Origin of the sequence: Nocardioides koreensis, assembly GCF_039531775.1 — a bacterium.
GTDB classification, from domain to species: Bacteria; Actinomycetota; Actinomycetes; order Propionibacteriales; family Nocardioidaceae; genus Nocardioides; species Nocardioides koreensis.
On record NZ_BAAAQR010000001.1, the window covers coordinates 506,703 to 561,895 of the forward strand.

Annotated in this window: 58 protein-coding genes and 1 pseudogene (1 of these 59 only partly in view); 20 read left to right on the forward strand and 39 right to left on the reverse strand. The window is 70.2% G+C overall.

Annotated elements, in window-relative coordinates:
• A protein-coding gene (locus ABD268_RS02420; protein ID WP_344147015.1) for an MFS transporter crosses the window boundary here: on the forward strand, positions 1 to 731 show its 3' end. It extends 925 nt beyond the left edge of the window; 731 of the gene's 1,656 nt are visible here — the last part of the coding sequence; its start codon lies off the left edge, out of view; its stop codon occupies positions 729 to 731.
• Between the two features lie 3 nt (positions 732 to 734).
• Here ABD268_RS02420 and ABD268_RS02425 read toward each other — a convergent pair whose 3' ends face one another.
• Positions 735 to 1,436 (reverse strand): GAF and ANTAR domain-containing protein, encoded by a 702-nt coding sequence (locus ABD268_RS02425; RefSeq protein WP_344147018.1) that lies wholly within the window; start codon positions 1,434 to 1,436, stop codon positions 735 to 737.
• Positions 1,437 to 1,777: 341 nt separating this feature from the next.
• Between ABD268_RS02425 and ABD268_RS02430 the strand changes: the two genes are divergently transcribed.
• Positions 1,778 to 3,919 carry a sensor histidine kinase gene (locus ABD268_RS02430; RefSeq protein WP_344147021.1) on the forward strand — a complete coding sequence of 714 codons (2,142 nt, stop codon included), beginning with the start codon at positions 1,778 to 1,780 and terminating at the stop codon, positions 3,917 to 3,919.
• A 254-nt stretch (positions 3,920 to 4,173) separates the two neighbouring features.
• Here the strand turns inward: ABD268_RS02430 and ABD268_RS02435 are convergent, their stop codons facing one another.
• The 6 genes from ABD268_RS02435 to ABD268_RS02460 form a co-directional block, all read right to left on the reverse strand.
• Entirely contained in the window at positions 4,174 to 5,523 is a 1,350-nt protein-coding gene (locus tag ABD268_RS02435; protein ID WP_344147024.1) for an MFS transporter, read from the reverse strand.
• A 181-nt stretch (positions 5,524 to 5,704) separates the two neighbouring features.
• Positions 5,705 to 6,550 carry a 3-hydroxybutyryl-CoA dehydrogenase gene (locus ABD268_RS02440; RefSeq protein WP_344147027.1) on the reverse strand — a complete coding sequence of 282 codons (846 nt, stop codon included), beginning with the start codon at positions 6,548 to 6,550 and terminating at the stop codon, positions 5,705 to 5,707.
• Between the two features lie 122 nt (positions 6,551 to 6,672).
• Positions 6,673 to 7,359 carry a dihydrofolate reductase family protein gene (locus ABD268_RS02445; protein ID WP_344147030.1) on the reverse strand — a complete coding sequence of 229 codons (687 nt, stop codon included), beginning with the start codon at positions 7,357 to 7,359 and terminating at the stop codon, positions 6,673 to 6,675.
• Positions 7,347 to 7,976, reverse strand: a complete 630-nt coding sequence (locus ABD268_RS02450) for a class III extradiol ring-cleavage dioxygenase family protein (RefSeq protein WP_344147033.1) — start codon at positions 7,974 to 7,976, stop codon at positions 7,347 to 7,349. The genes ABD268_RS02445 and ABD268_RS02450 overlap by 13 nt, the downstream gene beginning before the upstream one ends.
• Positions 7,973 to 8,836: a dihydropteroate synthase gene (gene folP, locus ABD268_RS02455; RefSeq protein ID WP_344147036.1), complete on the reverse strand. Its 864-nt coding sequence runs from the start codon at positions 8,834 to 8,836 to the stop codon at positions 7,973 to 7,975. Before folP ends, ABD268_RS02450 begins: the two co-directional genes overlap by 4 nt.
• Complete coding sequence (locus ABD268_RS02460) at positions 8,833 to 9,756, reverse strand: glucosyl-3-phosphoglycerate synthase (RefSeq protein ID WP_344147039.1); 924 nt, start codon at positions 9,754 to 9,756, stop codon at positions 8,833 to 8,835. Before ABD268_RS02460 ends, folP begins: the two co-directional genes overlap by 4 nt.
• A 453-nt stretch (positions 9,757 to 10,209) precedes the next feature.
• Between ABD268_RS02460 and ABD268_RS02465 the strand changes: the two genes are divergently transcribed.
• Complete coding sequence (locus tag ABD268_RS02465) at positions 10,210 to 11,094, forward strand: trypsin-like serine protease (protein WP_344147042.1); 885 nt, start codon at positions 10,210 to 10,212, stop codon at positions 11,092 to 11,094.
• A gap of 37 nt (positions 11,095 to 11,131) precedes the next feature.
• On the opposite strand, the gene ABD268_RS02470 is transcribed toward ABD268_RS02465, so the two are convergent.
• The 6 genes from ABD268_RS02470 to ABD268_RS02495 form a co-directional block, all read right to left on the reverse strand.
• Positions 11,132 to 11,824 carry a VC0807 family protein gene (locus ABD268_RS02470; RefSeq protein ID WP_344147045.1) on the reverse strand — a complete coding sequence of 231 codons (693 nt, stop codon included), beginning with the start codon at positions 11,822 to 11,824 and terminating at the stop codon, positions 11,132 to 11,134.
• A gap of 122 nt (positions 11,825 to 11,946) precedes the next feature.
• The gene (locus tag ABD268_RS02475) at positions 11,947 to 13,173 is read right to left on the reverse strand and encodes an acyl-CoA dehydrogenase family protein (RefSeq protein ID WP_344147048.1); all 1,227 of its coding nucleotides are present in this window, start codon (positions 13,171 to 13,173) and stop codon (positions 11,947 to 11,949) included.
• Positions 13,173 to 13,847, reverse strand: a complete 675-nt coding sequence (npdG, locus tag ABD268_RS02480) for an NADPH-dependent F420 reductase (RefSeq protein ID WP_344147051.1) — start codon at positions 13,845 to 13,847, stop codon at positions 13,173 to 13,175. The genes ABD268_RS02475 and npdG overlap by 1 nt, the downstream gene beginning before the upstream one ends.
• Positions 13,848 to 13,986: 139 nt before the next feature.
• Positions 13,987 to 14,889 (reverse strand): alpha/beta hydrolase, encoded by a 903-nt coding sequence (locus ABD268_RS02485; RefSeq protein ID WP_344147054.1) that lies wholly within the window; start codon positions 14,887 to 14,889, stop codon positions 13,987 to 13,989.
• A gap of 55 nt (positions 14,890 to 14,944) precedes the next feature.
• Complete coding sequence (locus ABD268_RS02490; RefSeq protein ID WP_344147057.1) at positions 14,945 to 15,850, reverse strand: hypothetical protein; 906 nt, start codon at positions 15,848 to 15,850, stop codon at positions 14,945 to 14,947.
• Between the two features lie 143 nt (positions 15,851 to 15,993).
• The gene (locus ABD268_RS02495; protein ID WP_344147060.1) at positions 15,994 to 16,833 is read right to left on the reverse strand and encodes an N-acetylmuramoyl-L-alanine amidase family protein; all 840 of its coding nucleotides are present in this window, start codon (positions 16,831 to 16,833) and stop codon (positions 15,994 to 15,996) included.
• Between the two features lie 104 nt (positions 16,834 to 16,937).
• Here ABD268_RS02495 and galE point away from each other — a divergent pair, with 104 nt between their 5' ends.
• The gene (galE, locus tag ABD268_RS02500) at positions 16,938 to 17,915 is read left to right on the forward strand and encodes a UDP-glucose 4-epimerase GalE (RefSeq protein WP_344147063.1); all 978 of its coding nucleotides are present in this window, start codon (positions 16,938 to 16,940) and stop codon (positions 17,913 to 17,915) included.
• 28 nt (positions 17,916 to 17,943) lie between these two features.
• Here the strand turns inward: galE and ABD268_RS02505 are convergent, their stop codons facing one another.
• Entirely contained in the window at positions 17,944 to 19,044 is a 1,101-nt protein-coding gene (locus ABD268_RS02505) for a zinc-binding dehydrogenase (protein WP_344147066.1), read from the reverse strand.
• Positions 19,045 to 19,302: 258 nt separating this feature from the next.
• Between ABD268_RS02505 and ABD268_RS02510 the strand changes: the two genes are divergently transcribed.
• A complete protein-coding gene (locus ABD268_RS02510) occupies positions 19,303 to 19,473 on the forward strand; it encodes a hypothetical protein (RefSeq protein WP_344147068.1) in 171 nt (56 codons plus the stop codon).
• A gap of 3 nt (positions 19,474 to 19,476) precedes the next feature.
• Here the strand turns inward: ABD268_RS02510 and ABD268_RS02515 are convergent, their stop codons facing one another.
• From ABD268_RS02515 to ABD268_RS02530, 4 genes are read right to left on the reverse strand one after another with little or no spacing between them, the layout of a single operon-like run.
• Positions 19,477 to 19,965 (reverse strand): SRPBCC family protein, encoded by a 489-nt coding sequence (locus ABD268_RS02515; RefSeq protein WP_344147071.1) that lies wholly within the window; start codon positions 19,963 to 19,965, stop codon positions 19,477 to 19,479.
• Positions 19,962 to 20,408, reverse strand: a complete 447-nt coding sequence (locus ABD268_RS02520; RefSeq protein WP_344147074.1) for an ArsR/SmtB family transcription factor — start codon at positions 20,406 to 20,408, stop codon at positions 19,962 to 19,964. The genes ABD268_RS02515 and ABD268_RS02520 overlap by 4 nt, the downstream gene beginning before the upstream one ends.
• 60 nt (positions 20,409 to 20,468) lie before the next feature.
• Positions 20,469 to 21,173, reverse strand: a complete 705-nt coding sequence (locus ABD268_RS02525; protein WP_344147077.1) for a GAF and ANTAR domain-containing protein — start codon at positions 21,171 to 21,173, stop codon at positions 20,469 to 20,471.
• A 36-nt stretch (positions 21,174 to 21,209) separates the two neighbouring features.
• Positions 21,210 to 21,671, reverse strand: a complete 462-nt coding sequence (locus ABD268_RS02530) for a MarR family winged helix-turn-helix transcriptional regulator (RefSeq protein ID WP_344147080.1) — start codon at positions 21,669 to 21,671, stop codon at positions 21,210 to 21,212.
• Positions 21,672 to 21,804: 133 nt separating this feature from the next.
• Between ABD268_RS02530 and ABD268_RS02535 the strand changes: the two genes are divergently transcribed.
• From ABD268_RS02535 to ABD268_RS02565, 7 genes are all read left to right on the forward strand, one after another.
• Positions 21,805 to 23,586: a glycoside hydrolase family 15 protein gene (locus ABD268_RS02535; protein WP_344147083.1), complete on the forward strand. Its 1,782-nt coding sequence runs from the start codon at positions 21,805 to 21,807 to the stop codon at positions 23,584 to 23,586.
• A gap of 42 nt (positions 23,587 to 23,628) precedes the next feature.
• Positions 23,629 to 24,660 (forward strand): SDR family oxidoreductase, encoded by a 1,032-nt coding sequence (locus ABD268_RS02540; RefSeq protein WP_344147086.1) that lies wholly within the window; start codon positions 23,629 to 23,631, stop codon positions 24,658 to 24,660.
• Positions 24,657 to 24,980: a hypothetical protein gene (locus ABD268_RS02545; protein WP_344147089.1), complete on the forward strand. Its 324-nt coding sequence runs from the start codon at positions 24,657 to 24,659 to the stop codon at positions 24,978 to 24,980. Before ABD268_RS02540 ends, ABD268_RS02545 begins: the two co-directional genes overlap by 4 nt.
• Positions 24,981 to 25,116: 136 nt before the next feature.
• Positions 25,117 to 25,635 (forward strand): hypothetical protein, encoded by a 519-nt coding sequence (locus tag ABD268_RS02550; protein WP_344147092.1) that lies wholly within the window; start codon positions 25,117 to 25,119, stop codon positions 25,633 to 25,635.
• Positions 25,636 to 25,746: 111 nt separating this feature from the next.
• Positions 25,747 to 26,574 (forward strand): sigma-70 family RNA polymerase sigma factor, encoded by an 828-nt coding sequence (locus ABD268_RS02555; RefSeq protein ID WP_344147095.1) that lies wholly within the window; start codon positions 25,747 to 25,749, stop codon positions 26,572 to 26,574.
• A 61-nt stretch (positions 26,575 to 26,635) separates the two neighbouring features.
• Positions 26,636 to 26,872 carry a hypothetical protein gene (locus ABD268_RS02560; RefSeq protein ID WP_344147098.1) on the forward strand — a complete coding sequence of 79 codons (237 nt, stop codon included), beginning with the start codon at positions 26,636 to 26,638 and terminating at the stop codon, positions 26,870 to 26,872.
• 167 nt (positions 26,873 to 27,039) lie between these two features.
• Complete coding sequence (locus tag ABD268_RS02565) at positions 27,040 to 27,762, forward strand: hypothetical protein (protein WP_344147101.1); 723 nt, start codon at positions 27,040 to 27,042, stop codon at positions 27,760 to 27,762.
• A 2-nt stretch (positions 27,763 to 27,764) separates the two neighbouring features.
• On the opposite strand, the gene ABD268_RS02570 is transcribed toward ABD268_RS02565, so the two are convergent.
• A complete protein-coding gene (locus ABD268_RS02570) occupies positions 27,765 to 28,037 on the reverse strand; it encodes a hypothetical protein (RefSeq protein WP_344147104.1) in 273 nt (90 codons plus the stop codon).
• Positions 28,038 to 28,199: 162 nt separating this feature from the next.
• A complete protein-coding gene (locus tag ABD268_RS02575) occupies positions 28,200 to 28,427 on the reverse strand; it encodes a hypothetical protein (RefSeq protein ID WP_344147107.1) in 228 nt (75 codons plus the stop codon).
• 601 nt (positions 28,428 to 29,028) lie between these two features.
• Here ABD268_RS02575 and ABD268_RS02580 point away from each other — a divergent pair.
• Entirely contained in the window at positions 29,029 to 30,486 is a 1,458-nt protein-coding gene (locus tag ABD268_RS02580) for a sugar transferase (RefSeq protein WP_344147110.1), read from the forward strand.
• A 4-nt stretch (positions 30,487 to 30,490) separates the two neighbouring features.
• On the opposite strand, the gene rfbA is transcribed toward ABD268_RS02580, so the two are convergent.
• Complete coding sequence (gene rfbA / locus ABD268_RS02585) at positions 30,491 to 31,381, reverse strand: glucose-1-phosphate thymidylyltransferase RfbA (protein WP_344147113.1); 891 nt, start codon at positions 31,379 to 31,381, stop codon at positions 30,491 to 30,493.
• A gap of 63 nt (positions 31,382 to 31,444) precedes the next feature.
• Here rfbA and rfbB point away from each other — a divergent pair, with 63 nt between their 5' ends.
• Positions 31,445 to 32,443, forward strand: a complete 999-nt coding sequence (rfbB, locus tag ABD268_RS02590) for a dTDP-glucose 4,6-dehydratase (protein ID WP_344147116.1) — start codon at positions 31,445 to 31,447, stop codon at positions 32,441 to 32,443.
• Between the two features lie 19 nt (positions 32,444 to 32,462).
• On the opposite strand, the gene ABD268_RS02595 is transcribed toward rfbB, so the two are convergent.
• On the reverse strand, positions 32,463 to 32,825 hold the full coding sequence (locus tag ABD268_RS02595) for a phosphomannose isomerase type II C-terminal cupin domain (RefSeq protein WP_344147119.1): 363 nt from the start codon (positions 32,823 to 32,825) through the stop codon (positions 32,463 to 32,465).
• Positions 32,826 to 32,968: 143 nt separating this feature from the next.
• Here ABD268_RS02595 and ABD268_RS02600 point away from each other — a divergent pair, with 143 nt between their 5' ends.
• On the forward strand, positions 32,969 to 34,417 hold the full coding sequence (locus ABD268_RS02600; protein WP_344147122.1) for a tyrosine-protein kinase domain-containing protein: 1,449 nt from the start codon (positions 32,969 to 32,971) through the stop codon (positions 34,415 to 34,417).
• Here the strand turns inward: ABD268_RS02600 and ABD268_RS02605 are convergent.
• The 5 genes from ABD268_RS02605 to ABD268_RS02625 form a co-directional block, all read right to left on the reverse strand.
• Positions 34,347 to 34,640, reverse strand: coding sequence for a DUF2516 family protein (locus ABD268_RS02605; RefSeq protein WP_344147947.1), 294 nt, complete (start codon positions 34,638 to 34,640; stop codon positions 34,347 to 34,349). The two genes, ABD268_RS02600 and ABD268_RS02605, sit on opposite strands and share 71 nt — an antisense overlap.
• Positions 34,641 to 34,899: 259 nt before the next feature.
• Positions 34,900 to 35,562, reverse strand: a complete 663-nt coding sequence (locus ABD268_RS02610; protein WP_344147125.1) for a hypothetical protein — start codon at positions 35,560 to 35,562, stop codon at positions 34,900 to 34,902.
• 50 nt (positions 35,563 to 35,612) lie between these two features.
• On the reverse strand, positions 35,613 to 36,017 hold the full coding sequence (locus ABD268_RS02615; protein ID WP_344147127.1) for a helix-turn-helix domain-containing protein: 405 nt from the start codon (positions 36,015 to 36,017) through the stop codon (positions 35,613 to 35,615).
• A gap of 133 nt (positions 36,018 to 36,150) precedes the next feature.
• Positions 36,151 to 36,393: a hypothetical protein gene (locus tag ABD268_RS02620; protein ID WP_344147130.1), complete on the reverse strand. Its 243-nt coding sequence runs from the start codon at positions 36,391 to 36,393 to the stop codon at positions 36,151 to 36,153.
• A 27-nt stretch (positions 36,394 to 36,420) separates the two neighbouring features.
• A complete protein-coding gene (locus tag ABD268_RS02625) occupies positions 36,421 to 37,380 on the reverse strand; it encodes an asparaginase (protein ID WP_344147133.1) in 960 nt (319 codons plus the stop codon).
• A 41-nt stretch (positions 37,381 to 37,421) separates the two neighbouring features.
• Here ABD268_RS02625 and cysC point away from each other — a divergent pair, with 41 nt between their 5' ends.
• The 5 genes from cysC to manA all read left to right on the forward strand — a co-directional run bounded on the left by cysC (position 37,422) and on the right by manA (position 43,896).
• Positions 37,422 to 39,287: an adenylyl-sulfate kinase gene (cysC, locus tag ABD268_RS02630; protein ID WP_344147136.1), complete on the forward strand. Its 1,866-nt coding sequence runs from the start codon at positions 37,422 to 37,424 to the stop codon at positions 39,285 to 39,287.
• A gap of 16 nt (positions 39,288 to 39,303) precedes the next feature.
• Positions 39,304 to 40,323: a sulfite exporter TauE/SafE family protein gene (locus ABD268_RS02635; RefSeq protein ID WP_344147138.1), complete on the forward strand. Its 1,020-nt coding sequence runs from the start codon at positions 39,304 to 39,306 to the stop codon at positions 40,321 to 40,323.
• 95 nt (positions 40,324 to 40,418) lie between these two features.
• The gene (gene cysD, locus ABD268_RS02640; protein ID WP_344147141.1) at positions 40,419 to 41,333 is read left to right on the forward strand and encodes a sulfate adenylyltransferase subunit CysD; all 915 of its coding nucleotides are present in this window, start codon (positions 40,419 to 40,421) and stop codon (positions 41,331 to 41,333) included.
• Positions 41,333 to 42,640: a sulfate adenylyltransferase subunit CysN gene (gene cysN, locus ABD268_RS02645; protein ID WP_344147144.1), complete on the forward strand. Its 1,308-nt coding sequence runs from the start codon at positions 41,333 to 41,335 to the stop codon at positions 42,638 to 42,640. Before cysD ends, cysN begins: the two co-directional genes overlap by 1 nt.
• Positions 42,538 to 43,896, forward strand: coding sequence for a mannose-6-phosphate isomerase, class I (manA, locus tag ABD268_RS02650; protein WP_344147147.1), 1,359 nt, complete (start codon positions 42,538 to 42,540; stop codon positions 43,894 to 43,896). The genes cysN and manA overlap by 103 nt, the downstream gene beginning before the upstream one ends.
• Positions 43,897 to 43,899: 3 nt before the next feature.
• On the opposite strand, the gene ABD268_RS02655 is transcribed toward manA, so the two are convergent.
• The 12 genes and pseudogenes from ABD268_RS02655 to ABD268_RS02710 all read right to left on the reverse strand — a co-directional run.
• Complete coding sequence (locus tag ABD268_RS02655; RefSeq protein WP_344147150.1) at positions 43,900 to 44,874, reverse strand: GDP-L-fucose synthase family protein; 975 nt, start codon at positions 44,872 to 44,874, stop codon at positions 43,900 to 43,902.
• Positions 44,871 to 45,914 (reverse strand): GDP-mannose 4,6-dehydratase, encoded by a 1,044-nt coding sequence (gene gmd, locus ABD268_RS02660; RefSeq protein ID WP_344147153.1) that lies wholly within the window; start codon positions 45,912 to 45,914, stop codon positions 44,871 to 44,873. The genes ABD268_RS02655 and gmd overlap by 4 nt, the downstream gene beginning before the upstream one ends.
• Before the next feature lie 53 nt (positions 45,915 to 45,967).
• Positions 45,968 to 47,398, reverse strand: coding sequence for a lipopolysaccharide biosynthesis protein (locus ABD268_RS02665; RefSeq protein ID WP_344147156.1), 1,431 nt, complete (start codon positions 47,396 to 47,398; stop codon positions 45,968 to 45,970).
• Positions 47,399 to 47,439: 41 nt separating this feature from the next.
• Positions 47,440 to 48,369, reverse strand: a complete 930-nt coding sequence (locus ABD268_RS02670) for a WecB/TagA/CpsF family glycosyltransferase (RefSeq protein WP_344147159.1) — start codon at positions 48,367 to 48,369, stop codon at positions 47,440 to 47,442.
• Positions 48,362 to 49,222 carry a 6-hydroxymethylpterin diphosphokinase MptE-like protein gene (locus ABD268_RS02675; protein WP_344147162.1) on the reverse strand — a complete coding sequence of 287 codons (861 nt, stop codon included), beginning with the start codon at positions 49,220 to 49,222 and terminating at the stop codon, positions 48,362 to 48,364. Before ABD268_RS02675 ends, ABD268_RS02670 begins: the two co-directional genes overlap by 8 nt.
• Positions 49,219 to 50,070, reverse strand: coding sequence for an SMP-30/gluconolactonase/LRE family protein (locus ABD268_RS02680; protein WP_344147165.1), 852 nt, complete (start codon positions 50,068 to 50,070; stop codon positions 49,219 to 49,221). The genes ABD268_RS02675 and ABD268_RS02680 overlap by 4 nt, the downstream gene beginning before the upstream one ends.
• A gap of 10 nt (positions 50,071 to 50,080) precedes the next feature.
• On the reverse strand, positions 50,081 to 50,806 hold the full coding sequence (locus ABD268_RS02685) for an SDR family NAD(P)-dependent oxidoreductase (RefSeq protein WP_344147168.1): 726 nt from the start codon (positions 50,804 to 50,806) through the stop codon (positions 50,081 to 50,083).
• Positions 50,796 to 51,734, reverse strand: coding sequence for a phosphoglycerate dehydrogenase (locus ABD268_RS02690; RefSeq protein WP_344147170.1), 939 nt, complete (start codon positions 51,732 to 51,734; stop codon positions 50,796 to 50,798). Before ABD268_RS02690 ends, ABD268_RS02685 begins: the two co-directional genes overlap by 11 nt.
• On the reverse strand, positions 51,734 to 52,399 hold the full coding sequence (locus ABD268_RS02695) for an acylneuraminate cytidylyltransferase family protein (protein WP_344147172.1): 666 nt from the start codon (positions 52,397 to 52,399) through the stop codon (positions 51,734 to 51,736). Before ABD268_RS02695 ends, ABD268_RS02690 begins: the two co-directional genes overlap by 1 nt.
• A gap of 43 nt (positions 52,400 to 52,442) precedes the next feature.
• Positions 52,443 to 53,378: a glycosyltransferase family 2 protein gene (locus ABD268_RS02700; RefSeq protein WP_344147174.1), complete on the reverse strand. Its 936-nt coding sequence runs from the start codon at positions 53,376 to 53,378 to the stop codon at positions 52,443 to 52,445.
• A 365-nt stretch (positions 53,379 to 53,743) separates the two neighbouring features.
• The gene (locus tag ABD268_RS02705) at positions 53,744 to 54,577 is read right to left on the reverse strand and encodes a glycosyltransferase family 2 protein (RefSeq protein ID WP_344147177.1); all 834 of its coding nucleotides are present in this window, start codon (positions 54,575 to 54,577) and stop codon (positions 53,744 to 53,746) included.
• A gap of 458 nt (positions 54,578 to 55,035) precedes the next feature.
• Positions 55,036 to 55,192: pseudogene (locus ABD268_RS02710) on the reverse strand (IS3 family transposase); the annotation flags it as partial.
• Position 55,193 lies beyond the last annotated feature (1 nt).

Consider the following 55,193-nt stretch of genomic DNA (forward strand, 5'->3'; position numbering starts at 1 on the left):
TGTCGGTGGCGCTCGGGCTGTCGGCGATCGAGACCGGCCTGCGGATCATGCCGTTGTCGGTGACCCTGCTGCTCGGCGCCGTGGGCATCCCCCGGTTCTACCCGAACGCCTCGCCGCGCCGGGTCGTCCAGATCGGCTTCCTGCTGCTCTTCGTGGGCCTGGTGTCCCTGGTGGCGTCCCTCGAGATCGGCGTGGGTCCCGAGGTCGTCACCTGGCCGCTGCTGCTCGCCGGGCTCGGCATCGGCGCACTGGCCTCCCAGCTCGGCGCCGTCACCGTCTCGGCCGTCAGCGACGAGCAGAGCCCGGAGGTCGGCGGCCTGCAGAACACCGTCACCAACCTCGGCGCCTCGATGGGCACGGCGCTGGCCGGTGCCGTGCTCATCTCCGCGCTCACCTCCTCGTTCTTCACCGGCATCCAGGACAACCCCGACGTGCCCGCGGACCTCGCCGCGCAGGCCGAGACCGAGCTCGCTTCCGGGGTCCCGTTCGTCTCCAACGACCAGCTGGAGTCCGGCCTGCGGGACGCCGGCGTCGAGGGCAGCACTGCCCAGGCGGTCATCGACGACAACGAGCATGCCCGCATCGACGCGCTCCGGGCCGCGCTCGCGATGCTCGCGGTGGCGGCGCTGCTGGCCCTGTTCGTTGCCCGGTCCCTGCCGACCCGGCAGCCGGCGGAGGACGCGGAGCCGGCGTACGCGGCCGAGCCGACCGAGCCCGAGCCGACGGGGTGAGCCTCAGACCTGCAGGCCGAGGTTCACGATCGCGTCGGAGACGGCACGCACCGTCACGTGGTGGCTGCGCGCGTGGCGACGGATCAGCTCGAAGGCGTCGTCGACCGTGACGCTGTGGCGGGCGGCGATCATCCCCTTCGCCTGCTCGATCACGGTGCGGGACTCCAGGGCGCTCTGGAGCTGCTCGGTCAGCTGCTCCTGCTGGCGGATCTTGGAGACGTTGATCAGGTAGGCGGTGACCATGTCGGCCAGCACGACCGCGGCCTCGAGGTCCTCCGCCGGCCACTTGCGGGGCCCCGCGGCGTACAGCTCGACCGCCCCGACGGACTGGTCGCCGAGCCGCAGCGGGATGCCCACTGTCGCGCCCAGGCCGCGCTCCCGGGCCGCGGCGCAGTACGCCGGCCACCGGTCGGCGTACTCCTCGAGGTCGGGGATCGCGAGCACCTCGCCGAGCCGGAACGCCTCGACGCAGGGACCCTCCTGCTGCCCGCTCTCGATCTGCTCCAGCGCGTCGATCCCGGCGGGGAAGCCGACGGTCACCCTCAGCACCCCCTCCTCGGCCAGCGCCGTGCCGGCACCGGCCAGGTCGAAGATCTCGGCCAGCCGCGCCATCAGGTCCTTGAGCACCGTGTCCACGTCGTACGGCGTGAGCAGCCGACCGCTGAACTCCGAGACGGTTCGCAGGAAGAGCGAGTGGTCGTACATGAGGTCCCCTGTGTGGCTCCGAGGAGCCGATCCGCAGCAGCTCCCGAGATCGTCGCCCCGCCCCGATGCGTCGACGCGCTCGACGCTACCGCCACCGGAGCGTCTCGGCAGGTGAGAGCGATGATTTTGCCTACTCAGGGCGAGGCCGGCGGGCTAAAGTGGCGATACACCTCCCCGGACCCTGGAGGACCGCCCACCCCAGTCCCCGGTGCGGCCGTCACAGCACGCCGGGAGGGAGCTCGGGTGGTGGGCTTGCGCACGACACAAGGACGGGCGGCACGGTGTCCCCGTCGCCGACGAAGGTGCGGTCGATGGTGACCGGAAGCACCGAGGAACCGCTGGTGACAGCGCCGGAGCAGGACTCCGACAGCCTGAGCATCGCGGTGCTCGACCGCGCCGGCGTCATCGTCGGGGTGAACGAGCAGTGGCAACGGTTCTGCCTCGACAACGGCGGCGACCCGGACGCCTGCGGCATCGGCGCCTCCTACCTCGACGTGTGCGCGGCCGCCGGCGACGACCCCGTCGCCCGGTACGCCGTGTCCATGATCCGCAAGGCGCTGCTCGGCGAGCTGTCCACACCCGCCACCGTGCTCACGCCCTGCGCCGCCCCGGGCACCACCGGCTGGTTCGACATGCGGGTGGTCTCGCGGATCGACGACTCCGGGGCCTGCGAGGGCGCGCTGGTGTGCTTCAGCGAGCGCCTCGACCTCGGCCGGCTGCGGCCGCGCACGAACGGGTCCTCCCTGCCCTCCCCCACGCGGCCCGAGCCGATGAGCACCACCGTGGCCGACCCGCGGGAGCTGCTGACGTTCCCGGACGTGCCCCGCCTCGAGCTCGAGGAGACCCTGACCCAGCTGACCGAGCGTGCGGCCGACGTCCTCAAGGCGCAGGGCCGGCTGCGGGAGCTGTTGCGGGCCAACGCGCTGGTCACCGCGGACCTGAAGCTCGAGGTCGTGCTGCGCCGGGTCGTGCACGCGGCGCGGGACCTCGTGGGGGCCAAGTACGCCGCGCTCGGCGTCCTCGGTGAGGACGGCCTGCTCGACCAGTTCGTCCACGCGGGCATGCCGCCGGAGCAGATCGACCACCTCGGGCGGCCACCGGTCGGCGAGGGCATCCTCGGCCTGCTCGTCGACGAGCCCGGGCCGGTGCGGCTGCGCGACGTCAGCATCGACCCGCGCGCGATCGGGTTCCCCGGCGGCCACCCGGCGATGACCAGCTTCCTGGGCGTGCCGATCCGGGTCCGCGGCACCGTGTTCGGCAACCTCTACCTCACCGACAGCGAGCGCGGCGAGTTCAGCGACGAGGACGAGCAGCTGGTCACGAGCCTGGCCCGGACCGCGGCGGTCGCCATCGAGAACGCCCGGCTCTACGAGGACTCCGAGCGGCGGCGCCGGTGGCAGGGCGTCACCACCGACGCCACCCAGGCGCTGTTCGCGGGCGGCAACGACCGGCCGCTGCACGTCGTGCTCGAGGGGGCGCGGCAGGGCGCCGAGGCCGACGCGGCGATCTTCGCCGACCTCGACGACGAGGACGTGGTCACCGCCGAGATCGTGGTGGGCGAGCTCGCCGAGGAGCTCACCGGACGCAACGCGCACGCGAAGCTGAGCACGCTCGAGCCGGTGCTGCGCCACGGCACCCCGTTGCTGATCGAGAGCTACCGTCGCCGGGAGGTCGACCCGCCGCTGGAGATCCCGATCGCGTCGCTGATCGCCGTCCCCATGCTGCGTGGCCAGCGGGTCGTCGGCGCGGTCGTGGCGCTCCGGTTCCAGGGCCGGCGGCCGTTCGACCACACCGACGTCGAGCAGCTCGAGGCGTACGTCGGGCACGCCGCCGTGGCCCTGGAGCTGAACCAGTCGCGGGCCGACCAGGAGGCGCTGGCCGTGCTGCGCGAGCACCAGCGGATCGCCGCCGACCTGCACGACCACGTCATCCAGGAGCTGTTCGCGACCGGGATGGCGCTGCAGGGCATGGTCTACCGGACCGAGGACCCCCGGGACCAGGCGAACCTGGTGGAGTTCGTCGACGCGATCGACGCCACCATCCGCCGGATCCGGACCACGATCTTCCGGCTCAACCGCGCGCCGTACGGCGGGGGCAGCCTCAAGGAGCGGCTGCTGTCCGTCGTGGAGGACGCCCGCCCGGCGCTCGGCTTCACCGCCCACGCGGAGTTCTCCGGCCCGCTCGACCAGGCGGTGCCCGAGGAGCTGGCCGACCACGTGGTCGCGGTCGCCCGCGAGGCGCTCTCCAACGCCGCCCGGCACGCCGCGGCCCGGAGCGTCCGGCTCCGGGTCACCCTCGCCGAGGAGCTGCTCACCCTGGACGCGATCGACGACGGCCGCGGCATCGGCACCCCCACCCGGTCCAGCGGCCTGGCCAACCTCGAGCGGCGGGCCAAGGAGTGCGACGGCACCCTGGAGATCCTGGATCGCGACGGCGGGGGCACGCACCTGCGCTGGACGGCCGTGGTCCGCTACGACCGCTGAGGGCCGTCTCTCGGGCCGCCGGTGGCCGGGCGTGGGACGTCATACGCCCCGGTCGCCCCGGCGACCACTCCGGATGACGTCCCGCGCAAACGTCATACGCCCCGGTCGCCCCGGCGACGACTCCGGATGACGTCCCGGACAACGTCATACGCCCCGGTCGCCCCAGCGACCACTCCGGATGACGTCCCGGACAACGTCATACGCCCCGGTCCCCCCAGCGACCACTCCGGATGACGTCCCGGACCGGGACCGGGTCAGGCCGCCTGCTCGCAGGCCTCGGGCTCGGCCTCCGCGCGGCCACGCCGGCGCAGCTCGGGGACCAGCACCCCGAGGCCGAGCAGCGGGAGCACGGCGAGCAGGCCGAGGCTGACCGCGATCCCGAGCACGTCGCCGAGCCCGCCGACGACGGCGGAGCCGATGCTGCCGCCCACCAGGAACAGCAGGGTCGCGATCCCGAGCGCCACGCCGCGTACGTCGACGTGCACGGCGTCGCCGACCGACGCGCTCAGGGCGGGCTGGCCGAGGCCGAACGCCACCGTGACCAGCGCGACCGCGACGGCCAGCACCGGCGGCGAGACGACCGAGCTGCCGACCGCGGCCAGCCCGAGGGCGGCCGAGGCGATCAGCGCGGCGACCGCGAGCGAGGGCGCGGCACCGATCCGGTCCAGCAGCGGCCCGGCGACCCGCGGCACCAGGACCGCGACGAGCGCGCTCGGCACCAGCAGCAGACCGACCTGCCAGGCCTCCCAGCCGGCGTGCACCAGCACCGCCGGCACCGCGATCAGCAGCGCGAACCACGACGCGGGCACCGCGGCGGCCGCCACCGCCGACCGGACCACGGTGGCGTTGCGGATCACCGAGACCGGCAGGAAGCCGTGGGGTCGTCGCCGCACCCGCAGCGCCACGGCCGGGGTGCCGAGCACGAGCAGGCCCAGGCCGACGGCCGCGACGACGAGCCCGGTCGACGGCGACTGGACCAGGAGTACGGCGCCCGCGGCGGTCGCGGCGACCAGCACCGCACCGAGGATGTCGAGGCTCGCGCCGGACCCCTCGCCGGTCAGCGCGTGCCACAGCAGCGGCACGACCAGCACCCCGAGGATCGGCAGGGCCATCACCGCCCGCCAGCCGAAGGCGTGCTCGACCAGGCCTCCCGCGAGCGGGCCGAGGCAGCTGATCGCGGCCGCGACGCCGGCCAGGCGGCCGAGCGCCAGCCCGCGCACCGCCCCGGCGTACCTGCCGCTGAGCACGGCCACGCCCAGCGTCGGCACCGCCGCGGCCCCGGCGCCCTGGAAGAGGCGTGCGCCGAGCAGCACCCCGAACGACGGGGCCAGCGCGGCGACCAGCGCGCCCGAGGTCATCAGCCCGATGCCGACCAGTAGCGGGATCCGGATCCCGACCAGGTCGGAGACGCGGCCGTAGACCGCGGTCGCGACCGCCAGCATCAGGGCGTAGAGGCTGATCGTCCACGCGGCCACCCCGACCCCGACCCCGAGGTCCTGCCCCATCAGCGGCAGCGCGATCGCGGCCGAGGAGGAGCCCATGCCGGCCAGCCCGAACAGCACGCCGAGCAGGACGGACACGCGGCCGGAGTCGTCGTGGGTCATGGGTGCCCCAACCCCACCCGGCGCCGGACCATTCCGCGCCTCGGCGTGTCGGCACTTTCCCCGGTCAGCCGGGGAAAGTGCCACTTGTCAGGTGGCCTTTCCCCTGACCAGTGCCGGTTTCCCCGGGCAGCCGGGGAAAGTGCCCCACGCTCACTCCCAGCGCTGGGCCGCCGGGGTCAGCTCATCGGTAGTCGTAGAACCCGCGGCCGGCCTTGCGCCCGAGCAGGCCGGCGTCGACCATCCGGGCGAGCAGCGGCGGCGCGGCGTACAGCGGCTCCTTGAACTCCTCGTAGAGCGACTCCGCCACCGCCTTGGTGGTGTCCAGCCCGATCAGGTCGGCCAGCGCCAGCGGGCCCTGCGGGTGGGCGGCGCCGAGCACGAGGCCACGGTCGATGTCCTCGGCCGTCGCGAACCCGGACTCGAGCATCCGGATCGCCGAGAGCACGAACGGGATCAGCAGCGCGTTCACCACGAAGCCCGCGCGGTCCTGGCAGTTGATCGCCTGCTTGCCCAGCGCGCCCTCCACGAACTCGCGGGAGCGCTGCGCGGTCTCGTCGGCGGTGAGCAGGCTCGGCACCAGCTCCACCAGCTTCAGCACCGGGACCGGGTTGAAGAAGTGGATGCCGATCACCTGCTGCGGCCGCGAGGTCGCCACGCCGAGCTTCATGATCGGGATCGAGGAGGTGTTGGAGGCCAGGATCGCGTCCGGGTCGGTGACGATCTCGTCCAGCTGCCGGAAAAGCTCGATCTTGGCGCCCTCGTCCTCGACGATCGCCTCGACGACCAGCTCCCGGTCGGCGAGCTCCTTCAGCTCGGTGACCAGCCGGATCCGCTCCAGCACCGCCGCCGCCGACTCGATCTTGCCCTTGGCCTCGGCCCGGCCCAGCGACGCCTCGAGGCGCGCGCGGCCGGCCGCGGCCGCCTCGTCGCTCGACTCGGCGACCACGACGTCCAGCCCGGCCCGGGCGCACACCTCGGCGATGCCGGCACCCATCAGGCCGCACCCGACGACCCCTACGTTCTTCATTCTGTTCTCCCTCGTGTGGAACTCCCGCGGTCGAACCTACTGAGCCGGCCGGGCGCGATCGGCGGCGCCCCGGGTCACGGTTCCCGGGCTTCTGCTCCCGGGTCTCGTCCCCCGGGTCGCGCTCAGAGCAGCCAGCGGCCGAGCAGCGTGCCGTCCTCCTCGAGGAGGGTGTGCAGGGTGAGGGGTACGTCGAGCCCGGGCCCGTCGGTGATCCGCGGGTGGCTGCCGGCCACCAGCCGGGGGACGTACGTGCAGGTGAGCTCGTTGGCGACCTCCTGGGCGACCAGGTCGTGCAGCAGGTGCGGCCCGCCCTCGGACAGGATGCGCGTCCAGCCGCGGTCGACGAGCCGGGTCCGCAGCTCGGCGAGGTCGACGCGGTGCGACCCGAGCACGAGCACGTGCTCCTCGCCCAGCAGCTCGCGGGCCTCGTCGAGGTGCTCGGCGTGGGCGCAGGTCGCCATCAGCACCCGCCCCGGCTCGAGGCCGCGGAGCTTGTCGGGCACCTCCGCGCGGCGGCTCACCAGCACGATCGGGGCCCGGGCCGGGCCGTACCCCTCGGTCCGCGCGGTCCCCGCACCCACCACGATCACGTCGGCCCAGCGGCGCAGCGTGTCGAAGACCCGCTTGTCGGCCGCGTTGTTGATCGAGCCGCTGCGGCCGGAGTCGCCGGTGGCCGAGCCGTCCACGGTGCTCACCATGTTCACGCGCAGCCACGGGGTCGCGGGCGCGGCGTACAGCTCCGCGAGCTCCTCGTCGGTGACCTTGCCCGTCATCTCGCCGGCGTGCGCCGGGCCGATCAGGACTCGCATGTCCACCTCATCACCCAGTACTGCACCCCGAACGGGTCGTCCGCGTAGTCCACCACCGGCACCCCGGCCCCCGCCAGCAGCCCGCCGAGCCGCCGCAGGCCGGCCACGTTGCCGGCCCACAGCTCCGCGCCGAGCGCCTCGTCGACTCCGGCCAGCGCGGCACCGTCCGGCGTCCGCAGTGCCTTGTCGATCTCGGCGTCGAAGGCGAACGACCGCTCGTCGAGGTGCCCCGGCGCCTTCTCCCCGCGGCAGGCGCTGCCGTTGGCGACCACGAGGTACGACGCGTCGCCCTCGGCCCCGGCGCCCTCGGCAGTCGAGCCGGCCCCCTCGGCAGTCGAGCCGGCCCCCTCGGTGGTCGAGCCTGTCGAGACCAGCAGGTGCTCGGCGACCCGGCGCCCCTGCTCGTCCGCCACGATCTCCACCGGACCGGTCAGCCACGAGACCGCCGCCAGGCACGCGGCCCGCAGCTCGGCCACCGGGTCGCTGAGGCCGGCGTACTCCGGCAGCAGCGCCAGGACACCCGGGACCAGGACGACCCGACGGGGCGATAGTCCGTCACGTTCTGGTCGTCCCTGGGCGCTCTCGGCAGCCAGAACGTGCCGGACTATCGAGCTCACTGCAGCCCCCGGATCGCCCGCGCCGGCAGCCGCCGACCGGCGATGGTGTTCACCATGTCCACCACCTGGCGGGTCTCGACGACCTCGTGCACCCGGTAGATCCGGGCGCCGGCGAGGGCGCAGACGGCGGTGGCTGCCAGGGTGCCGGTGAGCCGCTCGCCGACCGGCAGGTCGAGGGTCTCGCCGACGAAGTCCTTGTTCGACAGGGACACCAGCACCGGCCAGCCGGTGGCGACCATCTCGCCGAGCCGGCGGGTCAGCTCGAGGGAGTGGAAGGTGTTCTTGCCGAAGTCGTGGGCCGGGTCGATGATCGCCGAGGCCGGCGAGACGCCCGCGGCGACCGCCCGCTCGGCGTACGCCACGGTGTCGGCGATCGCGGCGGCGACCACGTCGTCGTACTCGATCCGGTACGGCCGGGTCCGCGGGGCCACCCCGCCGGTGTGGGTGCACACGATCGCGGCGTCGTACGCCGCGGCGACGTCGGCGAGCTCGGGGTCGGCGCCGCCCCAGGCGTCGTTGAGCACGTCGGCGCCCGCCTCGCAGACCGCGGCCCCGACCGACGCCCGCCAGGTGTCGACCGAGATCACCAGCCCGGGGAAGGACTCCCGGACCCGGGCGACGAAGTCGACGACGCGGGCCTTCTCCTCCGCCGCGTCGATCTCCGCGCCGGGGGCGGCCTTGATGCCGCCGATGTCGACCATCTCGGCGCCCTGCCCGACCACGTGGGCGACCCGTTCGAAGGCCTTGTCCTCGGCCCAGGTCGCGCCCCTGTCGTAGAACGAGTCGGGGGTGCGGTTGACGATCGCCATCATCAGCGTGGCGTCGTCGGCGAACTCGTGCCGGCCCAGCTTGAGCGTCATGACGTGAACCCCGCCGCGGGCGGCCGCTCCCCCACCGGCACCACCCGGTCGACCGGGGCGATACCGCCGTCGACGGGGTGGTACTGCCGCAGCACGACGTCGTGGTGGTCCAGCGGGTCGCGGGACCCGCGCCGCAGCTCGGCGGCCGCCACGATCTGGGTGGCCATCGCCCCGAGGTCGCGCAGCGCCTGGTGCCGGTGCGCACGCCGCCCGAGGTCGACCTGGGCGATCGCGTCCACCCCCGTCAGCTCGGCGGTGTCGACCAGCGCGGCCAGCTCCACGGCGTACCCGGTCGGCACGTGCAGCCGCTCGAACAGCGACCGGCGCACCGCCCACTCCCCCGCCAGCGGCTGCACCAGCCCCGACAGCTCGGGGAAGTCGAGGGCGATCAGCGGGCGGGCCACCAGCTCGGTCACCCGGCCCCCTTCGTACGCCGCGACCTCGTCGCCGGTGACCAGCGGCCGCTCGTAGAACCCCTTCACCAGCGCCACGTCCGGCCGGGTCAGCAGCGGCCCGAGCAGCCCGGGCACGAAGTGGGTGTCCCAGTCGTGCAGGTCGGCGTCCATGAAGACGAGCACGTCGCCGCCGGTGACGAACAGCGACTTCCACATCGCCTCGCCCTTGCCCGGGACCGAGCCCAGGTCGGGGCGGATCTCCGCGGACCGGTGCACCACCGCGCCGGCGTCCGTGGCGACGGCGTACGTGTCGTCGGTGGAGTCGGAGTCGATCACCACGATCTCGTCGAGCAGCGAGACGGTGTCCACCAGCGCGGCGCGCACCCGGGTCACCACGTCCCCGACGGTGGCGGCCTCGTTGCGAGCGGGTACGACGAGGCTCACCCGCGTGGACGCCTTCGCCGCGACCAGGTCGGCCAGCGGCCAGTCGTCCCAGTGGTGGGTGTTGCGCTCGAACCAGCTCATCCGAGCCCGCCCAGGTCCATGACCGTGAGACTAACCGGACCCCGGGTGGTGTCCGGCTGCTCCCCCCGGCCCAGCAGTTACCTCATGGTGGGCATGCACCGGCCGGGTCGATGCGCGAGCCTCGCTTCACGCCGGCGCTCGCCGGCCCGCGACCGGGGAGGCTCAGATGGGCGTGAGGCTCAACCGCTGGGTCAAGACCCGACCGGGCCGGGTCGCCTGGTTCGTCGCGACGGTCGCCGTCTCGGTGTGGTGGGTGCGGACCGGGCTGGCCGTGCTCGGCTGACCCTCGACGAGCTCGTCGACGAGCTCGTCGACGGCCGAGAAGCACCGCCCCACCTCTCGCAGGGACCACTTGCTGCACAGATACCCCATCGAGGGCATGCACCCGGAGTGTCCAGCGACCAGCCTTGCTGCGACGCCGGCGCTCGCCGGCTCAGGACGAGGGGGACTCACATGCGTCGCAGCATTCTCGTGGCAATCGGTTTCGTGTTCGCGCTGGTCGGGCTGGCGCTGCCGGCGTCCGCGGTGACCAACGGAACCTACGACGGCAACAACCACCCGTACGTCGGCTACGCGGACAACGGGGTCTACGCCTGCACCGGGACCCTGCTGTCCCCGACGGTGATGCTGACCGCGGCGCACTGCTTCAGCGACAGCACCTCGGCCCTGGGCACCAACACGGTGACCGGTGCCCCGCTGGTGCGGGTCACCTTCGAGCCGAACCTGGCGAACACGCCGTCCGCGCAGCTGCGGTGGAACGTCGGCAGCTACTACTACGACCCCGAGTTCGCGATCGGGGGCGGCGGCATCCCCGGCTTCGACACCCACGACGTGGCGGTGATCATCTTCGGCGAGTCCGGGTGCCGGGCGCCGTCCGCGAGCAACTACTCGTGCGGACCGGTCCCCGCCTCGGCGACGTCCGGGAAGTACGGCGCCCTGCCCAGCGAGGGCCTGGTGGACACGTTGGCCATGAACAGCCGCGTCGACGTGGTCGGCTACGGCGTCCAGAACTTCCTCAAGGGTGGCGGCCCGTGCGACCCGGACTGCCGGCCGACGCCCGGCGACGCGTTCACCCGCTTCTACGCCCCGACCACGCTGGTGGCGAGCAAGGACACGATCAGCGACGAGTTCATCAAGCTCCACGCCAACAGGGGCGGCAGCTGCTTCGGCGACTCGGGCGGCCCGAACCTGGTCGGCGGCACCAACACCGTCATCGCGATCAACTCGTTCGTCACCAACGGGCTGTGCAGCGGCAACACCTACTCCTACCGGGTGGACACCGCCGAGGCCCTGGCCTGGATCAACGGCACCGTGACCGCCCATGGAGGCAGTGTCTAGGCCCGGTGGTCCAGGCCCCGGTGCGGTTGTCGAGCGGTCAGGCGACCGCGAGCAGGCTCTCCCGGCGCGCGACGTGGAAGGCGGCGCCGATCGTGACGGCCACGGCGGTGACGGTCAGCGAGATCATCGCGACGTTCTTGAGCAGCACGAAGCTCACCATCGACTGCGACGTCAGCAGCCACAGCGTCACCGCGCCCTTGAGCAGGATCACGACCGACCACATCAGGGTCAGGTGCCAGAAGAGCCGCCGGATCCGCGGCCGGGCCGCGACCTCGGGGTGCATCGGGTAGAAGTCCGGGGCCAGCCGGGCGACCACCGGCCGGGCGGTGGCCAGCGACGCGAGGAACAGCGCCCCGACCGCGGCGTCGGACACCACCGGCTGGAAGAAGTAGACGAAGGTGTTGCCGGTGGCGAGCGTGAAGATCGTCTTGGCCGTCATGATCGTCACGGTGAGGGCGAGCAGCCCCGACATCGGGCGCTTCGTGGCCCAGCGCCACACGATCGCGCCGTACGTCCAGGCGAGCGCGAGGAGCACGGCGGCGGTGATGCCCGAGGCCACCAGGGCCAGGTAGAACACCAGGCCCGGGATCACCACGGCGACGAGCAGGCTGGCCACCAGCCGCCCCAGGATCGATCCGAGTGACGGCGGCTCCGGCAGCGGGGACAGCGCCGCGGGCGTGACCGCTGTGGGCGTGACGGGACGGGGAAGGGTGCCGACAGTGGTCGTCATCTGGCCCTACGACCGCCGAGCCGGTCACCTCTCGGTGTGCACCGGAACCGGCGGGGGTGGATCCCCTCGTCGCTGGGAGTTCGCGGTCATACCAGAGTACGGGGGGTTCCTGAGAGGGGCTCTCAGACTCGGAACGTCGGCTCCGCGTCCAGCTCGGCGCGCGCCAGCGAGGCGAGGTGCACCTCGTCGGGGCCGTCGAAGATCCGCATCGCCCGGTGCCAGCCCCACATGTCCGCCAGCGGGGTGTCGTCGGTGACGCCCAGCCCGCCATGCACCTGGATGGCCCGGTCGATGACGCCCGTGACGATCCGCGGCACGGCCACCTTGGCCGCGGCGACGAGGTGGCGGGCCGCCTTGTTGCCCTCGCTGTCGATGACGTACGCCGCCTGGTGGCACAGGCCGCGGGCCTGCTGGAGCTCGACCCGCGACTCCGCGATCCGCTCCCGCAGCGCGCCCTGCTCGGCCAGCGGCTTGCCGAAGGCGACCCGCTCCTTGGCCCGCGCGACCATCATCGCCAGCGCCCGCTCGCCGGCACCGAGGGCCCGCATCACGTGGTGGATCCGGCCCGGGCCGAGCCGCGCCTGGGCGCAGGCGAACCCGCCGCCCTCCTCGCCGAGCAGGTTCGTCACCGGGACCCGGACGTCCTCGAAGACCGTCACCGCGTGGCCGGGCTGGTGCTGCTGGCCGAAGACCGTGACCGACCGCTCGACCCGGACGCCCGGGGTGTCGATCGGCACGATCACCATCGACTGCTGCCGGTGCCGGGCCGCCTCGGGGTCGGTCTTGCCCATGAGGATCAGCACCCGGCAGCGCGGGTCGGAGGCGCCGGAGGTGAACCACTTGCGGCCGTTGAGGACGTACTCGTCCCCGTCCCGCACGATCGAGCTCTCGATGTTGGTGGCGTCCGAGCTGGCCACCGCCGGCTCGGTCATCGCGAACCCGGAACGGATCTCGCCGTCCAGCAGCGGCCGCAGCCAGCGCTCCCGCTGCTCCTCGGTGCCGAACAGGTGCAGCAGCTCCATGTTGCCGGTGTCCGGCGCCTGGCAGTTCAGCGCCTCGGGGGCGAGGTTGTTGCTCCAGCCGGTGAGCTCGGCGAGCGTGGCGTACTCCAGCTGGGTCAGCCCGGACTCGCTGGGCAGGAAGAGGTTCCACAGCCCCTGCGCGCGGGCCTTCGCCTTCAGCTCCTCGACCACCGGCGGGACGGTGTGGTCGTCGTGGCCGCGCTCCGCGCGGAAGGAGTGGTACGCCGGCTCGCCCGGCAGCACCTGCGTCTGCACGAACTCGGTGAGCCGGGCGTGCAGCTCGACGGCCCGGTCGCTGGGCGCCGGGTAGGCGGGGTAGATGCTCATCAGACGTCCGTGATCCGCAGGCCGGAGTGGGCCTTGTAACGGCGGTTGACGCTGATCAGGTTCGCGGTGAACGCCTCGACCTGGTGGGTGTTGCGCAGCCGGCCGCCGTACACGCCGCGGACGCCGGGGATCGTCTCGGCCAGCGCCTGGACCAGGTCGGTGGCCTCGCGGACGTCGCCGAGCACGAGCACGTCGGTGTCGACGCTGTCGACCGCCGGGTCGTCGAGCAGGACCGCGCTGACGTTGTGGAAGGCACCGATGACGGTGCTGTCGGGTAGCAGCGCCTCGGCCTGCTGGGCGGCCGACCCCTCCTCGACCGGGAGCGCGTAGGCGCCCTGCTTGTCGAATCCGAGCGGGTTCACGCAGTCGACGACGACCTTGCCGGCCAGCTCGCCGCTCAGCGACTTCAGCAGCTCACCGTGCCCGTCCCACGGCACCGCGACCACCACCAGGTCGCCGGCCGCGGCGGCGGCGGCGTTGTCCGCGCCGGTCACCTCGCCCCCGGTGGCGGCCGCCAGCTCGTTGGCGGTGTCGGTCGCGCGCTCGGCGCTGCGGCTGCCGATCACGACCGGGATCCCGGCCGCGGCGAACCGGCGGGCCAGCCCGCGGCCCTGGGGTCCGGTGCCGCCGAGGACGGCCACCGTCCGGCCGGCGAGGGTGTCGGGCAGGGTCACGGGGTGCTCCTTGGGTCGGGTGCTGGCGGCCTGCTCAGGCTAGTGGGGGCCGGCTCACCGGTCGGGCGGTGGCTCAGCCACCCAATCAGCCGGGCAAACCGTGGCCCACTCACCGCTGCTCGCACACCGGCCACGCGGATCAGCCGCGGAGCAGCTTGCTGATCCGCAGCACCACGTCGTCGACGGCATCGGCCGCGGCGGCACTCCACGGGCCCATCTCCATGAACCCGTGGATCAGGCCGGGGTAGGTCACCTCGTCGACGGCCACCCCCGCCGCCGAGAGCTTCGCGGCGTACGCGTTGCCCTCGTCGCGCAGCGGGTCCAGCTCGGCGGTCACCACCAGCGCCGGTGCGACCCCGGTCAGGTCGCCGAGCAGCGGGGAGAGCCGGACGTCGCCCGGGTCCAGGTCGACCACGCTGCCGACGTACTGCTCGAGGAACCACACCATCGTCGGCATGTCGAGGAAGAACCCCTCGGCGTTCTCCTGCCGCGACGGGTAGTCGCCGAACGTGTCCACGGCCGGGTAGAGCAGCACCTGCGCCTGCACCAGCTCCGGCAGCGTCTGCGCGACCACCGCCGACAGGTTGCCGCCGGCGCTGTCGCCGCCGACCGCGAGCCGGGTGCCGGGCAGGTGCTCGGCCGCCCATCGGGTCGCCGCGATCGCGTCCTCGACCCCGGCCGGGAACCCCTCCTCGGGCGCCAGCCGGTAGTCGACCGCCAGCACCGTGACCTCCGCGCCGCGGCAGATCCGGCGGCAGGTCTGGTCGTGGGTGTCGAGGTCGCCGATGACGTAGCCGCCGCCGTGGAAGTACACCAGCGTCGGGGTCTCCACCGCGCCCTCGGGCCGGTAGACCCGCGCCGGCCGCCCGGCCACGGTCAGGTCCTCCACCGAGCCGACCGGCACCACGTCCTCGGGCTTGACGAAGTCGACGGTCAGGGTGCGGAACGCCGCCCGCGCCTCGGCCGGCGTCCCCTCGTGCATCTTCTTCTCGGCGGCGTTGACGAGGTCGAGCAGGGTCGCGAGCTGCGGGTCCAGTGGCATGGCGCCGAACCTACCGGCCGGTACGCCGGGCAGCTGGCGCGCTCACCCCGCGGACTCAGGCGGCGGCCGCACAGGACGGGCACCGGACTGCCCGGCCGTATGGCCCCTGGGCCACCAGGTCCGCCAGGACGGCACGCACGTAGTCGGGATCGAGCATGACGTCCTTCCAGGTGAAGCGCACGACGATGAAGCCGCTGCGCACGAAGAGCGTGTAGCGGCGTACGTCGCGCCCGAAGGACGCGCTGTCGGCGTGGAACTCGAACGACTCGGCCTCGATCACCAGGCCCAGGCGTCGATCCATCAGGTCCGCGCGGCCCACGTCACCGACCCACTGCTGCGGCTCCACCTCGAGGCCGGGGACCCGCTTGGCGATCCCGCGCAGCACCGACTCGAACGGGTTCGCCGCCCGCCCGTCCGCGGCCTCGACCACCTCCATGGCCTTGCGCCGGCCCGTGCGAGGCGAGGCCTTCGCGGCGTCCAGCAGGCTGTCGTGGTCGACACCGCCCCTGAGCGCGGAGTCGGCCACCGCCAGGGCCTCGTCGAAGGAGTAGGTGCGCGCGCAGTCGACGACGGTCTGCACCGGCGAGGTCACCCGCCCCTGCACCGCGTCCGGGGCGAGGTTGCCCCAGTGGACCTCCACCCCGTCCGGGTCGAGGTGGTGTCGCCACCGCGGGACGGTGATCGTCGGGAGCGCAGGCGGGGTCTTGACCTTCCAGCCCCAGCGCTGCGCGGCGCTGAGGTGGGAGACCGTCCCGCCCAGGCGGATGGCCGCGGCCAGGGCCTGGTCGGTCTCCGGCAGGGCGTAGTAGGGGCGCGTCAGCTCGATCACCCGGCCGGCGCTCACTGCCGTGCGGAGCTTCCGGCGGCTGGTGAGGGCCCGCAGCTCCGGCCAGGTCGCCACCCCGCCCAGCCGGATCAGCGCGTCGACGGGATCGAGGGGCGTGTCAGGCGTGTGAGTCATGCCCCGACACATTCCCCGTTCCGGACCTCCCCCGGGGCGTCATCCACAGGCCACCCGCCCGGGCGGTTCGAGGCCGGCCCCACTCACCCGCGCGCCGACCGAGCCCGGCGTACGACGAACTGCCCGGCCGGCGTGACCGAAGCTCAGCCGAGGAAGGCCCGCACGCCCCGCGTGAGCGCCTTCGCGTACGTCGCCCGCCCCTTGCGAGTGGTCATCCGGTGCGCGTCGCGGGGGTTGCGCATGTTGCCGAGCTCGACCATCACGGTCGGGACGTCGGAGAGGTTGAGGGTGCCGAGGTCGGAGCGGAAGTCCAGCCCGTCACCGCCGGCGATGTAGTTGGCGACCGGCACCCCGGCCGCGCGCAGGGCGGCCCGCTCGCGCAGCGCCAGCCGGCGCGAGGACTTGTAGATGTCGTGCGTCCAGCGCGCCCGGTCGGTCGGCGCGATCACGTGGAAGCCGCGCGCGCCGGAGGCGGTGTTGCCGTCGCCGTGCAGGCTGATCTTCAGATCGGCCGGGATCTTGTTGCCGGCCCGGCCGCGCTCGTCGACGCAGGGGCCCCAGCGGTCCTGGCGGTTGCTGGTCCGGGTCAGCACCACGCGGGCGCCGAGGTCGGTGAGCCGGGCCCGCAGCAGCCGGGAGACCCGCCACGCCATCGTCGCCTCGGGGTACCCGCCGCGAGTCGCGGTGCCGGTCGTGTTGCAGGGCTTCTTGAAGCCGCCGGCGGGCACCAGCCGGTTGATCTTGCGCGGGTAGTTGTGGTTGCCGAGCTGGTGGCCGGGGTCGATCACGACCGTCCGCCCGGCCAGCGGAGCCGAGGTGCGGTCCAGCGACCGGCTCACCGGCGGCTCGGCCCGGTCGGCCCACCCCCCGGCGGTCAGGTCCACCTCACGCTCGCGCGCGTGCTGGGACCAGACGACCTCGCCGGCCACGCCCGTGACGAGCAGGACGAGGGCGAGCAGGGACGTCGAGAACTTCCAGAACACGTCCGGCACTGTAACGGTCCAGACCACTCGAAGTCCCACCGGCGGGCGGACCCCACTAGGGTGGCCGGTCGAGCCGTCCCAGAGCAGTCGAAGGAGCCCGGCAGATGACGTGGTTGGTGACCGGAGGAGCGGGCTACATCGGCGCCCACGTGGTGCGCGCGCTGCAGGACGCGGGGATGCGGCCCGTCGTGCTCGACGACCTGTCCACCGGGTTCGCCGCCTTCGTCCCCGACGACGTGCCGCTGGTCGAGGCAACGCTGCTGGACAAGGCGGCGGTCACCGAGGCGCTGCGCGAGTACGACGTCACCGGGGTCATCCACGTGGCCGGGTTCAAGTACGCCGGGGTGTCGGTCACCCGCCCGCTGCACACCTACGAGCAGAACGTCACCGGCACGGTGAACCTGCTCGACGCGATGGTGGCGACCGAGGTGTCCCGGATCGTGTTCTCCTCCAGCGCGGCCACCTTCGGCACCCCCGACGTCGACCTGGTCACCGAGCAGACGCCGGTGGCGCCGGAGTCGCCGTACGGCGAGACGAAGCTGATCGGCGAGTGGCTGCTGCGCGACGTGGCCCGGGCCCACGACCTGACCCACACCTCGCTGCGCTACTTCAACGTGGTGGGCTCCGGGTCGGCGGACCTCTACGACACCAGCCCGCACAACCTGTTCCCGCTGGTCTTCGACATGCTCTACCGGGGCGACACCCCGCGGATCAACGGCGACGACTACCCCACCCCCGACGGCACCTGCGTGCGCGACTACATCCACGTTGCCGACCTGGCGCTGGCGCACGTCACCGCCGCACAGCGGATGCTGGCCGGCGAGCCGCTGGAGCCGGTCTACAACCTCGGCAGCGGCGACGGGAGCTCGGTGCGCCAGATCATGGACACCATCCGCAAGGTCACCGGCATCGACTTCGACCCGGCCGTGCACCCGCGGCGCCCGGGCGACCCGGCCCGGATCGTGGCGAGCGGCGAGCTCGCCGCCCGCGACCTGGGCTGGGCGATGCGGCACGACCTGCGCGAGATGGTCGCGAGCGCCTGGGCGGCACGCCAGAAGGCGGGCGACGACTACCCCCGGTGACCCCGCGCCCGAGCGCAGGGCCGTACAACTAGCCGGCGGCGCCGGGCACGACCACCAGCTTGCCGACGTGCAGGCGGCGGGCGAGCTGCCGCTGCGCCTCGGCCACCTCGTCGAGGCCGAACGTCGCGGCGACGGCGGGCCGGACGTCGCCGCGGCGGGCGATGCCCACCAGCAGGTCGAAGATCCGGGGCGTGTGCATGGTGGACCCGACCAGGGCGAGGTTGGCGAGGTAGAGGCGGCGCACGTCCAGGTCCACCGCCCAGCCGTCGAGGGCGCCGGCGACCACCCACCGGCCGCCGGCACGCAGCAGTCCGAGGCCCTGGCCGACCGCCGCGCCGGCCACCACGTCGATGACCGCGTCGTACCCCGACGGAGTGGCCGCGGCCGCGTCGGCAACCACGCGCCCGCGCTGCCGGTCCACCACGTGGTCGGCGCCCGCGGCGCGTACGGCGTCCGCCTTGTCGCCGCTGCACACGGCGACGACCCGGGCCCCCCGCGCGCGGGCCAGCTGGACCGCGGCGAGCCCGACCCCACCCGAGGCGCCGGTGACGAGCACGGTGTGGCCGTCGGCGACCGAGCCCCGCTCGAGCATCCCCAGCGCCGTCCCGTAGGCGATCGGCAGCGCGGCCAGCTCCACGTCCGTCAGCGGCGAGCCGTCCACCCGGTGCGCCCGGGCCGCCGGCACCACGACGTACTCGGCGAAGCCACCGTCCCGCTCGCTGCCCAGCACGTCGGCCACCATCGCGTCGGGTCCGGGCCCGTCGTAGAGGGCGGGGTCCACCAGCACCCGCGCCCCGACCAGCTCGCCGGCGCCCGCACCAGCGCCGGCGGCCACCACGGTGCCGGCCACGTCGCCGCCCTGGATCCGCGGGAAGTCGAGCGGACCGAGCCAGCCCGCCTTCGCGTCCGGATCGTCCGCCAGGCCGTAGGACCCCTCACGGGTCCAGAGGTCGGTGTTGTTGCACCCGGCCGCGCCGACGCGCACCAGCAACTCGCCCGGGCCCGGGCGGGGCAGCGGCACCTCACGCAGCTCGATCGCGTCGAGCCCGCCGTGGTGGGTGGTCACGGCGGCCCGCATCGTGGCCGGGAGCTGGGTCGGGTCGGGGTGGTCTTCGGGGCTCGGGGGCACCTGAGCAGCATGGCACCGCCACCGGGCTCCGTGCGTCGGCACCGAGGAGTTCTGCGAGCAAAGTTGTCGTGGCGAAAAAATGCTGCAACAACTGAGTTTCGCCCTCCGGGGATCGGGTAGAAAGCCGCCCATGACCCTCGGGACCCGACCGCTCGCCCCTCCGGCATGGTGAACCTTCCGCCGGACGGGCCTCCCCAATTCGGGGTACCCGCCGCCGCATCCACGCCGGAGCCGGGCACGGGTCCGGACCCTGAGGTCATGAAGGTCTCGTGGATCGGCACCGGTGCGGCCGAGGCAGGGGAGGCGGCGGAGGTGCTGTCCACCCCGTTCGAGGAGTGGTGCGCGGCCCGCGGCATCCACCCCGACGCCATCGGCGCGTGGGAGTGCTTCGAGGCGAGCAGCCCGGTCACGCTCGTCGAGCCGGCATAGCCCTCAGGCGTCGCGCGCGAGCAGCTCGTCGAGCTTCTCGTACCCCTCGTTCACGCCCACGTCCATGCCGCTGGCGAGGATCCGGTCGCGGATCTCGAGCGACTCCACGACCGACACCCCGGTGATCCGGCAGCGCCCTCCCTCGAGCGGCTCGAAGGTCATCGTCTCCAGGCTCACCCCGTCCGGGGCGCCGTCGAAGCTGAAGGTCTGCACCAGTCGCTCGCTGGGGCGGACCTCGTGGAAAGAGCCCCAGAACCCCATCGAGAAGTCGTCGCGGCTGCCCGTGTAGCGCCACTCGCCGCCGGTGCGTGCGTCCCACCTCTCGATCGTGGTGTCGATGCTGCGCGGCCCGATCCACTGCACGAACAGCTCCGGGTCGGTCCAGGCCCGGAACACCCGCTCCGGCGGGGCGTCGAACTCGCGGACGATGCGGATCACCGGCAGGTCCGGGTCCGCCTCGATGCGGGTCTGGTTGGTCGTCGTCCGGCTCATGATGCTTCTCCCTCTCGAATCTCGGTGGTCGAGCCCGAGCTTTCGGTGGTCGAACCCGCGCCTTCGGTGGTCGAGCCCGCGCCTTCGGTGGTCGAGCCCGAGCTTTCGGTGGTCGAGCTTGTCGAGACCATCGCCGCCAGCACCTCGTCGAGGCGGCCGAACCGCTCCTCGGCCTCGCGCCGGTAGCGCTCGATCCACGCGGTCATCAGGTCGAACACCTCCGCCTCGAGGTGCACCGGCCGCCGCTGCGCGTCCCGGGTACGGCTGACCAGGCCGGCGTCCTCGAGCACCTTGAGGTGCTTGGAAACCGCCTGGACGCTCACGTCGTACGGCGCCGCGAGCTCGCCGACCGTGGCGTCGCCGTCGGCGGCGAGCCGGGCGACCAGGTCGCGGCGGGTGGGATCGGCGAGGGCGGCGAAGGCCCTCGACAGCGGATCGGTCACGAACAGCCCCTTTATCAACCATGTGGTTGAGAAAGACGCTAGACCTGGACCCCGAGGTTGTCAACCAGTTGGTTGAGGAGGCTTGGGGAGCGTCCGCTCCACCACCAGCCGCTGCGCGATCTCGTGCAGCTTGACGTTGGAGGTCGTCGAGATCCGCTTGAGCACCGCGAAGGCGCGCTCGGCGTCGATGTCGTAGCGCTCCATCAGGATCCCCTGCGCCTGCCCGATCACCGTGCGGGCGTCCACGGCGACGCCCAGGGTCTCGACCTGCTGCGCGGTCGCCATCGCGACCGCGACGTGCGCGGCCAGCACGCCACCGACCTCCCGGTCGACCTCGCCGAAGCCCTGCACCCGGCGCGAGTAGAGGCTCAGGGCACCGACGGTCGCACCCTGGGTGAAGAGCCGGAAGCAGAGCGCACTGCGCAGCCCGGTGTCGGCCGCGACCCGCGGTCCCCACGCCGGCCACCGCGCGTCGTCCACCAGGTCGTCGCTCGCCACCAGCCGTCGCTCGGCGATCGCGTCGAGACACGGCCCCTGCCCGAGCTCGACCTGCAGCCGGTCGGCGGCCGCAGCCGACTCGTCGGTGGCCGCCGGCGTGTCCATGTCACGCCCGCGGCGCACCAGCGAGATCGCGGCACCGTCGCAGTCGACGATGTTCTTGTCGGCCAGCTCGACCGCATGCTCGATCGTCGCCTGCAGGTCCCGACTCTCCTGCAGCTCGCGCGCCAGGGCGGCCATCCGCCGCGCCAGGTCGTTGTGCTCCACGTTCCCTCCCCCGTCGGTCTTCCCCCGACGAACGGGTCACCAAACGTGGGTGACCCACTCCCGGTCCGCAGGTTCGTGGGCGGCCTCGCTGAACGCGCGGAGCGCCTTCAGCATCACCGACCACTGTGTCGTCGACATCCCGTCGAGGATCCGGGTGACATCGCGGCGCCGGGCGTCCGTGACGGCGTCGACCACCGCCCTCCCTGCGGACGTCAGAGCCACCCGCACCACCCGACCGTCCTCGTCGCAACGACGACGGACGAGCAGCCCGAGTCGCTGGAGGCGGTCGCAGTGCCGCGTGGCGTTGGAGGGATTGACGCCAAGCTCGCCGGCGATCGCGCCGATGGTGAGCTCGCCGTGGGCGGCGAGCAGGACCAGGACGCGGTACTGCACGAGCGTGACGTCGACCGGCGACGCCGCGAGGGACTGCACCGCCAGACCGACCAGCACCCGGCTTGCGGCCAGGAACTCGTCAGCCAGCTCTTCGGAGGTTGTCACTCGACAAGATTTTCCGGCTGCGGGATCACTCCCGTCAAGAACTGTGTGCCCTAGCGCATATAACTGTTCGGCCTCGGGTACGACACGGGTCGACCCGACCGGAGGGAGATCCCGTGACCCCCTGCCCAGTCCGGTGACCGGCGACCGGCCCGGCACCCCCGTCCCCCTGCGCCAGTACGCCCTGCTCGCCGACGGCGAGCGCGGCGCGCTGGTCGGCCCCCACGGCGACGTGGCCTTCCTGTGCGCACCCCGGTGGCACGACGACGCGGTGTTCGCCGGCCTGCTCGGTGGCCGCGGCGGCTACGCGGTCACCCCGCGCGACCGCCGCTTCGTCTGGGGCGGCCACTACGACCAGGACACCCTGATCTGGCGCAGCCGCTGGGTGGCGACCGCCGCGGTGACCGAGTGCCGCGAGGCGCTGGCCTTCCCCGGCGAGCGCGACCGGGTGGTGCTGCTGCGTCGGGTCGAGGCGACCCTCGGCGACGCGCACGTCCGGGCTCGGCTGGAGTGCCGGGCCGAGTTCGGTGCCCGGTCGATGACCGTACGCCGGGGTGCGGACGGCGTGTGGGAGGGCCGCACCGGCGACCTGCGCTACCGCTGGTCGGGGGTGCCGTCCCACGCCCGGCTCGACGAGGCCCGGCTGACCGTCGACCTCGACGTCCCCGAGGGCGGCAGCCACGACCTGGTCCTGGAGATCAGCCGCGAGCCGCTGCCCGACGCGCCCCCGGACCCCGCCGCCGCGTGGGCGCGCACCGAGCGCGCCTGGCGCTACGCCGTCCCCGACCTGGGCGCGTCGGTCGCCCCCGGCGAGTCCCACCACTCGTACGCCGTGCTCCGCGGGCTCACCGGCGCCTCCGGGGCGATGGTCGCCGCGGCCACCACCGCGCTGCCGGAGCGGGCCGACCAGGGCCGCAACTACGACTACCGCTACGCGTGGATCCGCGACCAGTGCTTCGCCGGCCAGGCCGCGGCGGCGGTCGGCGGCCACGAGCTGCTGGACGCGGCGGTCCGGTTCGTCTCCGCGCGGGTGCTCGAGGACGGGCCGCGGCTGCGGCCGGCGTACACCGTCGACGGCGACCCGGTGCCCGACGAGCGCCGGCTGCCGCTGCCGGGCTACCCCGGCGCGCCGGTGCGGGTCGGCAACCGGGCGAACTCGCAGTTCCAGCTCGACGCGCTCGGCGAGGCGCTGCTGCTGCTCGCCGCCGCGGACCGCGCCGGTCGCCTCGACGGCACCGGCGAGAAGGCGGTCGAGGCCCTGGCCGAGGCGATCGAGCAGCGCCGGCACGACCCGGACGCCGGCATCTGGGAGCTGGACGACCGGCGCTGGGCGCACTCCCGGCTGATCTGCGCAGCCGGGCTGCGCGCAGCCGCGGACCGTCGTACCGGCGCCACGGCCGCCGGCTGGCAGCAGCTGGCCGACAGCCTGGTCGCCTCGGTGGACCGGGACTGCCGGCACCCCGACGGCCGCTGGCAGCGCTCCCCCGGCGACCCCGGCGTGGACACGGCGCTGCTGCTGCCCGGCCTGCGCGGCGCCGTGCCCGCCGACGACCCGCGGCACCTGCTGACTTGCCGGGCCGTGGTGGACGACCTGACCGACGACGGCTACGTCTACCGGTTCCGGCAGGACCCCGACCGGCCGCTGCACGCGGCGGAGGGCGCCTTCGTGCTCTCCGGCTTCCACATGTCGATGGCGGCGCTGCAGCAGGGGGACGTGGCCGGGGCGCTGCGCTGGTTCGAGCGGAACCGCAGCGCGCTCGGGCCGCCCGGCCTGTTCGCGGAGGAGTACGACGTGGTGCAGCGCCAGCTGCGCGGGAACCTGCCGCAGGCCTTCGTGCACGCGCTGCTCCTCGAGACCGCGCAGCGGCTCGGCGAGGCCGGGGTGTCCCACCGCGGCTTCGAGGCCCGGGACAGATGACCACCGACAGATGACCACCGCACGATCGACCAGGAGGTGCAGATGACACCGCAGGAGAAGAAGAGCCGGCACAAGCGCGTGGTCGTGGTGACCGGCGCGACCGGAGGCATCGGCCGGGCCACGGCGCGCCAGTTCGCGGAGCGCGGGGACTCGGTGGCGCTGCTGGCGCGCGGCACCACGAGCCTCGACGCGGTCGCGGCCGAGGTCGAGGCGGCGGGCGCCCGCGCGCTGCCGCTGAGCGTCGACATGGCCGACCACCGGGCCGTGGAGAAGGCCGCCGCGCAGGTCGAGGAGGAGCTCGGCGAGATCGACGTGTGGGTCAACGTGGCCTTCACCTCGGTGTTCGCCCGGTTCACCGACATCGAGCCGGAGGAGTACCAGCGGGTCACCGACGTGACCTACCTCGGCTACGTCAACGGCACCCGCGCCGCGCTGGCGCGGATGCAGCCGCGCGACCGGGGTGCGGTCGTCCAGGTCGGCTCGGCGCTGGGCCATAGGGGAATCCCGCTGCAGTCGGCGTACTGCGGCGCCAAGCACGCCCTCGAGGGCTTCCACGAGTCGCTGCGCACCGAGCTGCTGCACGACGGCAGCAACGTGCGGGTGACGATCGTGGAGATGCCCGCGGTGAACACCCCGCAGTTCTCCTGGGTGCTCTCCCGGCTGCCGCACCAGGCCCAGCCGGTGCCGCCGATCTACCAGCCCGAGGTGGCCGCCCGGGCGGTCGTGCACGCCGCCGACCACCCGCGCCGCCGGGCCTACTGGGTGGGCGCGAGCACCGCCGGCACGCTGGTCGCCAACAAGCTGGCTCCCGGGCTGCTGGACCGCTACCTCGCCCGCACCGGCTTCTCCTCCCAGCAGACCGGCGACCCGAAGCCGGCCGACCAGCCGGCCAACCTCTGGGAGCCCGCCGACGGCCCCGGGGGTCGCGACTTCGGGGCGCACGGCCGCTTCGACGGCCGCGCCCACGGCCGCTCGCCCCAGGCCTGGGCCTCCCGGCACCACGGCACCCTCGGCGTCGCGGCCGCGGTGGCCGCCGGCGCCGGCGCGGTCGCGCTCGCCCGGAGGGCGGCATGAGGCGCCCGGACGCCGCCCGCCTCGCGCTCGGCGTGGTCGCCCTGGCCCGGCCCGGCCTCCCGGTCCGGGTCACGGGCGCGCGCGACGGCGCCGGCGTACGCCGCGTCGTACGCGTCCTCGGCGCCCGGTACGTCGTGCAGTCGCTCGGCGGGCGCTGGGTGCACCGGGCCTGGGTGCCGGAGGCGGATGCCGCCGTCGACGTGGTCCACGCCCTCTCGATGCTCGGCCTGGCCGGGCTCGCCCCGCGGCACCGCCGGCTGGCGCTGGTCAGCGCGGCGGCCGCCTCGGCGTTCGCGGTCGCCGACCTGCGGGACCGCTGAGCGCACGCCCGGGTCGTGCGGGTGAGAGTGCGCCCTGGCGCACTCCCGGCCGCACGACGCGACTGATGGCCCTGTTGCCGGGCGGGCCCCGCGGTCCACGCTGGTCGCAACCCCACGGGAACAGGAGGGCGGCGTCATGACCAGCGAACCCATCGGCAAGGGCCACGGAGGGCGGCACGCGGCCGCCACACCCGGCAAGGCGGTCGAGGTCCCGTCGACCACGTTCCACTACCACGACCGGGAGCGGCTGGCGTCGTACCGCCGGACCGAGCCGTACCCGCCGATGGCCCGGGCCGGGGCGTGGCTCGTCCTGCTGGTGGGGCTGTCGGTGATGTACGCCGAGTGGGACCTCTACGGGCAGAGCGCCCAGAACCAGTCCGACGCCAACTGGGCGCTGGGCTTCATGATCCTCTCCACCGCCGGCGCGCTGCGGATCCTGGTCGGCGCCCCGGGTCGCCACCTGCCGGCGGGAGTGGCGATCCTGGTGAGCGGGCTGGGCTTCCTGTACCGCGCCTTCCTGGTCACCGGGGACGCCTCAGCCGTCCTCGCCTACGAGGCCACCTGTGGCGTGCTGCTCGTGGTGGCCGCGCTGATGGTGCTGCTGTCTCCCGACCTCACCGGCCCGCCCCCGCCGTCCTCGGACCCTTGGGGCTGAGGCGCCTGAAGGTGGCCGCCGAGGGTCTCCGCGTCTGCGTCAACGGGCCCGTCGTTTGCGCCCGCGGCGATCGGGGTAGGAGGCCTGGCAGGACCAAGGGGTGATCCATCGATGACCGACGTCACGTCGCCGAAGGCTCCCCTCTCGCTTGCCCCACAGCCGTCGAGCCCGGCGGGGAACGCCCGGACCCGGCGCCGGGCCGAGACCTGCCGGCTCCTGGAGGAAGCGGCGCGGTCGGGCTCGACCGCCGAGCGCTCGGCCCTGCTCGACCGGGTGATCGAGCTGAACCTCGCGGTCGCCCGGGAGGTGGCCCAGCGCTATCGCCGGCGCGGGATCCCCGACGAGGACCTGGTCCAGGTCGCGAACCTGGCTCTGGTCAAGGCCGCCCAGGGGTTCGACCCCGGCCTGGGCGCCGACTTCCTCAGCTACGCGGTCCCCACCATCCGCGGCGAGATCCGCCGGTACTTCCGTGACTACGGTTGGACGGTCCGGCCGCCCCGTTCGATCCAGGAGGCCCAGACCAAGATCGCCGCCGCCCGGTCCGAGCTCTACCACGAGCTCGGTCGGTCACCCCGGCCGAGCGACATCGCGGCGCACACCGGCCTCGAGGTCGAGGTGGTGCAGGAGGCGCTCGCCGCCGACGGCTGCTTCGCCCCGGCCTCGCTCGACGCGTCCACCGACGGTCTCGACCCGGCCGAGCGCCTGGGCGAGGAGGACGCCGGGTTCGTCGGCGCCGAGGCGCGCGCGACGCTCAGCGGCGTCCTCGACGATCTCACGCCACGGGAGCGGCGGATGCTGGAGCTGCGGTTCTTCGGTGACTGCACCCAGGCCGAGATCGGCGCCGAGATCGGGGTGACCCAGATGCAGGTCTCACGACTGCTGAACCGGCTCCTGGCCCGCCTCCGGGAGCGGCTCGAGGACGAGCATGGCGCCGCTTGACCAGGAGGGCGCCCCCACCACTCAGGAAAGCGGGAGGCTCGGGAAGCCCGGAGAGGAAGTGATGTCCGGCGATTCCCACAGAGACGATCGCGGCCCACCCCGTCCCGGCGGCGACCAACCATCCGAGGACGAGCTGCTCGACGCGGTGGTCAAGGTCTCGCGAGCACACTGGCTGATCACCGCCACGTTGAGCTGGCTGCCGGAGAAGGTACGCCGGCACGCCGAGGACGCCACCGAGCTCCTCGAGCAGGTGATCAGGGACCTGCGTCGGCAGGCGTTCCGGCGACGACGACCCTGAGCACGCCGGTGTCCGGTGACCTGACGCGTGGCCCCCGGCCGCGTCCCGCCGGTCCCTGACGAGCAGATGGTTGCGCCGGCGCATACATCGGCCGGGGCGCGGGCACGAAGGTCAGGACCCCTGACCGGACGTTGCCCTTGCGCGCGCCTCGACCCGAAGGAGACGACATGACCGACACCCGGAACCCCGACTCCGACCACCTGGTCCGGCCCCGGCGGGTCTGGTCCGGGCTCGGGCTGGCCCTGCTGGGCGCCGCGCTGCTCGGCCTCGGGGTCGCGCTGGAGTCCTGGCCGTGGGCGATCGTGGGGATCGTGGTGCTGCTCGCCGGCGCGGCGCTGGGGGTCCGCGGCGGCGCGATGTACGACGTGCACCGCCAGTCCCCCGGCCGGGAGGTCGAGCAGGTCGTGCACGGTGACGTGCACGAGGGCGTGGCGCCCGGCGAGACCGTTGACGACCCGCGGGTCCGGCGTACCTCCCGCGCGCTCGACGAGCGGCGCGAGGAGCTCATCCGGCGCAGCCACGAGGCGCCGCGGCCGCCGCTCGCCCAGGCCGGCGCGCTCGTCGTACTGCTCGTGGCGGCGTTCCTGCTGGTCGCGCAGTGGGAGGTCTACCCGATCGGGGACACCCCGCAGACCAACGCGCTGTGGTCGCTGGGCTTCGCGATCGTGGCCGGCCTGTCGGGGCTGCGGATCCTGATGGGCCAGCCCGGGCGGCACCTGACCGCCGCGGTGCTCATCGTGCTGAGCGGGGTGGGCCTGTTGCTGCGCGGGCTGCTCGCCGACCACGTCATCGACGCCACCGCCATCGACGAGGTCGTCAGCGGCGCGCTGGTGCTGCTGTCCGGGCTCGCGGCTCTGGTGTCACCGGACCGCGGACGGTCGACTGACTGACGTCAGGCCAGGGCGGCGTCGGAGTCGCGCAGCGCCTCGTCGTCGATGCTGCGCGGGTCCGGGACGTCCGCGTCGAGGAGCGCGGCGCCCTTGGGGAGCTCGCTGCTCTCCGGCAGCTCCGCCATCACGGTGAGGTCGTGGGTGGACTGCGGGTCGATCCACACCCGGGTCGCGCCGACGCGGTGCAGCGCCCCCTCGATGGAGGTGAGCAGCTCGTCGACGACGCTGGGCCCGATCGGGGAGTGCACGGTGAGGATCTTGCGGATGATGGGCACGAAGCTCGCCTTCCGGTTGAGAGCGGCGGGTGACCTACAGACTCATCAACGACGACGAGCCCGCGGGGTCACCCACCAAAAGGGGGAGCCAGTTCCCACGTTCAGAGAACGGCCGCGGCAGGATATCCCGACCTCCGGCGATACCAGATATCGGGGACGGAATCAGCGAGGCTGAGGGATGACGGCGGTCACATCGGACCCTGCCGCCCCGGCGGGCTCGGTCGCCGCGAGCTCCGCCATCACCACCAGGTCGGGCGCGTAGTGGCAGTCGATCCACACCCGCCCGGCGCCGGCGCGACGCAGCGCGCCCTCGACGGCGCTCAGCAGGTGGTCGAGCACCTGCGGCGGGACGGGCGAGTGGACGGTGAGGATCCGGCGGGGGTCCGGCACAGGTGGGGTCCTTCGGGGTAGCGGCGTGGCGCGACGAACTTCCCGAGAGGCCGGGGATCGACCGTCACGGGCGGTCCGTGGTCTCGAACCCGCGCCCTCGATTGCCCCCGAAGCGTGAAGCAGAACCTAGGGCCGATGAACGCCCGGTGAACAGGGGTACGCCGATTTCTTCACCTTGTCGCCGTTTCTTCCATCGCCTGCGCCCGGAACGCGCGACCCACCGCGACCGCCAGCGGCAGGGACAGCAGCCACCAGGCGACGATCGCGAGCACGATCCACACCCAGACCATGTGCCGAGTCTCACCGCTCCAGGGACACGATTCGTGCTCGCGCGGTCCACGCCGGAGTAAAGAATTGGTCACGGCGCCGCCCCGCTCAGCTGCGAGGACCGGCAGATGGTCCCACTTCGTGGGCGGCCGATTGGCACTAGCACACGGTTCTCGTGTAACTAATGGGTGTCGTCGTTGTTGACTCTGTTAACAATCGTCGATCGAGGTCACGGGGGGTGACTTGTGGGACAGGATGGTTTCGCGATGGCCCTCATGCCGCGTATCCCCCACCGTTCACCCACGCCCGCGCGGGCACCACGTCTGGACCAAGGATGACTCTCCTCTCGGCTGACAGGGACCTCCTCAGCACCGTCTCGCCCAGTCGGGCGCTGCGGGCGCTGCCGGTCACCGCGCTGACCGTGGACCTGACGATCATCGTCGGGGTCGGCGCCGTCGCCGCCCTCGGTCGCGAGCGGCTCGGCATCTTCGACAACTCCGCGGAAGTGGTCGACACCCTGGGCCTCGCGGCCCCGTTCATGCTGCTGGGCTGGGTCCTCGCCATCGCCGTCGCCGGCGGCTACCGACGCAACGTCTTCGGCGCCGGCACCGAGGAGTACAAGCGAGTCGCCAACGCCAGCCTCGTGGCCGCCGGCCTCGTGGGCGTCGGCTGCTACCTCGCCCGCTTCTCGCTGTCGCGCGGCTTCTTCCTCCTCGCCTTCGTCGTCGGTGTCCCCGCCCTGCTCCTCGGCCGATTCGTGGTGCGCCGGGCGCTCCACAGCGCCCGCCGGCACGGGGCGCTGCGCCAGCGGGTGCTGATCGCGGGCACGTCGGCGCACGTGGACGAGGTCGCCACCGTGCTCAGGCGCGAGCCCTGGCTCGGTTACCACGTCGTCGGTGCGCTCACCCCCGTGCGCGACCTCAGCGAGGAGACCAGCACCGGGATCCCGGTGCTCGGGAACACCGACGAGGCCACCTCCATCGCCAAGCACGCCGGCGTCGACGTCATCTTCTTCGCCGGCGGCTCCCTCGGCTCCGGCACCCAGATGCGCAGGGCCGTCTGGGACCTCGAGCACCAGGACGTCCAGGTCGTGGTGGCCCCGAGCGTCACCGACGTCTCCGGCGAGCGGATCCGGGTCCGTCCCGTCGGCGGCCTGCCGCTGATGCACATCGACCCGCCGACCTCGACCGACGCCTCCCGCTGGGGCAAGCGCCTCTTCGACGTCGCCGGCTCGCTCTCCCTGCTGCTGCTCTTCGCGCCCCTGCTCCTCGTGATCAGCGTGCTGATCAAGAAGGACGACGGCGGGCCCATCCTCTTCCGGCAGGTCCGGATCGGCCGCGACGGGCGAGAGTTCGACTGCTTCAAGTTCCGGACCATGGTCACCGACGCCGAGGATCTGCTGGCCCGACTCCACGCCGAGCAGGGCTATGAGGCCGGCCTGTTCAAGATGAAGGACGACCCGCGCGTCACCAAGGCCGGCAAGTGGCTACGACGCTTCTCCCTCGACGAGCTCCCGCAGCTGATCAACGTCTTCCTCGGCGACATGAGCCTGGTCGGCCCTCGGCCGCCGCTCCCCCGCGAGGTCGCGACGTACGACCTCGATGCCCACCGTCGCCTCCGGGTCCGCCCCGGCATGACCGGCCTGTGGCAGGTCTCCGGGCGCTCCGACCTGTCCTGGTCGGAGGCGATCCGCCTGGACCTCTACTACGTCGACAACTGGTCGATGCTGCAGGACCTGGCGATCCTCGCCCGGACGTTCAGCGCCGTCTTCGGCTCCCGCGGCGCCTACTGACGCCTCAGGTCAGCCCCGGCTTGGGCGCTCCCCGGTCCTTCAGCAGCCCCAGCAGGTAGTCGCCGTACCCGCTCTTCTCGAGCGCCTCGGCCTGCTCGACGAGCTGGGAGTCGGTGATGAACCCCAGCCGCCAGGCCACCTCCTCGGGCGCGCCGATCTTCATGTCCTGCCGGGTCTCGATGGTGCGCACGAAGTTGCTCGCGTCGTTCATGTCGTCGAAGGTGCCGGTGTCGAGCCAGGCGGCGCCGCGCTGCAGCACCTCGACCTGGAGCCGGCCCTCGACGAGGTAGGTCCGGTTCAGGTCGGTGATCTCGAGCTCGCCGCGGGCCGACGGCTTCAGCTGCTTGGCCCGCTCCACGACGTCGTTGCCGTAGAAGTAGATGCCGGGCACCGCGTAGCTGCTCTTCGGGTGCTCGGGCTTCTCCTCCAGCGAGAGCGCCGTGCCCGACTCGTCGAACTCCACCACGCCGTACGCCGTGGGGTCGGCCACGCGGTAGCCGAAGACCGCGGCGCCCTCCACCTGGGTGAAGCGGCGCAGCGTGATGCCCAGCCCGCCGCCGTAGAAGATGTTGTCGCCGAGGATCAGCCCCACCTTGTCGTCCCCGATGTGCTCCTCGCCGATCAGGAAGGCCTGGGCGAGCCCCTCGGGCTTCGGCTGCGCGGCGTAGGTCAGCGAGATGCCGAACTGCGACCCGTCCCCCAGCAGCCGCACGAACTGCTCCTGCTCGTGCGGGGTGGTGATGACCAGGATGTCCCGGATGCCAGCCAGCATCAGCGTGGACAGCGGGTAGTAGATCATCGGCTTGTCGTAGATCGGCACCAGCTGCTTGCTGATCCCCCGGGTGATCGGATGGAGCCTCGAGCCGGTGCCACCGGCCAGGATGATCCCGCGCATGCCGGTGATCCTGACAGACGGCGGGCCCGGGCGGCAGCACCGCGCCCTCCTACACTGCTGGACGTGGATCGCATTCTCGTCACCGGCGGCGCCGGCTTCATCGGCTCGAACTTCGTGCACCACCTCGTCGTGCGCACCGACGCGCGGGTGACGGTGCTCGACAAGATGACGTACGCCGCCAGCCCGGCGGCGCTGGAGGAGCTCCCCGCCGACCGGGTGCGCCTGGTGGTGGGCGACGTCGCCGACGCCGCCGTGGTCGAGCCGCTGGTGGCCGACCACGACATCGTCGTGCACTTCGCCGCCGAGTCCCACAACGACAACTCGCTCAACGACCCGGCGCCGTTCGTGCAGACCAACCTGGTTGGCACCTTCACGATCCTGGAGGCGGTCCGCAAGGCCGGTGTCCGGCTGCACCACGTCTCGACCGACGAGGTCTACGGCGACCTCGAGCTCGACGACCCGGCGCGCTTCACCGAGGCCACGCCGTACCAGCCCAGCAGCCCCTACTCCGCCTCCAAGGCCGGCTCGGACCACCTGGTGCGCGCCTGGGTGCGCAGCTTCGGGGTGCAGGCGACGATCTCGAACTGTTCGAACAACTACGGGCCCTGGCAGCACGTCGAGAAGTTCATCCCCCGCCAGATCACGAACGTGATCGACGGCGGCCGGCCCAAGCTCTACGGCGCCGGCCTGAACGTGCGGGACTGGATCCACACCGAGGACCACTCCTCGGCGGTGCGCACCGTCCTCGAGCGCGGCCGGATCGGCGAGACCTACCTGATCGGCGCGGACGGCGAGCGGAACAACCTGGACGTGGTGCGGATGATCCTGCGCCACTTCGGGCGCCCGGAGGACGACTTCGACCACGTCACCGACCGCGCCGGCCACGACCTGCGCTACGCGATCGACTCGACCAAGCTCCGCACCGAGCTGGGCTGGCAGCCGATGTACGACGACTTCGAGGCCGGCCTGGCCGCCACGATCGCGTGGTACCAGCAGCACGAGGACTGGTGGCGGCCGGCCAAGGAGCAGACCGAGGCGAAGTACGCCGCGGTCGGGAAGTGAGCTCGGCGCGCTGGTCGCGCTACGGCCGCAGCATCTCGTTGCGGCCGTAGTCGTCGTCGAGGCGGACGATGTCGTCCTCGCCGGTGTAGCTGCCCCGCTGGACCTCGATGATCACGAGCTCCTCGTCGTGGGAGTTGGCGATCCGGTGGGCGGCCCCGACCGCGACCGCCACGAACTCACCCGCGCCGGCCACGATGGTGCGTCCGTCGATCGTGCACGTGGCCGTACCGGAGACGACAACCCAGTGCTCAGCCCGGAACTCGTGGGTCTGGTAGGACAGGCGATGCCCCGGCCGGACCTCGATCCGCTTGACCTTCCAGCCCTCGCCGGAGTCGAGCAGCTGCCAGGTGCCCCAGGGCCGGACCTCGAAGTTCTCTGTCATGACGCCGCCCAAGGTAGCGCGGCGCCTCTCGCGACCGGTGTCTCCGGCATCCGGCTCCCCAATCGGCGGTAGGGGCTTCAGCCGATAGAGTGGCGCGGCACGCGCCGCGCATGGGGGCGGAATCGCGACGAGACGGGACACACGTGGAACTCAAGGACTACTGGCGCACGATTCGGCGACGCTGGAAGGTCATCGTCCTCTGTCTGGCCGCCACGTTGGCCGTAGCCTCGGTACTCACCTGGCAGACGACACCGCTGTACTCCTCCTCGACGCGCATCTTCGTCTCCACGAGTCCGTCCGACTCGGCGCAGGCCTACCAGGGCAACCTGTTCGCCACTCAGCGGATCACCTCCTACGCCTCGCTGGTGAAGGACCGGCCGCTGGCCGAGAAGGTGGCCGACGATCTCGGCGGATCGATCGACCCGGACGACCTACGCGACGAGGTCACAGCAACCGTCGACCCCGACACCGTCATCCTCCAGATCACGGCGACCGACGCCGATCCGATCCTGGCCCGCGACATCGCGCAGGCCTACGCCGAGAAGCTCAAGAACCTCGTCGGCAACCTCGAGACGCCGGCCAACAAGAACCAGCCGCTGGTCAAGGCCTCGATCGTCGACAATGCCCAGGTCCCCGACGTGCCTGTCAGCCCGCAACCGGTGCGCAACCTCGGTCTCGCCCTGGTGCTCGGCCTGTTGCTCGGTGTTGGCATGGCGGTGCTGCGCGAACTCCTCGACACCTCCGTCTCGTCGGCCGAGGACGTCGCGGAGGTGACCCCGACCCCAATCCTGGGCCACATCGGCGCCGACACCTCGGCGGTCAAGCGGTCCCCGGCCGAGGTGCTCAGCGACGTCACGCCGTGGGCCGAGGCGTTCCGCGTGCTACGCACCAACATGCAGTACGTCGAGGTCGACCAGGACCAGCGCGTCTTCGTGGTCTCCAGCTCACTGCCCGGGGAGGGGAAGTCGACCACCGCGGTCAACCTCGCCATCACCCTGGCGCTGGCCAAGCAGCGCGTGGCGCTGGTCGAGTGCGACCTGCGGCGCCCGCTCATCGCCAAGCGCCTCGGGCTGGATGACGGCGTCGGCACCACCAGCGTGCTGATCGGCAAGGTGGCCCTCCGGGACGCGCTGCAGCCTTATGACGAAACCGGTCTCGACGTGCTCGCCTGCGGCCCGATCCCGCCGAACCCGTCCGAGCTGCTCCAGTCCCACGCCATGGAGAAGCTGCTCGGCGAGCTCCGCGAGCAGTACGACATCGTCATCCTCGACGCCCCACCCCTGCTGCCCGTGACCGACGCGGCCCTGCTGGCGGCCCAGGCCGACGGTGCGCTGCTGGTGGTTCGCCACGGCAAGACGACCCGCGACCAGCTGCGGCACGCGGTCGAGCGCATCGAGGCCGTGGACGCCAAGCCCATCGGTGTCGTGGTCAACCTGGCCCCCGCGCGCCGGACCGGCAAGTCCTACGGATACGGGTACGGCTACTCGTACGGCTACAGCTACAAGGGGCAGGACCCGACGGTCAACGACGACGGGTCAGCGAAGCGAGGGCCGGACGCACATCGGCGAGGTAGACAAAAGCGGCGATCGTGAACGCCAGGTTGATCAGGTTGATCGGCGAGGACCCCGCCATCACCACCTGGATCACCAGACCGAGCCCCAGGATGATCCCCCACGCCGGTTTCGTCAGCTTGTTCGCCGCCGAGTAGGCCTCGGCGGTGTACCTCAGGCAGCTGACGAACGCGTAGATCTTCACGCCGAGGAGGATCACCTCCACGACCAGCGAGAAGAGACCCTCGATCTCGAACACGTTCATCACCGCACCAGCCTAAGCGCCAGCCGCAACCCCGCACCAAGGAGTCGAGTCGGCGCAGTTTGCGCGAGGAGCCCCTGGGCGACGAGTCGGGAACTGCGCCGACTCGACGACCCAGTCCACGGCCCGCGAGACGAGAGCCGACCGGTAACCAACGCGGGTCTGTCTGAAACCGCAAGCACAGCAAAGCCCCCGGAGCATCGCTCCGGGGGCCTCGCTGCATTCAGAACAGCGTCAGCTGCTCTTCATCAGGTTCTGCTCTTCAGTCGCCGACCTTCTCGGCAGCCTCGGTGGTGGCCGTGGCGGCGTTCGACGCGGTGGACTTGGCGGCGGTGGCGGTTGCCTTCGCGCTCGGCTTGGCCGGCGACTTCTTGGCAGTGCTGGTCGCCTTCTTCGCCGTGGACTTCGCGCCCGCGGAGGTCGTCTTCGCCGTCGACTTGGTCGTCTTGGCGGCCTGCGTCTTGGTGGTCTTCGCCTTGGTGGCCGCGCCCTTGGCGGCGGTCTTCGTGGCCTGGGTCGACTCCTGGTGGCGGATCCGGCCGACCAGGGTCTCGCCGCGCTTGGCGAGGTCGCCGTAGGCGCTGGTCACGGTGGCGACGTTCTCGTTCACCAGGGCCTGCACCTTGGCGGGGAGTTCCTTGGCCTCGGCCTGGAGCTCGGCCACGCGGGCCTCGATGGCCTCACGACGGGCCTTGGCGTCCTTGGAGAGCGCCTGGACGCGGTCGCTCACGACGGTGACGGCCTGCTCGCGCAGCGCCTGCGGCTGCAGGTCACGCTCGGTGACGTTCTTCTGGACGTCCGCAACGCGGGTCTGGACGCCGGTCACGTAGCCGCGGACGAGCTCCACGGCGAGGTCGGTGACGCCCACGCCGGCGTACAGCGGGCGGGTCGCCTCGGTCTTGATGTCGAACTTGGTCTTCGCCATGTCCTGCTCCTTCGTGGTGGTGGGTCCGGCCGGGCGCCGAACCTGATGGTTCAGCTGTCCGGAGTGCTGTCCGGCGGACTGATGTCGCTCACGGGCCTGGCGGCATTGAGCGCCAGGAACGAGGCGTAGACGTCCAGCAGCGACTGCTTCTGCCGCTCGGTGAGGCCGGTGTCGTTGAGCACCGCCAGCTCGACCGAGCCGCCGACGCCGTCCTCGGGACTGATGATCCCGGCGCGGATGTAGAGCTGCTCCGCGGAGATCCGCAGCGCCTTGGCGATCTGCTGCAGCACGTCGGCCGAGGGCTTGCGCAGACCACGCTCGATCTGACTGAGGTAGGGGTTGGACACGCCGGCCTGCTCGGCGAGCTGCCGGAGGGACAGCCTCGCCGCGAGGCGCTGCTCCCTCAGGTAGTCACCGAGTGACTCGACGGTCTTGCCGACCTTTCCCTTGGCCATGCCTCCAGAGTGCTAGCAAGAGTTAGCAAATGCAAACACCCCAGTGGTGAAGCACCTCACACCGAGGCCGAAAGTCCCGACAAAACAAGGACTTTCGCGACCGAAGCCTGTGCTGGCAGCAGCAAGCAGCCGACTACTCGCCGGGATTCTGCCTCCACAGCACCACTGCCATCACCAGACCCGCCAACCCGGCGAGATCAGCACTGTTCAACCCGTGCGTCGATGAGAACCTGATCAAGGTCACCCCCTCGACCGGCTGGTTGACCAGGAGCCACAGCACGGAGGCCAGCGCGAGTGCCACCACACCGGGACGGCCCACCCAGCCGGCCAATGCGGCAGCAACCACCAGCAGGACGAGCGCCATTCCGGCGAGCATCAGGTCCCGTTCCTCAGGATCCGTGCATCAGAAGCAGGCGCGGATCTCACCCACGGGCGCCCCCCCGCCGAGCAGCTCCACCACCCCGGTGCGCCGCACCGCCTTGGCGTCGACTCCGGGCTCCTCGAGCACCCCGCTGCGCCGCAGTGCCTCGGCCATCAGCACCGGGCGGACCCGCGCGGCGCCGTCGTCGGTCTTCAGCGCGAACGCGCGCCCGTCCGGCAGCGCCACGGCGTAGCAGGACTCCGCACCCGCCTTGCCGATGGCGCCGGGGACCGCGGTCAGCAGCGCCCGCTCGTCGCGCTGGGAGCCGGAGACGAACGCAGGGTGCTGCCGGATCGCGTCTGCGACCCGGCGCTCGGGCCCGGACTCGGCGACGGCGAGGGTCCGGAAGGCCCGCGCCAGGCCGACCAGCGACGTGGACAGCAGCGGCGCGCCGCAGCCGTCGACCGCCACCACCTCGACCGGCTCGCCGGTCAGCTCGGCGAAAGTGTCCGCGATCGCCTTCTGCAGCGGGTGGCCCGGGTCGCGGTAGTCGGCGATGTCCCAGCCGTTGACCACGCAGGTGGCGAGCATCGCGGCGTGCTTGCCGGAGCAGTTCATCAGGATCGGCGACCGCTCGCCCCCGGCCCGGATCAGCTCGTCCCGGGTCGCGTCGTCGAGCGGGTAGTCGGCCGGCGTCTGCAGCGCAGACTCGTCGAGCCCGACCGAGACCAGGATCTGCCGGGCACCGGCGACGTGGAAGTCCTCACCCGAGTGCGACGCGCAGGCCAGGGCAAGCAGCTCGGACGGCAGGTCGAGCCCCAGCCGGACCATCGCCAGCGCCTGGATCGGCTTGTTGCACGAGCGCGGCAGCACCGGCGTCTCGGTCGCACCGACCGCCCACTCGGGGTTGCCGTCCCGGTCGAGGGCGACGACCGAGCCGTAGTGATGGCCCTCCACGAACCCGGAACGCACGATCTCGGCCACGACCACAGGAGAAGACATGGCCCGCAGACTAACCAGCGCCGGGTGAGAGGATGGCGCCCGTGCCGAACCCGCCTGTCCCCCAGCACTGCCCGACCCCCCGCGAGCTGGACGACCTCGAGCTGCTCACCACCGGCGCCCTGGCGCCGATCACGTCGTTCAACCAGCCCGGCAGCCCGATCACGCTCGACCTGCCCGCCTCCCTCGCCGAGCAGGCGGCCGCCGCCGGCGCGGTGGAGCTGGTCGACCCCGAAGGCCTCCCCCTCGCCGTGGTCTCGGTGCCCGGCGGAGAGGTCGAGCCGCTCACCCACGCCCAGTTCGGGCCGTTCCGCAGCCACTACCTGACCCCGGCCCAGTCCCGGGAGACGTACGCCGGTCGCACCTTCGTCCCGGTGACCGACGCCCTGACCCACGCCCAACTGGACGAGCTGCGCGGGGCCGGTCCCTTGGTCCTGCTGGCGCTGGTCGGCCACGGCACCCCCGACCTCTCCCCCGTCGCCCTGCTCCGGGCCACGCTGGCGGCGGCCGGACACCTGCCGGACGCCGCGGTGGTCGCCGTCCCGCTCGCCGCGCACGGCGACGCCGAGACCGACCACGCCCTCGGCCTCCAGGTGGCGGCCAACTACGCCGGCCCCAACCCGGTCCTCGGCCTCCCGGCGGCCGAGGGCGGCGACCACCCCGACGACATCGCCGAGATCGTCGACTTCGACCAGCCGCCGGCCGACCGCCAGGGCCTGGTGCTGTTCTTCACCGGCCTCTCCGGCAGCGGCAAGTCCACGCTGGCCCGCGCGCTGATGGACCGACTGCTCGAGCACGGCGAGCGCACAGTCACCACGCTGGACGGTGACGTCGTACGCCGTCACCTCTCGGCGGGCCTGACCTTCTCCAAGGAGGACCGGGAGACCAACATCCGCCGGATCGGGTGGGTGGCAGCGGAGATCTCCCGGCACGGCGGGGTCGCGGTCTGCAGCCCGATCGCCCCGTTCGACGAGACCCGCCAGCAGGTGCGAGCCATGGTCGATGAGGCCGGCGGCGCGTTCTTCCTGGTCCACGTCGCCACCCCGCTCGAGGAGTGCGAGCGCCGCGACCGCAAGGGGCTCTACGCCAAGGCCCGCCGCGGCGAGATCCCCGAGTTCACCGGCATCTCCTCCCCTTACGAGGAGCCCAAGGACGCCGACGTGCGCGTGGACACCACCGGGCGGAGCATCGAGGACGCCCTCGACGACGTGCTGGTGGCGCTCCGCGACGAGGGCTACCTCGACCTGACCGGCGAGGAGCCCACCACCGCCCCTTTTGACCGTTCGGTGGTCGAGCCTGTCGAGACCACGGGAACCGGATCCCCGGCGGTCGAGCAGCGAGCGCCAGCGAGGGATGAGACCACATCTTCGGTGGTCGGCCCCGTCGAGACCCTCCGCGTCCTCTTCGTCTGCACCGCCAACATCTGCCGCTCGCCGTGGATGGAGCTGGCCTCCCGCCACCTGGTCGGCGACCTGACGAAGATCGAGTTCTCCAGCGCCGGCACCCACGGCTTCCGTGACCGCGCGATGGACCCGACCATGGCGGCGACCCTCGCACCTTTGGGCGTCTCCGCCGACGGGTTCCTCAGCCGCCCGCTCACCGGCGAGATGGTCGAGCAGGCCGACCTGGTCCTCACCGCCGAGGGCGCGCACCGCAGCTTCATCCTCGAGGACCACCCGAGCGCCTTCCGCAAGGTGTTCACGCTCGGCCAGTTCGTCGAGGCCGCCCGGAGCTCCGCGGACGGGCTGACCGGGCGCGCCCTGCTCGCCAAGCTCGGCGAGCGCCGCGGCACCGCCGACCCGGCCCTCGACGCCTCCGACCCCTACGGCCGGGGCTCCGTGGCCGCGGAGGCGAGCGCCCGGCTGCTCCAGGAGCGGCTGCGCGCCGTTTTAACTGCACTACTTGGATAGAGTAAGGTCACCCGCTATGGCTGATCTGATCACGACCACCTTCTTCTCGATCCTGGCGGCGGGTTTCATCGTCGGGATCGTGGTCGGTCTCACCGGGATGGGCGGCGGCGCCCTGATGACCCCGGCCCTGATCTTCCTCGGCGTGGGTGATGCCGCGACCGTGGTGACCGCGGACCTGACGGCCGCGGCGATCTACAAGACCGGCGGCGCCGTCACGCACGCCCGGGAGGGCTCCCCGAACATCTCGCTGGCGAAGTGGCTGATCATCGGGTCGGTGCCGTTGGCGCTGCTGGGCCCGTGGCTGATCCACGCGGCCGCCGGAGGGGAGCCCGACTCGCTGGACACGCTGCTGAAGGAGTGCATCGGCTTCGCGCTGCTGTTCGCGGCCGCGACCTACGCCCTGCGGCTCTACATCAACCTGCGCCGGGTGCGCAGCGGCGTCGGCGAGGCCGACCCGAACCCCCCGATTCGCCCGGTCGCCACGCTGCTGGTCGGCGCATTGGGCGGCCTGCTCGTCGGCGTCACCAGCGTCGGCTCGGGCTCGGTCATCATGATCGCCCTGCTGATGCTCTACCCCGGCCTCTCGGCGGTGAAGCTGGTCGGGACCGACCTGGTCCAGGCGGTGCCGCTGGTGCTGGCCGCGGCGATCTCCAACATCGTGATCAACGGGCTCGACTGGGCGATCCTGATCCCGCTGGTGCTGGGCTCGACCCCGGGGACGATCCTCGGCGCCAAGATCGCGCCGAAGGTCCCGCAGTCGTTCATCCGCCGGGGCATCGTGGTGGTGCTGACCATGTCCGGAGTGGCGCTGCTCGACAAGGCCGGCTGGGCTCCACTGGGCGCCGGCGAGGACGAGACCCACCCGGTCCTGATCGCCGTGATCGGGCTGGCCATGGTCGTCGTCGTGCCCGTGATCTGGGGGTTCCTGCGCAAGGAGCAGGGCCTGCCCTTCATGGGCGCCCCGACCGTGGCCGAGCTGGAGAACCCGGGCTGGAAGCGCCGCGCCGAGTCCCGGGCGCAACCCTCCGGGGAGTGACCCGGGTCATTCGGGGGAAGCATGGGTTTGCTACCGCGCCCACCGCCCCCGATACGATGGCCGCTGCTGTCCCGAGGAGAGGTCCCCTTTCTGTCATGACCCAAACGCATGCCGACTACCAGCTGAGTCAGCTCGACCAGCTGGAGGCGGAGTCGATCCACATCTTCCGTGAGGTCGCCGCCGAGTTCGAGAAGCCTGTCCTGATGTTCTCGGGCGGCAAGGACTCCATCGTGATGCTTCGCCTCGCCGAGAAGGCGTTCTACCCGGCGAAGATCCCCTTCCCCGTCCTGCATGTCGACACCGGCCTGGACTTCCCCGAGGTCCTCGAGACCCGTGACCGCTGGGTCAGCCGCCTGGGCGTGAAGCTGGTGGTCGCCAGCATCGACGACGCGATCGCCAACGGCGTCGTGGTCGACGACGGCAAGACCTCCCGCAACCGGCTGCAGATCGGCACCCTGCTCAACGCGATCGAGGAGAACGGCTTCACCGCCGCCTTCGGTGGTGGCCGCCGCGACGAGGAGAAGGCCCGCGCCAAGGAGCGCGTCTACTCCCACCGCGACGAGTTCGGCCAGTGGGACCCGAAGATGCAGCGCCCCGAGCTGTGGAGCCTCTACAACGGCCGCCTGCACGAGGGCGAGCACATGCGGATCTTCCCGATCTCGAACTGGACCGAGCTGGACGTGTGGTCCTACATCGCCCGCGAGGGCATCGAGATCCCGCCGATCTACTTCTCCCACCAGCGCCGCGTGTTCGAGCGCGGCGGGATGCTGATGACGGAGACCCCGCTGAACCCCTGCCGCGAGGGCGAGGTCGCCGAGGAGCGCACGGTGCGCTTCCGCACCTGCGGTGACATCTCTCTGACCGGGTGCGTGGAGTCCACGGCGAGCACCGTCGAGGAGATCATCGAGGAGATCGCGGTGGCCCGCGTGACCGAGCGCGGCGCGACCCGCGGTGACGACAAGTTCTCCGAGGCCGCCATGGAGGACCGCAAGAAGGAAGGCTACTTCTGATGGCCGAGCAGAATCTCACCGCCGGCGAGCAGGCCGTCGAGAACGTCACCTCCAACATGGACCTGCTGCGCTTCGCGACCGCTGGCTCCGTCGACGACGGCAAGTCCACCCTGATCGGGCGGCTGCTGCTGGACTCCAAATCCATCTTCGAAGACCAGCTCGAGGCCGTCGAGGCCACCAGCCAGTCCAAGGGCTACGAGTACACCGACCTCGCGCTGCTCACCGACGGGCTGCGGTCGGAGCGCGAGCAGGGCATCACCATCGACGTGGCCTACCGCTACTTCGCGACCCCGAACCGCAAGTTCATCATCGCGGACACCCCGGGCCACGTGCAGTACACCCGCAACATGGTCACCGGCGCCTCCACCGCCGACCTCGGCCTGGTGCTCGTCGATGCCCGCCAGGGCCTGACGGAGCAGTCCCGCCGGCACGCGGTGATCCTGTCGCTGCTGCGGGTGCCGCACCTGGTGCTCGCGGTGAACAAGATGGACCTGGTGGACTTCTCCGAGGAGGTCTACAACAAGATCCACGCCGAGTTCACCCAGTTCGCGACCAAGCTGAGCATCCCCGACCTCGAGGTCATCCCGATCTCGGCGCTCCAGGGCGACAACGTCGTGACCCGCTCCGACAACATGAAGTGGTACTCCGGTCCCACCCTCATGCACCACCTCGAGCACATCCACGTTGCCTCCGACCGCGACCTGGTCGACGTGCGGTTCCCGGTGCAGTACGTCGTCCGCCCGAAGTCCGACGAGTTCCACGACTACCGCGGGTACGGCGGCCAGGTCGCCGGCGGCGTGATGAAGCCCGGCGACGAGGTCGTCGTCCTGCCCTCGGGCATGACCAGCAAGATCTCGCGGATCGACCTGTTCGACAAGGAGGTCTCCGAGGCCTTCCCACCCATGTCGGTGACGGTGCACCTCGAGGACGACGTGGACGTCTCGCGCGGCGACATGATCGCCCGCGTCAAGAACGCGCCGAAGCCGAGCCAGGACATCGACGCGATGATCTGCTGGATGACCAACGAGCCGCTGCGCCCGCGCCAGAAGCTCGCCATCAAGCACACCACGCGCACCGCCCGGGCCCTGGTCAAGGACATCCAGTACCGCTTGGACGTCAACACCCTGCACCGCGACCAGGAGACCAAGGAGCTCGGCCTCAACGAGATCGGCCGCGTCCAGCTGCGCACCACGGTGCCGCTGCTGTGCGACCCGTACTCGAAGAACCGGACCACCGGCTCGTTCATTCTGATCGACGAGGCCACCGGCGTCACCGTCGGGGCCGGCATGATCAACAGCGGCAGCTGAGCGGAGCGCTTGCTCTGAGTGTCTACCGCCTCCAGAACCCCACGCGTGCCTACGCGTGGGGTTCTGTGTCTCACATCCCCCGCATGCTCGGCCGACCTCTCACCGGGGAGCCTGTGGCCGAGATGTGGATTGGCGCCCATCCCGCTGCTCCGTCTGTGCTGCCCGACGGCCGCACCCTGGACGAGCACATCCGCAAGGACCCTGTCGCAACGCTGGGCCCTGACGTGGCGCGTCGCTTCGGCGACCGCCTGCCCTTCTTGATGAAGTTGCTGGCCTCCGGCGAGCCGCTGTCCCTCCAGGTCCACCCGACCAGCGAGCGGGCACGGATCCGGTTCGAGGAGCAGGAGGCGGCCGACATTCCGCTGCATGCGCCCGAGCGCAGCTACCAGGACCGCTCGCACAAGCCCGAGTTGATCTACGCCCTCACCCGCTTCGAGGGGCTCGCAGGCTTCCGCGACCCAGCCAGGACCGCCGTGATCCTGCGGGGGCTCGGCCTGCCGTGGCTCGACGCGATTGCCACGCGTCTCGAGAGCGCCGCGTCACCGTTCCAAGAGATGCGCGCGGTGGTCACCGAGCTGCTGGCCACTCCGGAGCCGTTGCTGAGCCACCGGCTCGAGCAGGTGCGCGTGTCCGCGCTCGCCGCCGAGCAGCGCCTGCACGCCACCACCGCCGGACGCCGAGATCGCAGCCGCGACCCCAGCGCGGTGGAACGCGAGTCCATCCGCGTGTACGCCGCCCTTCCGGCGCTGATCGAACGCTACCCGCACGACGCGGGGGTGCTGGTCACCCTGCTGCTCAACCACGTCGTGCTCGCCGCGGGCGAGGCGATGTTCATCGACGCTGGTGTCATCCACGCCTACACCTCGGGGTTCGGGGTGGAGGTGATGGCCTCCTCCGACAACGTGTTGCGCGCCGGGTTGACGCCCAAGCACGTCGACGTCCCCGAGCTGCTCGAGATCACGAACTTCACGCCGATCCCGCCGCCGCTGTGGCTGCCTTCCGCCGGAGGGGAGGGCGCCGCGCGGTTCCGGCCCCCCGTGGCGGAGTTCCAGCTCTTCGTGGGCCGCAGCGAGCTGCTCGAGGCATCGGGGACAGGCCCGCGGGCCGTCCTCGTCCTCGAGGGGACGCTGCGGGCCGTCACCGCCACGGAGACGCTGAGCTTGAAACAGGGCGAAGTGCTGTTCGTGGGCCACCGGCACGGCGAGCTCCGTCTCGAGGGCAATGCGCGAGTGGCCGTGGCGTCGGTCCCGATCTGAGAGCTACCCGGTCTCGCGCAGGCGTCCGACGTGCTCGCGGTACCACGCCACGGTGGACTCGAGACCGTCACGGAGACCGATCTGCGCCTCCCAGCCGATCTCGCGGAGTTTGGAGACATCCAGCAGCTTCTGGGGCGTCCCGTCGGGCTTGCTGGTGTCCCAGAGGGTCTCGCCCTCGTAGCCGACAACCTCGGCGACCAGCTGTGCGATCTCCTTGATCGTGGCGTCGCGACCGGTGCCGACGTTGACCTGCTCCGGGCCGTCGTAGTGCTCGAGCAGGTAGAGGCAAGCAGCCGCCATGTCGTCGACGTGCAGGAACTCGCGACGCGGCGCCCCGCTTCCCCAGTTGGTGACGCTCGGGTCGCCGGCGGCCTTCGCCTCGTCGTACCGCCTGATCAGCGCGGGCAGCACGTGGCTGCCGATGGGCGAAAAGTTGTCACCGGGGCCGTAGAGGTTCGTCGGCATCGCCGAGATCCACGGAAGGCCGTACTGACGGCGGACTGACTGCACGCCCAGAATGCCCGCGATCTTTGCGATCGCGTAGGCGTCGTTGGTCGGCTCGAGGTGCCCGGTGAGCAGCGAGTCCTCGCGGATCGGCTGCGGCGCCAACTTGGGGTAGATGCACGACGAGCCGAGGAAGAGCAGCCTCTCGGTGCCGCACTCCAACGCCGCGTCCATGACGTTGGTCTGGATGCGGAGATTCTCCGACAGGAAGTCGACCGGGTAGGTGTTGTTGGCCAAGATCCCGCCCACCTTGGCGGCTGCGAGGACGACATACTGCGGGCGCGCCTCGCCCATGAAGTCGAAGACGGCGCCGCGGTCGCGAAGGTCGAGCTCGGCGGAGGTGCGCCCGACCAGGCTGGTGTACCCAGAGTCCTCCAGCGCCCGCCAGATGGCGCCGCCGACGAGCCCGCGATGCCCGGCAACGTAGAACTGCGCGTCGCGATCAAGCGGTCGAGCGGTTCCCGCCTCGGTCATCGGAGCTCGTCCAGGGCGGGCCAGCCCGACAGCCGGGGCTGATCGATCCAGTGGCGCCCCTCGTGCTTGAGCGCCTCGATGTCCGCGTCGACCATGATTCGGGCGAGCTCGTCGGTCTGCACCGCTGGCTTCCAGCCGAGGTTGCGCTCAGCCTTGCTCGCGTCCCCGATGAGCGCGTCGACCTCGGTAGGGCGCAGGTAACGCTCGTCGAAGCGGACGTGCTTCTCCCAGTCCAGGCCGGCGTGCTCGAAGGCTGTGACCACGAAGTCGCGGACGGTGAAGTTGCCGCCGGTGGCTAGGACGTAGTCATCGGGCTGGTCGGCCTGCAGCATCCGCCACATGCCCTCGACGTACTCGGGCGCGTAGCCCCAGTCGCGGATGGAGTCGAGGTTGCCCAAGTAGACGTAGTCGTCGAGTCCCGCCTGGATACGGGCCACCGCGCGGGTGATTTTGCGGGTCACGAAGGTCTCGCCTCGACGCGGTGACTCGTGGTTGAAGAGGATGCCGTTGACCGCGAACATGCCGTAGCCCTCGCGGTAGTTCTTGGTCACCCAGTACGCGTAGACCTTTGCGGCGCCGTACGGCGAGCGCGGGTAGAACAGGGTCTCCTCGTTCTGCGGCGGCGGGGTGGCACCGAACATCTCCGAGCTCGAGGCCTGGTAGTACCGGCACTGGATCCCGGCCATGCGCACGGCCTCAAGGAGGCGCATGGCGCCGATGCCCGTGGTGTCACCGGTGTGCTCGGGCTCGTCGAAGCTCACCCGGACGTGCGACTGCGCGGCGAGGTTGTAGACCTCGTCGGGGTTGATCTCGTGCAGCAGCGTGACGAGGCGCGCCCCGTCGGAGAGGTCTCCGTAGTGCAGGAAGAGTTTCGCCTCGGGGTCGTGCGGGTCGACGTAGAGGTGGTCGATCCGCGAGGTGTTGAACGTGGAGGCCCGACGGATCAAACCATGAACTTCGTAGCCCTTGCCGAGCAGCAACTCGGCCAAGTACGACCCGTCCTGGCCGGTGATCCCCGTGATCAGGGCGCGCTTGGTCATGAAGACTCCTCAATAGTGGAGAGCGGAACAGCGATCGTATCTAACGGTTGAACTCACTTCGTTCGGGCTCTCCTTGGCATGATCTGACGCACGCCCCGCAATCCGTAGGTCGTGAGGCCCATGGCGATGACCACCACCAGCGCACAGAGCGCCAGAACGAGCGGTAGCCACCGGTCCAACCGGGGAAACATCAGCAGTGATGTGGTAGCCGCGGCGAACGCGAGGGTCATGGGCAGCGCAATCGTCGCCGGGGGCAGCAGCAGCGCCCAATTCACCCGCAGTTTCGCCAGCCGCACCAAGCAAATGGCGCCGCCTGCCATGACCAGGTACCCCCCCGAGTTACCGAGAGCCACGAGTGGCAGGGAGTCCAAGGAGCCCGCCACCAGGACCGAGACCAAGATCCAGGCTGCTCCGAATACTGAGGCGAAAGAACTCCAACGGAACAGTCCAGCGCTTTGCACCAGATAGTTCATGGGCACGAGGTAGACGCCGTAGAAGACCTGGCCAACGAGTAGCAGTGCAATCAATCGCAGAGCTGGGTAGTACGCCGACCCGACGATAGCCTGGCCGAAGATCGTGACCCCAATCGCAACCATGGTTGGGATCAACAGGGCGGCCATCAGCTGGGTCTGTGCGATCTGGCGGGTTGCTGAAGACGGGGCCGGGAACTGCTCCCTTGAGTACTCCAACAGCACGGACCTGTTCAGTTCAGCAAGCAGCGTCATGCTGACCGCAGCCACGTTCGCGGCAAACGAGAAGAGGCCCACGTCCTTGACTGATGCGACGAGCAAGAGAGCCGGGCGACTCAGTGATGTGAGCCCCCAGAACGCCAGTCTGTGCGGCACCAGTGGAAGGCACATCACCGCGAAGGACCAGGGCGACGCTGGGCTTCCCTCGGGGTCGCTGGTGGCCTTAGATATCGCGGGCGGCTGGACTAGCAACAGCACACTGATCCAGGCGACGGCGCCGCTGAGGAGGTCCGATGTGACCCAGCCTGCAGGACCAGGCAGTAGCCAGCCCAGAAAGAGGAGCTTGCCGGCGACAAGGCTGAACATCCAGGTCAGCGCAAGACCGGCGTACAAACCGAGACGGTCCGTCGCACGAACGACGGGCAGGGCATAAAACGTGAGGCTGGCGGTCAGTCCAGCACTAGCCAATTCGACCGCCCATATCCCGAAACCGTCCGCGCCGCGGAGACACAACAGCCAGAGGACCGTCGCTACACCAATGCATAAACTCGGCAAGAGCCAAAGCAAGTAGAGCCGAGACCAGCGGAAGATTCGTTCCGCCTGTGTCCCCCCGCGCGCCAACGCGCGGAAGAGCGGGACTTCGAGCGAAGCCCCCAAGATCACCCCAACCAGACTCAACGTCGTCACGACGACACTCACCCGGCCATAATCTGAAGGGCTGAGGACCCTGGTAACGAACGGGAGGATCAAGAAGGCGAGCGAGCGCTGCAGGACACCGATGATGACGTAGACCACGGCCGTTTGTCGGACCCGACCCGACGTGCGGACTTGAACTGTCACTTCGAATTTCGCTGTCGGGTCCTCATCCCGCAGCGTTGCGCAGCCACGATCCAGATGAACTTTACGTTTCCTATCAGATATCGCCGCCACAGTCGGCGTGGCTCCGTGGCCAGTCGGAATAGCCACTCGAGCCCATTATCCTGCATCCACTTCGGGGCGATTTTTGTTGTACCGGCAACGAAGTCAAACGCAGCTCCCACGGCAAGGTACAAGCGGTAAGGGTCGGCGTCAGAGAGCAATTCGGCAACAAAGTCTTGCTTCGGAGTTCCCAGTCCCACCCAGACGTGGGTTGCCCCCGACGCGCGGATGTCTTGGAGATGTCCTTGCCAATCCACATCGTGGACAGGACGGAAGGGCGGCGAGGCGGCACCCGCGACGACTGCACCTGGAAAGTTGACGGCGATCGCCTTCTGCAACTGTTCGAGCACATCCTCGGTGCCGCCCAAGAGATAGTGGCTCACACCCCTCAGATCCTGACTTGCAGCTAGCACATGGGGGAAGAGATCGGGGCCGCGAACCCTAGCCGCCTTCGACCAACCAGCATTGGGATCGACTCCCCTGAGAGCCCAAATTAACGGCAAGCCGTCCGGGTAACACGAGCCCCGCTGGAACACCTGCGCGAGCGCCGGGTCATGGCGCGCGCTGATCACTGAGTAAGCATTGGTGAAGTGGAGGTGGCGACTTCCCGCGTGACTACGGTCGCAAAGGCTGGCGACGAGTTTTTCAGGCGACGTTTGCGTGATGGGAACGTCGCCAACCCTGCTCATCGATTCTTGAACGACTCCCTCCGCCTCCATAACTCGAACGACTTGATTCTCAGACCTACCCTTATTAGATCTTTGCGGACTCACGCGCAACAAAGTCATAAGACGACGTGACAGCCAGGTCGCAGCAGTTCTAACCGACTGAGCGGATTGTTCACGCATTTAACTCGGTGGCCAGGTCGACCTTAGGGAAGACGTCGAGTTTGCCTCCAACCGTGGCGTCGACGATGCAGCGATCATCTGCTGCGAACGCCTCGCCGGCAAGTCGGTAAGCAATCTCCGAGGTCTCGAGATCGGGCAACTGCCACTTGAACCCCTTGCCAAAGTAACCGGGGTTGAAATGATTCGCGTCACCACCTTGAGACTCGACCAGTTTGTGCGGCTCTCCCTTGCTCACGAAGTTGTGATCGACGCCGATCAAGACGACCTTCTCGAAACCCATGAAATACGCGAGTTGCATGGCAACGTAGGTAACGGTCGCGCCTTCCCACACGCCCCGGGACACGTCGCCAGAGAAGCGCGGTCCAGTAAGCCTCTCAAGAAAGTACCTTTCACCACCGTCAGCTAGATACTGCCTGTTGGGCGCCGTGGTGAAGAGCGGCGACCTGAGTGCCATGAAATCGTCAGTGCACTGTTCGACCACGTACTTATTGACTACTACGTGATAGGTCGTACTAAAGCCAAGCTCGTCGAACATCATATAAAGGCGGTTCAGCCCGAAGGTGAACTCATTCTTGAGCAGTGCCATCGGCGTTTCGTTGAGGCTGGGCCCATTTCCTATGATGATGCAACGCTCGCCACGGTGCTGATCCCGAAATGCTTCGAGCGCCCGACTCGAGACTCTCCCCTGCCTAGTCAACTTGTTTCGGGCGATGACCTTCAGATCCGAACCGTGGCTTGCCATCTGCCGAGCCCGGCGTTCACCGAGCAAGGAAACCGCAGACCGACGAAGAAGGTCACCCGTTCGCCCCTGCGTCGTGTCATCCTGAGCGTCTTTAATGTCCGCCATATTCATCCCTTGTAGTTGAGAAGTGCGGAGGCGCTGGTAACGAATATCTCGCCGTCCGCTGACTTCGGAGGCACGGACACTTCATTGTGTCCCGCACTAGTCACGAGGAGTAGGTCGCCGTCGCGGCCGCCGAAGGCGATCGACGTGGGATAGTTGGCGGGGATGCTGATATCGGGTAGACGTTCGCCTGAGCGCGCGAACCGAGCCGCCCGTTCGCCTCGCCACAAAGCGACATAAACCTCGCCATTGGGGCCCACCGTCAGGCCGTCCGGTTCGTCGCCCGTGTCGAGACTCGCGAATCCACGTCGCCGAGCAGGCCTTCGCCCTAGGTCGAGGATATCGATGCGCGGATGAAACGAGTCAACATAGTAGGCCGAACCCTGGTCGCGCCAGCCAATACCATTCGAGATTCCGACGCCAGTGAGGATCTCCACAAGTTCGCCCGCCGCTACTTCGTAGAGACTCCCGGCGTAGTCTCGCCCAGCCATTGACATGGTCCCAATGTATGCTCGTCCATCGGGCGCCAAGCCCCCATCGTTAAAGCGCACGTCTTCGTCAAAGTCCGCCCGCGCGATGGGCGTCAATTCTCGTGTTTCCCAGTCGTACACGTGCACGGTGTCCCGAGATGCCACAACCTGGGATCGGGCGTCCAAGGGAAGGGCAACTGTCACGAACTCGAGGCCGAGATCCCGAACTTCCACCCCGGCCCCGCCGTAAGGGCTCCACCGGCACACGAGGCCTCTGAGGATGTCGACCCACTGGAACTGGTCGGTGTCCGGAATCCAGCGGGCTCCCTCAAACAGCTCGCCCGCCTCGATGGGGACCGTCTCCCACACAGGCTGTAACAACTCCACGTGTGAACGCCTACTCGGTCCCGAGTCGCGCGCTCGCGCCCCCGTCGACGACGAGCGTCGAGCCAGTAATGAAGCTCGACTCATCACCGGCCAAGAAAGCGACCGCTGCCGCGATCTCCTCGGGCTGAGCGATCCGGCCAAGAGGGGTCCGAGTTCTCAGGATGCCTAGCCGCTCGTTGGCAACATTCTCACCCCAACGGGCAAAACCTTCGTGGAGCTTGGGCGTATCGACCGCGCCAGGACGCACCGCGTTCACCCGTACGTCGGGAGCCAGATCCAGAGAAGCTGCTCGAACCCACCCTTCGAGGGCTGCCTTTGACGTTGCGTAAGCCGTGATGCCCTGTGTCGTCGCGGTCGAATGGACGCTGCTGACCGCTACCACGGCACCCCTCTCCCGTGCGAGACTCTCCCTCGCTGCGGACACCAGGCAATCGGCCGCCAAGACATTGACCCGCATCGTCTCAATGAAATCTGTCTGCGTCGTCAGGCCGACGCCCGCGAGCGGCTGAACCGCGGCATTGTGGACTACGACCGCGACACGGTGCGACGAAGTCAGCCCGGCTGCGGCTTCGTGAAGCTCCTGAAGGTTGCTTACGTCAATGTCAAGCCACTGGTCGGCGTCTGGACATTCACGTTTATCCACCCCGACGACGATGTAGCCATCCTTCTGGAACCGCTGGCACAGCGCCCGGCCTATACCCCCGGCAGCTCCGGTAATCACGACGCTACGAACCATGACCCAGCCTCTCGAGGAGAAGGTCCACAGCTCGCTGACTTGCCCGTGCAACGCCCTGCCGAGTGTTCGAGCCGTTGTGGGCGCCGAGGATGACCGAATCGAAACCACGCAGGGGACTGTTGTCCGGCAGTGGCTCAACTTCGAACACGTCAAGGCCGGCCCCGGCAATCTGCCCCGCGTCCAACGCCTCGACAAGAGCCAATTCATCCACGACCGGCCCGCGAGCCACATTGATGAGGAAGGAATCTCGACGCATACCCTTCAGCGCATCTGCGTCGATGAGGTGCCGCGTCTCCGGCGTGAGAGGACAGGTCAGGACGACGAAGCGTGAGGACGCTAGGAGGTCATTGATGCTTTCGACCAATCCTACTCCGGGAGCGAGACGCTCTGAAGCGACGTATGGGTCGAAAGCCATCACACTCATGCCGAAGCCGAGGGCGCGTGAAGCAACGGCCGCCCCGATGTCGCCTTGGCCGACGATCCCTACGGTTTCGCCCGAGAGTGAGAGTCCCTCATATTTGGGCCAGGAGCCCGACCGCACCGCTTGGTCGATCATGTGGTGCCGCCGGGCCAACATCAGCATGTAGGTCAATGCACTGTCTGCGACCTCCCCACCGAAGACGGCCGGGGTGTTGCATACGGCCACGCCGTGATCGCGAGCAGCAGCGTGGTCGACCGAATCCATCCCGATGCCCCATCGGATGAGGGCTTGCAGTTTTGGACTGGCCCTGAAGAATGCCCGGTCGAGCTCGTCATCACCGGCAATCATGCCAACCACGTCAGTCATCATCTTGCTGAGCTGGGCTGATGAGAACTGCTGGCCGGGCAGTGGAGGGGCCTCGACCTCAAGCCCAGCAGCTCGGAGCCGCTCGGCATGAACTGGAAGCTCAGCCTGCATCTGGGCGCAGGTCACAAGCACTTTCGGCATCAAGACGCCCCCATAAGGCCGGCAGCCTCGACTGCCTCGGCTAGCTTGAAGTCGGACTCCTCGTCGATATCTATCGATTCCACCGCGTCTATTGCGTGGGGCAGTGGGTGAACGCCCAAGCGGTTGCCCGTGCTTTGAAGTGTCTCTTTCGAGAAGACATACACACAAGAGTTCTCGAAGTACACCGGATCGAGGTCCTGGGTTCGCGCGAGGACCTTCGGGTCGTGGTTGAGGGGGCGAACATCGTGGCTCCAGAGACGACCTTGGATTTGCGTCACGCCGAAGACTGAGTCGCAGTGCTCGGACTCGAAATACATCCTGATGGCAGCCTCAAAGGTCGCGGGACGAACGAACGGGTTCGTCGAGTGAGTCTGGAGAAGCACATCCTCAACTGCATGGTTCATGGTGTTCTCGAGGACGTCGTTCATCGGCGTGTGACCGTCACGGAGGTGCTCAGGTCGCTCGACCAGCTTGACCGACGGGAAGTGCTGAGCGGCGTCGCTCATGATGAGCTGGCTGTCTGTGTCGATGATGACCTCCGCCACGCTCGGCGTCGCGAGCAGGGCCCTGACGACGTGATGGAAAAGGGGCACTCCCCCCAGGTCTCTGTAGTTCTTACCGCGAACACGTTCGCTCGAGTGGCGCATCGGAACCACGGCGCTCACCCTGTGTGACTGGGACACGTATCTTCTCTCTCCTCAGGTTCGACTAGACGTCGTACTCGATTTGCTGCCCCGCGACCTCCCGCAGCGCTGGCCGAGCCATGTCCGTTGGATAGTAGAAACGTCGCAAAAGACTCTGGCTGACCGTAGGCGAGGTGCGAAATCCCTCGACCGCGCCCAGAAACTGCGCCACCCGGAACTTCGGGATTTCCGAGAGATTCGTTAGGAGTTGTCCATGTCGCCATGCATGCCAGTAATCACTGGCGATGTTCGCCCCAGCGAGCACGATGGCTTCGGGAGCAGTGAACTGCTCCTCTCTCATGATCTTCTTGTAAGCGATCGCCTCGCGCCGGTAACGATTCCTGATCGTGCTCCAGGTCTCCTCATGCACGTGCACAACCGGGGCCTCGGCGACATAGTCCATGCGTAGCCCGAGCTCCAGGGCACGCTTGGCCAGGTCGAGGTCCTCAAGGCCCGTCAATCGCTCGTCATAGCGCAGTCGGCTCCAGATGTCCTTGCGGATGATGGCGTTCGCATTGTTGCTGAACGGATGCCCTTGGCTGTGAATACTCTCCTCAGGAAACCACTTCATCATGATGCGGGACTCGGAGAACTTTGTCCGCTCATCGCCGATTTGGCGACCGTAGGCGATCGCGGTCTCAGACTCGTCGAATGGGGCGACCATGTGTTGCACATACGTGTCGTACACCGGATAGACATGGGCCGAGACAATAAGGAGGAGCTCGCCCTTCGCCGCCTCGCAGCCATAATTGAGCGAACGCCCGAAGGTGAAATCCTCCTTGGCGATGTTGACCACACGACACCCGTGGTCCTCAGCGATTTGAACCGTGTCGTCACTGGACCCCGAGTCGACCACGACGATCTCGTCAACTGGTCTGGTCTGGTGTCGCAATCCGTGGAGAAGTCGCCCGAGATGAGCCCCCTCGTTATACGCTCGAATGACAGCGGTGACCGTCGTCATGCGCACCTCCCGTGTCTGGCCGTCTGTTGAGCCACGGCATCGTAACGTAGTGGCCCCGAGGCTCAGGCACGAGCCTGCTCAGGCTCTCACCCATCCGCCGGCCCCCCTTGGCACTGCTCGTCTGTCGACGGCCGGAAGTCGCACCTTCGCGGGACAGTTCTGTTTCACGGATGCCCGGGCAGGTCCCGGAGTCTGGAGGCGCAGCACACCACCGGGAAGCCCCCAGGACCCGGAGGCCAGGAACGCGAGCAGAGCCCCCCGTATGGGTAAGCGCCATCGATCACCCCACCTCCCGCGCGAGGGAGAACCCGGCAGTGAAGTAGGGATCTTCTCCTCACCAGACGGCTGCGACGGCTCTTCGCCGTTCACGCACTGCGTCCGAGTCGACGCCCAGCGCGACGATGCATCCATCCCGAGGCCGAGGTCGCCATCAAAAGGCGCTTCGCCATCTGCCTCGCTCGAATTTCGCCGTGCTGAACCAAGGCGAAGGCCCTATCCAAATTACGCTTCAACAGCCCGTACTGGAGAACGTCGCAGCGGGTCTTGTGCTTCTCCCATTGCGATCTGGGATTGACGGCCGACAACCCGCCGTCAAGGTATTCGATGTCGACCGTATCCAACGTGATCGGCTGCGCACGCGCCCCGGCCTTAAGTAGCAGACCGTAATCCGCGACGTTTCCGTGCTGGAGATCGAATCCGCCCAGCTCATCGAAAAATTCCCTGCGCATCGCAACGGCCTGATGGTTGATAGCGGCGCGTGCGTAGGCATGCTTGAAAGTGGAGTAGACCCGCAGTCCGTAGTCCGGACGAATCGGCCGCCTCTGGGCATCTACCACAATTGCCCGTGCGTACTGCCACCTAGCCCCGCTACGCGAAGACTGGCGTGCCCAACGGCTGAGTACGTCGGACCCGCGAAACGTGTCGCCCGCGTTGAGAAAGATCAGATACATGCCCCGAGCCATACTCGCGGCCTTGTTCATCGCTGGGTATATACCGTCGTCTGGCTCGGAAACCCATCTAAGATCCGGATCTGCCAGCCCCCGCAGCCATTCCACAGTGCCGTCGGTGCTGGCACCATCAACGATGAGGTGTTCACGATCGGCAAAGTCCTGCAGCGCCACAGAGGCCCGCGTGGTTGCGAGGTCATCCAACGCATTGCGGACAACGGTGATGACCGTGAATCGAGGGCCGTCTGACATGACCGGCAGTCTAGGCAGCTTGCTGTTGCGAGCCCCAAACCGAGGCATTCTGAACTTGCGGAAGCCGTGGGCCAGGCCTTCTCGATGACGCCGTTGATGGCTTCGCTGCCGCCGTTGGAAACCCCGCCGGTGGCGAATAGGCGAGGATCTCGGCTCGCCACTGACGCAGACTGCGGCCGAGCCGGGCGATCTCCTAGATCGGGCAGGTGTGCAGGTGTCGAGGGGCTTGGTAGCGGCCTCGCGGCCCTGGGCTGGTGTGTCGTCGTGGTAGAGGCCAAGTACCTACTGGTAGACGTTCGACCTCGCCGTCGGGATCACCGAACGGCTGAGTCGCCCCGGAGTCTCCGGAGGCTTCGTTTGTCGTCTCAGCCGGTCGTCGTGAGCTCCTTTGCTGCAGCGTAGTGGAGTTCGTCGGCAAGCACTGCGGTGAGGTCGTCGATCGCTTCGTGAGGTCACTCGCTGTTGAACCAGTCGACCCGGTTCAGCGTCTCGAACTCGACGTCCTCGACCACCTCACCAAGGTCCTTTGGTGCGGATCAGCTCGGTCTTGTAGAGCCCGATCTGGGACTCGGCCAGCGCGTTGTCGTAGGCATCACCGACGGACCCGACCGAGGGA

Bases quoted from the DNA above. Each gene is read 5' to 3' on its own strand.
- ABD268_RS02425 (WP_344147018.1), bottom strand. From the start codon at position 1,436: ATGTACGACCACTCGCTCTTCCTGCGAACCGTCTCGGAGTTCAGCGGT.
- ABD268_RS02435 (WP_344147024.1), bottom strand. From the start codon at position 5,523: ATGACCCACGACGACTCCGGCCGCGTGTCCGTCCTGCTCGGCGTGCTG.
- ABD268_RS02440 (WP_344147027.1), bottom strand. From the start codon at position 6,550: ATGAAGAACGTAGGGGTCGTCGGGTGCGGCCTGATGGGTGCCGGCATC.
- ABD268_RS02445 (WP_344147030.1), bottom strand. From the start codon at position 7,359: ATGCGAGTCCTGATCGGCCCGGCGCACGCCGGCGAGATGACGGGCAAG.
- folP (WP_344147036.1), bottom strand. From the start codon at position 8,836: ATGACGCTCAAGCTGGGCCGGCACGAGTTCGCCGACGACGCCACGCTG.
- ABD268_RS02460 (WP_344147039.1), bottom strand. From the start codon at position 9,756: ATGAGCTGGTTCGAGCGCAACACCCACCACTGGGACGACTGGCCGCTG.
- ABD268_RS02465 (WP_344147042.1), top strand. From the start codon at position 10,210: ATGCGTCGCAGCATTCTCGTGGCAATCGGTTTCGTGTTCGCGCTGGTC.
- ABD268_RS02470 (WP_344147045.1), bottom strand. From the start codon at position 11,824: ATGACGACCACTGTCGGCACCCTTCCCCGTCCCGTCACGCCCACAGCG.
- ABD268_RS02475 (WP_344147048.1), bottom strand. From the start codon at position 13,173: ATGAGCATCTACCCCGCCTACCCGGCGCCCAGCGACCGGGCCGTCGAG.
- ABD268_RS02485 (WP_344147054.1), bottom strand. From the start codon at position 14,889: ATGCCACTGGACCCGCAGCTCGCGACCCTGCTCGACCTCGTCAACGCC.
- ABD268_RS02490 (WP_344147057.1), bottom strand. From the start codon at position 15,850: ATGACTCACACGCCTGACACGCCCCTCGATCCCGTCGACGCGCTGATC.
- galE (WP_344147063.1), top strand. From the start codon at position 16,938: ATGACGTGGTTGGTGACCGGAGGAGCGGGCTACATCGGCGCCCACGTG.
- ABD268_RS02510 (WP_344147068.1), top strand. From the start codon at position 19,303: ATGAAGGTCTCGTGGATCGGCACCGGTGCGGCCGAGGCAGGGGAGGCG.
- ABD268_RS02515 (WP_344147071.1), bottom strand. From the start codon at position 19,965: ATGAGCCGGACGACGACCAACCAGACCCGCATCGAGGCGGACCCGGAC.
- ABD268_RS02540 (WP_344147086.1), top strand. From the start codon at position 23,629: ATGACACCGCAGGAGAAGAAGAGCCGGCACAAGCGCGTGGTCGTGGTG.
- ABD268_RS02545 (WP_344147089.1), top strand. From the start codon at position 24,657: ATGAGGCGCCCGGACGCCGCCCGCCTCGCGCTCGGCGTGGTCGCCCTG.
- ABD268_RS02550 (WP_344147092.1), top strand. From the start codon at position 25,117: ATGACCAGCGAACCCATCGGCAAGGGCCACGGAGGGCGGCACGCGGCC.
- ABD268_RS02555 (WP_344147095.1), top strand. From the start codon at position 25,747: ATGACCGACGTCACGTCGCCGAAGGCTCCCCTCTCGCTTGCCCCACAG.
- ABD268_RS02560 (WP_344147098.1), top strand. From the start codon at position 26,636: ATGTCCGGCGATTCCCACAGAGACGATCGCGGCCCACCCCGTCCCGGC.
- ABD268_RS02565 (WP_344147101.1), top strand. From the start codon at position 27,040: ATGACCGACACCCGGAACCCCGACTCCGACCACCTGGTCCGGCCCCGG.
- ABD268_RS02580 (WP_344147110.1), top strand. From the start codon at position 29,029: ATGACTCTCCTCTCGGCTGACAGGGACCTCCTCAGCACCGTCTCGCCC.
- rfbA (WP_344147113.1), bottom strand. From the start codon at position 31,381: ATGCGCGGGATCATCCTGGCCGGTGGCACCGGCTCGAGGCTCCATCCG.
- ABD268_RS02595 (WP_344147119.1), bottom strand. From the start codon at position 32,825: ATGACAGAGAACTTCGAGGTCCGGCCCTGGGGCACCTGGCAGCTGCTC.
- ABD268_RS02605 (WP_344147947.1), bottom strand. From the start codon at position 34,640: ATGAACGTGTTCGAGATCGAGGGTCTCTTCTCGCTGGTCGTGGAGGTG.
- ABD268_RS02610 (WP_344147125.1), bottom strand. From the start codon at position 35,562: ATGGCGAAGACCAAGTTCGACATCAAGACCGAGGCGACCCGCCCGCTG.
- ABD268_RS02615 (WP_344147127.1), bottom strand. From the start codon at position 36,017: ATGGCCAAGGGAAAGGTCGGCAAGACCGTCGAGTCACTCGGTGACTAC.
- ABD268_RS02620 (WP_344147130.1), bottom strand. From the start codon at position 36,393: ATGCTCGCCGGAATGGCGCTCGTCCTGCTGGTGGTTGCTGCCGCATTG.
- ABD268_RS02625 (WP_344147133.1), bottom strand. From the start codon at position 37,380: ATGTCTTCTCCTGTGGTCGTGGCCGAGATCGTGCGTTCCGGGTTCGTG.
- ABD268_RS02635 (WP_344147138.1), top strand. From the start codon at position 39,304: ATGGCTGATCTGATCACGACCACCTTCTTCTCGATCCTGGCGGCGGGT.
- cysD (WP_344147141.1), top strand. From the start codon at position 40,419: ATGACCCAAACGCATGCCGACTACCAGCTGAGTCAGCTCGACCAGCTG.
- cysN (WP_344147144.1), top strand. From the start codon at position 41,333: ATGGCCGAGCAGAATCTCACCGCCGGCGAGCAGGCCGTCGAGAACGTC.
- ABD268_RS02655 (WP_344147150.1), bottom strand. From the start codon at position 44,874: ATGACCGAGGCGGGAACCGCTCGACCGCTTGATCGCGACGCGCAGTTC.
- gmd (WP_344147153.1), bottom strand. From the start codon at position 45,914: ATGACCAAGCGCGCCCTGATCACGGGGATCACCGGCCAGGACGGGTCG.
- ABD268_RS02670 (WP_344147159.1), bottom strand. From the start codon at position 48,369: ATGCGTGAACAATCCGCTCAGTCGGTTAGAACTGCTGCGACCTGGCTG.
- ABD268_RS02675 (WP_344147162.1), bottom strand. From the start codon at position 49,222: ATGAATATGGCGGACATTAAAGACGCTCAGGATGACACGACGCAGGGG.
- ABD268_RS02685 (WP_344147168.1), bottom strand. From the start codon at position 50,806: ATGGTTCGTAGCGTCGTGATTACCGGAGCTGCCGGGGGTATAGGCCGG.
- ABD268_RS02690 (WP_344147170.1), bottom strand. From the start codon at position 51,734: ATGCCGAAAGTGCTTGTGACCTGCGCCCAGATGCAGGCTGAGCTTCCA.
- ABD268_RS02700 (WP_344147174.1), bottom strand. From the start codon at position 53,378: ATGACGACGGTCACCGCTGTCATTCGAGCGTATAACGAGGGGGCTCAT.
- ABD268_RS02705 (WP_344147177.1), bottom strand. From the start codon at position 54,577: ATGTCAGACGGCCCTCGATTCACGGTCATCACCGTTGTCCGCAATGCG.